We start from the raw sequence: 56252 nt of genomic DNA, 5'->3' as shown, positions 1-56252 counted from the left end.
TCGAACTGACGAAAGGCCGCAGCATGCAGTTCGATGGCGTCAGTGGTGTGGTGCTGCGTGAGCCTGATGAGAGCCGGCTGAGCCTGCTCACGCAGAGGGTGATGGCCGGCTTGCACTTCGCCCAGTTCGGCGGCTATCCAATGCGCTGGCTGTACTGGCTTTGCGGCATGGTCAGCTGCGCCATGATCGCCACCGGCCTGGTGCATTTCTGCATCAAGCGCCGGCGCAAGTATGCGGAGCAAAGTCCCGCCTCGCGGCGTTTCCATCGTCTGGTCGAATCGCTCAATCTGGCGGCGGTAGCAGGGCTTTCGTTGGCCTGTATCGGCCTGCTCTGGGCCAACCGCCTGCTACCGGTGCAGCTGCCGCAGCGTAACGACTGGGAGGTGCGAGTGTTCTTCCTCGTCTGGGCGGCGGGCTTGGTCCATGCCCTATGGCGGCCGACCTTGCGCGGTTGGGCCGAACAACTGGCTTTGCTGGCGCTACTTTGTCTGGCGCTGCCGTTGCTCAACATGGCCACCGTGGGCGGGATGCCTTGGGCGGACGCGCCGCGACTGTGGCTGGAGCTGACCTGTGTGGCGATGGGCGCGATGCTGCTGTGGCTGGCGCGCAAGGTGGCGTTGCGTGCCGGTGATAGGTTGCCGACGCCTCGCCGTGCCGCCATGAAACTGAAGGAGATGCACCCATGATGCTGCCGTTCGTGGCTGGCCTCCTGCTCGCCTATGGCGGCATGGTTGGGTTGTGCCAGGGTATGGAGCGCAACTTCAAGTTGGTCTGGCAGCGTGAGCCTTCGCTGCTGCTGCGCCGTGCCTTGCGATTGCTGGGCTGGGGCCTGTTGCTGGCAAGTTTTGTCAGTTGCGTCTGGGCCTGGGGTTGGGCGATGGGGCCGGTCGGTTGGTTCGGCGTTATTTCGCTGGCCGCGCTGGTGGTGGCGTGGCTGCTGCCGTATCAAGCGCGGATCGCCGTGATCTTTCCTGTCGCGGGCATTCCGCTGTGGCTGTTGGTCTGGGCAGTGGTCGGCTGAGCTCGACACAGCAACAGGCCCGCAATTGCGGGCCTGTTGTGTTTGGCAGTCAAGGCGACTGTCAGCCTTGGTGGTAGCTTGGAGCGAGCTTGTAGACCGACGTCTCCAGCCCTTCGAACTGCGCCTTCAACTGCAGCGCCAGGTACAGCGAATAGTGTCGTGATTGGTGCAGGTTGCCGCCGTGGAACCATAGGTTCTGCTGCTGGGTGGGCTTCCACATGTTGCGCAGTTCACCTTCGTACGGACCCGGGTCCTTGGTGGTGCCGGAGCCCAGCCCCCAGCAGCGCCCGACCTTGTCGGCGACTTCCTGGGAGATCAAGCGAGCCGCCCAACCGTTCATTGAGCCGTAGCCGGTGGCGTAGACGATCAGATCGGCCGGCAAGCGGCTGCCATCGTTGAGCACCACGGTATCCGCCTCGATGTGGTCGACGCAAAGCCCGGGCCCGCTCTTCAGCTTGATGGTACCGTCGGCGATCAGCTCGCAGGCGCCCACGTCGATGTAGTAGCCCGATCCGCGGCGCACGTACTTAAGGAACAGACCGGATTCATCATCGCCAAAATCGAGCATGAAGCCCGCTGCGGTCAGGCGATCGTAGAAGTCTTTATCACGCTCTTTGACCTGCTCGAACGCCTGGCGATGAAACTGCGGCAGCACCTTGTAAGGGATCGAGGCGAACAGCATGTCGGCCTTGTCGGTGGTCAGCCCGTTTTCGACGGCATCCTCGGAATAGAGGGGGCCGAACACCACGTCCATCAGGGTGTCGGAGCGCACGATATGCGTGCTAGAACGCTGCACCATGGTGACGTCCGCGCCGTTCTCCACCAGGTCCGCGCAGATGTCATGGGCCGAGTTGTTGGCACCGATGACCACCGCGCGCTTACCGCGCCAGGCATCGCCGCCAGGGTGCTGGCTGGAATGGTGTTGCTGGCCGGCGAAGGTCTCGGCGCCCGGGTAGACCGGCACGTTGGGCACGCCGGACATGCCGGTGGCGAGGATCAGCTGTGCGGGCTTGAGCGTCATCGGCTTGCCGTCGCGCAGCACCTCGACCGTCCAGCGGCCTTCGGCTTCGTCGAAGCTGGCTTTGACGCATTCGGTCTTCGCCCAGTAGTTCAGCTCCATGACCTTGCTGTACATCTCCAGCCAATCGCCGATCTGATCCTTGGGCGTGAAGACCGGCCAATGGTCGGGAAAGGGCAGGTAGGGCATGTGGTCGTACCAGACCGGGTCGTGCAGGCACAGTGATTTGTAGCGCCCGCGCCACTGGTCGCCGGGGCGCTCGGCCTTGTCGACGATCAGCGTAGGCACGCCGAGACGCTTGAGTCGTGCGCCGAGGCCGAGGCCGCCCTGGCCACCGCCGATGACCAGGCAGTAGGGCTGCTCGGTGATGCCCAGCGCGGCTTCTTCATCGCGGCGCTTTTCCAGCCAGTTGCGCTTGTCGGCCAGGCCATGGCCATGTTCGGCACCCAGTGGCCGACGACGTCCGAGCGGTTCCTCGTGGCCCTTGAGTTCACGCATGGTGGTCAGCAGCGTCCAGCACAGGCCGTCCTTCAGGCGTACATAACCCTTGCCGCGGGCGACATCGGTTTCCAGGCTGATCCAGCCTTCGAGCACGCCGTCGGCCAGGCTCGCTTCACCTTCGAGCTTCCATTTGTCCGGCCGGGTCGCTTCGAGCTGGTTTTCCAGCATGTCGCGGATATCGGCCTTGCCCTCGAGGGTGACCAGGTTCCAGCTGAACAGCACCAGATCGCGCCAGTGGCAGTCGTCGGCGAACAGCTCCAGGGCGCCGTCGATATCGCGTTGGGCCAGGCGCTGGCCGAGGTTTTCGACCCAGGCAGACAACTGCTCGGTGGGGGTGCGGCTAGCAGTGGCCTGGCTGTCGCCGCCGAGGTCGCTGCCGTTGTCGGTTTTCAGATCGAAGGGGACATCATTGCTGGGACGCATGGTGGTTCTCCTGGTCTTTGTTGTTATTCACGGGGATACCGTGTTTCCAGTAGAGCAAGCAGCGGGCCAGCGAACGTCCCGCCGCATGGTGGCTGGCTTGCAGCCGTCTCGGGACCGGCTGGTCGAGGCGGCGCTGTGCCATCGGCGACATGCCGTGGGTGACACTTTGTACCAGCCATGGCACAGCATGCGGCGCCCGGGCATTTGGCCTATGCTGGGCGCGAACCCGCCTCGAAACATCGCGGAGAACAACAAGAATGACCTCTCGCCTGAATCAGCATGCGCACCAGGTACTGAGCTTCGGTGAAGGCACCGCAGCCAGTCAGGGCCCGGCTGCCGATCCCGCCATCGCGCGCTCCTGGCGCCGCTGCCTGGAACAGCATCAGCTCGACCCCACCAGCCCGCACGCGCCCTGCGTGATCGAGCGGCCACGACTGAACGAGCACCGTGAGCGGCTGGACCGAGTCATCGCCGTCGCCCACTGGCAGATGAACAGCCTGCACCAGCAGCTGGGCAGCAGCGGCCACGCGGTACTGCTGACCGACGCCAGCGGCGTGGTGATCGACAGCGTGGCGGACCAGGCTGAGCGCGCCGAATTCCAGCGTGCCGGGCTCTGGCTTGGCGCGGTGTGGAACGAGGCGACCGAGGGCACCAATGGCGTCGGCCTGTGCCTGCTGGAGCGCCAAGCGCTGACGATTCGACGTGACGAGCATTTCCGCGGCCGGCACGCGGCGCTGACCTGTTCGGCAAGCCCGGTGTTCGATGCCGAGGGTGGTTTGCTTGCCGTGCTCAATGTGTCATCGGCGCGCGAGGATCTGTCGCGGCAGCGGCGCTTTCACACCATGGCGCTGACCAACCTGTCGGCCAAACTCATCGAAAGCTGCTTCTTCCTGCAGCACTGCGAAGGCGATTACCTGCTGCGCTTCCATGCCCAGCCCGAATACATCGGCCTGCTCAGCGAAGGCCTGCTGGCGTTCGATGCTGAAGGTCGTATCACGACCATCAATGAAACCGCACTGAATCTGCTGGCCAGCAACCGCGAAGCACTGCTGGGCCAATCGCTGGAAAGCCTGTTCGACCTGCGTCTTGACCGGCTACTGGAGCGAGCCCGACCGCAGCCGGGCACCTGCTGGCCGCTGCACACCCACAACGGTCAGCGGCTGTATTGCCAGTTGCGCGGGCCGCAGATGCGCGTGGTGGTTGCCCCGCCGAAAAAGGCGGCAGAGCTGGTCGGCGGTTTCTGTCTGCTCGATCCGTCGATGCGCACCGACTTCAACCGCGCGCTGAAAGTGCTCGAACGTGATGTGCCGGTGTTGCTGCAAGGTGAGACCGGTACGGGCAAGGAGGCCTTCGCCAGCGCGCTGCATCGAGCCAGCACCCGTGCCGCCCGGCCATTCGTGGCGCTCAACTGCGCGGCGATTCCGGAGACGCTGATTGAAAGCGAGCTGTTCGGCTATCGCGGCGGTAGCTTCACCGGCGCGCGTCGCGAGGGCATGGTGGGCAAGCTCGAACAGGCCAATGGCGGCATTCTCTTTCTCGACGAGATCGGCGATATGCCGCTCGCGCTGCAGACCCGATTGCTGCGTGTGCTGGAGGAACGCAAGGTCACGCCGCTGGGCGCTGCCATGCCGACTGAGCTGAACATCCGCCTGATCAGCGCCAGCCATCATGAACTGCGTGCGCTGGTGGCCAGCGGGGCGTTCCGTGAGGACCTGTATTACCGGCTCGGTGGGCTGATGGTGGCTTTGCCGGCGTTGCGCGAGCGTAGCGACAAGGCAGCGTTGCTCGATCATTTGCTGGCTGAAGAAGCCAAGGGTGAGTCGATCTACCTTGATCCAGCCGCGCGGCAGGCGTTGCTGGGCTACAGCTGGCCGGGCAACGTACGGCAGATGCGCAATCTGCTGCGCACGTTGGCGGCCTTGAGCGAGCGGGGGTGCATCGCCGTTGACGAGGTGCTTGCCGTGCTGCCTGCCGACTTCGGCACGGTGGAGGCGCCGCGCGATGCGCTGCAGACCGCTGAGCGTGAGGCCTTGCTCGCCGTGCTGCGCGAGCGACACTGGCAGATAAGCCGGGTCGCCGAGCAGCTGGGGATCAGCCGCAACACCCTCTACCGCAAGCTGCGCAAGCACGGCATCTCGCGCAACTGAAAGGCGGCCGCTGGCGGCGCTTCAGAGTGCGGTAGACAGGGTGATCGAGCCGAATTGGTCATGCTCCCGCTGGCCCTGGAACTCACGGGTGCGCCATACGTTGGCGAACGCCAGCTGCCAGCGGCTCCAGGTCACTGCCACGCCGACCTTGGCATCACCGACCCACTCGCGACGGTCCACCGAATGGCTGTCCTCGAAGGTGTTGCCGTCCAGCAGCATGTTGTGCGCCATGTAGCGGCCTTCGACGTTGGCGAAGCCGTACCAGGCGAAATCGCCGCCGGGGCGGAACAACTGGCTGCCGCTTTGCGCTGGCGTCACCGCCGGGATGCTGAAGCTGCGCTGCAGGTTCTGCCCCAGGCGCAGGCCCATTCCGGCCGAACCGTAGCTGTAGAGGTTGCCGAGGGCGAAGCCGAGGCTCGGGCCGTATTCCAATTCCAGACCTGCGAAGCGCTCCTGCAGCCACCAACGATGCTGGTAGCCAAGATTGACGAAGGGTTCGTTCTCCAGCTGATTGTCCCAGCCGTTGGGTTCGTCGCTGTTGGTGGCCTTGTGCACCGCACGTTGCAGGCGCTTGCCGCCGGCGGCCGGGCCGACAATGCCGGCATCCAGGTGCAAGCTCTGCGCCGCGCGCCAGCCATCAAATTGGGTATCGGAGAACATCGACATACCGGCGAAGAGCAGGCCGGCATAGGGGCGGTCGTCTTCGATCAGTTGTCGGGTTTCGATTTCCTCCGGCGTGTAGATCTGATGGCCGAAGCGGTAGGCGACGTTGTCGACAGTGGCGCCTGACCAGCCGGGGAGCAGATCGGCAAAGCGACGCGTCCAGCTCTGGTCGTCCGGTTCGAAACCCCAGATCACTTCCAGACCGTTGCTGTAATGACCATCGCTGCCCCTGGCGATGATGTCGTTCTCCACCTTGATGGAAAGGATGTCGGCATGACTGACAGCGGGGGCGGCGACGGTTGCAGCGAGCAGGCACGAGCACAGCAAAGAACGAGAATGCATGATCTGACTCCTGGCTTACGTTCTTGTTTGTATGTTCCTTCTCGGACCGCTTCCGCTCCCGCCGGTTCGCTCGTGACTCAAGGGGCGCCGAAGCCGTTGCTACCGGCCAGTACCGATGCGCCCAGCCGCGCATGCTCTGATTCACGCAACTGCTCGGCTAGCGCTTCGGAAAAGTCTTGTACGGCTGACCAGCGCAGGTGAATGGCGTCGACAAAGGCTGCCGGTGGCGCTCGCCATTCGCGGTCGGCGTTCCAGTACTGTGCCGAGGCGTTGCCGGCGATGGCGGCGCTCAGCTTGTCGTCGAAACGGGTAAGAAAACTGCCATCGGCATCGACCTTCGCCTTCCACTGCGGATGCAACGGCGTGGAGACGACGAGCAGCTGGCGTTGCTCTTCTTGCAAGCGCTTGGACAGCTTGCCCAGCGCCGCGAAGCAGCTATTATCCAGCGGGTCCGGCTTGCCGTAGAACAGGCCCCGGTCAGTCCGTGGTTCGAGCGGGCCGTCGCCGTGACGGGTGAACACCAGCGGGTCCCATTCGATCTCGTTGGCCCGTTGCGCCTTCACCGTCTTGGCATTGCGCAACAGTGAGCGGGGCGAGAAGTAACGCATGTAGTAGCCCCAGCGCGAGGCCTGCTGATAGACGTACTGGTCAGCGTGCTCACGGTCGAACACCGCATCCTGCACCTTCCAGCAGCCGGCGAAGTCCAACGGATCGACGATCATCACCACCTGGCGGACGGTCGGCTCGCGGTCCAGCAGCCAGTTGGCGACGTAGGTCGCCTGGTTGGCGTGCAGGCCGCAGAACGCTCCGTTTAGCGGACGTACTCCAGGGGCCTGTTCGATCAGCACATCACCATCGACGTGGCGCCAGGCTACCGATGAGCCGATGACAAGCAGGTTCGGCTTGGCGATCGGGTTGTGCCTTAGAAAGTGCAGCTTTTCATCCACGCACAGGCTGTTCGAGAAGGCCGGTGGCGGCAGGTTGTCGGTGTGGTCGAGCCAGGCGAGCAAGGCGGCAAAGCCGCCAAGCATCCCGAACAGCCCGGCGAACATTCCCAGCAGATACCCGGCACGCACTGGCCGCTGGTCTACCTTGTCCCGGCCGGTGTTGCCGCCCGGGCATGTATCGACGGAGCTGGCCATGGCTCAACGCCCTCCGAGTTTGGTCTGGATCAGTTGGGCGAAGTGGCCGACGTTCTTCAGCGATTCGAGCTCGGCGGTGCGGAACTTGATGCCGAAGCGTTGCTCGGCGGCCACGATCAGCAGTACATGGGTTTGGCTGTCCCAGCCATCAATGTCGTCGGCGGTGGTTTCTGGCGTGAGGACGATATCGTCATCGTCGAACACGTCGTGGAAGACCTGGGTCAGCGCCTGGAGAATTTCCTTTTCGTTCATGCTTGCACCTGGATGTGATGGTGGATGGGGGCGCGCGAGGCCAGCTCGCAGCGCCAGAAACTTGCATCGGCGTTTGCGTTTGCAGGGGCGGGGCGCTGCTCGAAGCCCAGCCGCGGATAGTGCTCGGCGACCATGCCGTTGCGTTCGGTGGGGCGGTATTCGCCAACCAGGGCGCGGTAGCCGGCGGCATTTGCCGCATCGGCCAGCACCTCCAGCACGGCGGCCTCGACTTGGCGACCCAGCACGCGGCAGCTCATCAGCCAGCTGTCGATCAGCAGCTCATCGGGCTCGATAGCCGCATCCGGTCGCGCCAGCACCACGCTGATCAGGCCGTTGTCACCGAACTTGTCTTCCAGGCGCAGGGCCAGCGCGATGCTTTGCGGGTCGCTGGCCATACGCTCGACTTCGGCTTCGGTAAAGCGGCGGGTGGTGAGGTTGAACTGGTTGGTCTTGTTGATCAGCTGGGTGGCGCGAGTCAGTTCGGTAGCGCAGATGCGGCTGACGCGCAGCAGCATCTGCAGGCCGCGCAGGTAACCTTCCATGTCCGTCGCCTGGCCCTGCGCGGCCTTGCGCTCGGCGTTAAGCGCATAGCTGCGACCGCGCGCGGCGTCATCGGAGGTGAACGACACCGCCTCGAAATAACCTGCGGCGGCGATGCGCGCCGGGTAGTCGGCGACGTCGTCTGGCAGCTCCGGAACGGCGACCTCTGGCAGCTCGCGGCGCACGATGTCGCGTTCGGCAGGGTTGTCGTCGACGAACACCAGGCTGTCGAGGCCGATGTCGAGCATGCTCGCGATGCGCCGCAGGTTGCCGGCCTTGTCTTCCCAGTTGGCGACGAACGCTGCGATATCGCTGCGCTTGAGCGCCATTTCCGAGTGTGCGAATCCCGCCTCGGCGACGTGCAGGTCGTTCTTGCTGCACACCGCCAGAATCACCCCGCGACAGGCCAGTTGAGCGGCGTAGCGCTGGAAGGCCAAATATGCCTCGCCGCTGGGGCTGCCCTGGCCGAGCTGGATGCCGTCGATGCCGTCATCGCCGATCACGCCGCCCCAAACCGTGTTGTCCAGGTCCAGTACCAGGCATTTGCGCGACAGCCCGGCAGTCGCCGCCGCAATGCGCGCCAGGTGCTCGCCATACAGTGGTGCCACAGTCGGGCTGACCAGCTGCTTGGCCTGGTGCCAGCGCACCGGCTCGGCCAGGCCATCACCATACGCAGCTGCCTGCCAGGCCAGGTCGAGCAGCAGCACGCCATCTTCGCGAGCGGCATTGCGTATGGCGGTATTCAGTCGTTCGATGATCGCCCTAGGCGACGCTGGCACCAGCGCCTCGTAAGAACCGAACAGTGGCGGCTCGACTGGCACCAGCGTTTGCTGCACCACCTGCGCGGCGTAGCGTTCGCGTGCTCGACGCCAGAGCAGGCGCAGCTCTTCGACGCGCTCCGCGACCGCGGCATCCACCTCCGCCTGGCTGGCCTGTAGCGGCAGTTGCAGTGGTGCGTCATGAGCGTCCAGCGCCAACAGCACCAGTTGCGGGGCGAAAGCGTTCAGCGCTGGATCGTCGGCCAACAGTGCCTGGCGGTACATGCCGTAGGGCGCCACGTGCAGCGACAGCGCCAGGCGCCGCTGCAGCCCGGCAACGCGAATGGCCGGCAGCAGGTAATCGACCGTATGCGAGGACAGCAGCGCCACCCGCAGCGGCGTCAGTCGTGCCGCTTTGGCGTGCTGTTCGATACCGCTGGCGGCGAGCTTGTCCAGCCGTGCGGTCAGGGTGAAATCCCGTTGATAAGCGCACAGCCGGACGGCCTCATGCAGCCGCTGCAGGGGGTCATCGATGCGTTTGGCTTGGCCAATCGCGCTGGATAGGTCCGGGTGCACCGGCTGCCAGGGAAGTTGTTGCATGCCTGTGACTCCTTGTCGTGGTCAGAACTGGAAGTAGAGGAACTCGGTCGGCGCCATGGAAAAGGCGATTGCCAGGGCGAAGAAGCCGAGCACGCCGACCGCCATGCCGTGGAGCGCACTCGGCCGCCAAGTGCTGATCGGTAGCAGCCGTTCGGTCCAGTGCTGCTGCGCCTGGTAATTGAGTGCGGTACGGAAATGGCCCATCCACTGCTGCACGTTCGGCATGCCCCAGACGAACACCAGCAACGCCGCGATGTAGACGAAGTCGGAGCGATCCATGTGAGTGCTGATGGGGCTCAGGCCGAGCATGCCGGTGAGAATGGCGAGGGCAGCGGGTACGTCACTGGCGCGGAAGAAAACCATCGCCACCACCACGCAGCCGAAGGTCACAGCGACTGCCGCTGCCTTGTGCCACCAGATATCGCTGTCCAGTTTCCAGCCCTGGCGCGCCTTCCAGGCGCGCCAGCCATGGGCTGCCACCAGGTAGAAGCCGTGCAGCAGGCCGAACACCACGAACTGCCAGCCGGCGCCGTGCCAGATGCCGGAAATGAACATGGTGAAAACCGTGGGGTAGGCAACCAGGGCGAAGAAGGTGCCGGCAGTCATCTTGCCGCGCCGCGGCTGCGGCTTGCCGGCGGCCATGCGAGCGCGGGTCACGCGCAGCACGATGGGGTTGTAGATGTAGGCGGTGAGAAAGCGTGTCAGCGTCATGTGCCAGCGTGACCAGTAGTCGATGACATTGCGCGCCTTGAACGGGCTGTTGAAGTTGGCCGGCAGGCTGATGCCGAACAGCAGCGCCAGGCCGATGGCCATGTCGCTGTAGCCGGAAAAGTCGAAGTAGATCTGCAGCGTGTAGGTCAGCGCGCCGGTCCAGGCGTCGTAGAACGCGGGGATGGCGCCGTCGGCGGCCAGGCTGAAAACCGGCGTGGCTTTCAGCGCGAGGGTGTCGGCGATCACCACTTTTTTGAACAGTCCAAGCAGAAACACCGTCGCGCCCAGGGACAGGTTATCGGTGCGCACACGAAAGCGCGCGCGGTCGCGGAACTGCGCGAGCATCTCGCCATGATGAGTAATCGGCCCGGCGATCAGCTGCGGGAAGAAGCTGATGAACAGACAGTAGTTGGCAAAGTCGTGCTCTTGCACCACGCCGTCATGGGCATCGACCAGGTAAGCGATCTGCTGGAAGGTAAAGAAGGAAATTGCCAACGGCAGGATGATGTCTTCCACCCGCCAACCGAGATCCAGCGCCGTATCCAGCGTGCCGAGCAGGAACCCGGTGTACTTGTAGTAGACCAGCAGCAGCACGTTGGCCGCGACCGCCAACCCGAGCACCAGACGTGAGGGGCGCCGGCGCAGGTAGCCACCGAGCAGATAGTTGACCAGCATGCTGCCGACCAGCAGCGGTACGTAGACCGGGTTCCACCAGCCGTAGAACACCAACGAGAGGACGGTCAGCCAGATCACCGCAAGCCGTTGTCGGCCCGATCCGGTCAGTACGAAGAATCCGATCAAAACCACCGGAAGAAACCCGGCGATGAATTCCATTGAATTGAAAAGCATCTTCCTTATTCCCTGCCAAGCGTACGTGAAAACGCTGCTCAGGCCGCCTGCCGGGCGGGGCGAATCATCTTTCCTGGTCCGTTGCATTCATTCGCGATTGGCGGTCCATCTTCATTCGCCGTAACCGCGAATCTTCGGTCCTTGAGTCGGATGCTCGCTCTGGGTTTGGCCGCTTGGCCACTGTTCCCTGAGCTCCTTCTTGCTCCGACGTGGAGGTGTAAGAAAAAGTTTCGGCAGCGATTTGACCATCGAGCGCTTTTTTGTCGCAGGTCAACAAAGGCACAGCTGACAAGGCCTGCAGGCCACTTTCCGTCGGTCGGAAAAGTTCCCAGCATTTTGGATTGGAAACAAAAAGGCCGACTGCTGCGGTTACTCCGGCAACAGTCGGCCTTCGGGCCTGATTGAAAAACGCTCAGCGAACGCTGCTCAATCCTGCGGTATCGCGTGGTCGGCGGGCAGCCTTCGGCCTCGCGCCAGACGGGTCTACCTTGCCCTGCAAGTGTCTGACGGTGCGCTTGAGGCGCTGCACCTTGTCTTCCAACTGAAAGACCTTGCGATTGTTGTAGAACATGCCCAGCACGAACCCCACCGAAGTGAAGACCAGGCCATAGATAAGTGCGGCTTCATAGAGATAGCTGGAAAACATCCTGTCGTCCTCTGCGGGTAATGGCTGTATCACGTTGCGTAATGCAGCCCAAAACGGCCTGATGCCAATCTGCCCCTATGTGACATGGCGCACATTAAAAACGTTCCCGACTGGTGCGCACTCCGGGGATGCCAAGCTCAGCGGGCGGACGCGGACATTGCGATGGCGGCGGCGGCCGTTCGCGTCTCAACGCCGAGTTTCACGTAGACATGTTCCAGATGCTTGTTCACCGTCCGCGGGCTAAGCCCGAGGATATCGCCGATATCGCGGTTGGTTTTGCCGCAGGACACCCAGTGCAGAACTTCAACTTCTCGCCCGGTTAATTGATAGCGCTGGGTTAGCATGGCCTGAATCTGCCTGTTATCTGCGGGAGACGTCTGAGTTGAGATAAGGCGAGCGTTCTGCAAGGCGCGGGCAGTGCGTAGGTGTGCAGCCACTCGGGCCAGCACCTGTTCCGGGTGGATAGGCTTGGTCACGTAGTCGATGCCGCCCGCCTCGAAGCCGGCAAGCACATGCTCGCTTTCGGTCAGGGCAGTCATGAACAGCACCGGCACGTCTTCCAGCTCGGTCTGCGCCTTGATCCGGCGGCAGGTATCGAAACCGTCCAGCCCGGGCATCATGGCGTCGAGCAGAACGATATCCGGCTTCAGCCGCTGCATTCGCTCCAGCGCGCTGAGGCCGTCCAGCGCCACCAGCACCATGTAGCCGGCCTGATCCAATGCGCCGGAGAGCAGGGCGAGGTTGTCGGGCACGTCATCGACGATCATCACGATGCCCTGATTCTGCGGATGATCAGCTGGATGCATGGGGGTTCTCCATGGTCGTCTGAATCTCGTTGGTCATGGCCTGATCCAGGCGCTGGCCCAGTTCGTTTAGCTGGAAACGTCTGGCCAGCTGGCGCAGTTCCTGGAGTTGCGCGGCGGCGGCCGGCAGGTTGCGTTCGAACTGGTCGAGCAGTTCGAGCACGCCGCGTACATATCCGAGCGAGGTCTGTTGCTGCAGCGCGTGCAGTGCATCGAGCGGCAGGGCGGCGGCCATCGAAGCGGAGGCGTCCGCATCGCGTCTGAGCCATTCCAGCGCTAGCTGCTGGCGAATCTTGTCCAGCAGCACCGGTGCATGCACCGGCTTGGGCAGGTAGTCACTGCAATCGGCGGCGACACTCGCTCCGTCGACGAAGGCATTGGCGGAAATGACGATGATCGGCGCCGTCGAACCCACCGAGCGGCGAATCAGCCTGGCGGTCTGCCAGCCGTCGAGCTGCGGCATGGAAAGATCCATCAGGATCAGATCAGGGTTGTGCAGCGAGACCAGGCTGAGCGCTTCCTGGCCATTGCTGGCCATGAGTATCTCGAAGCCCAGTGGCTCAAGCATGCCGGCCAGCACCTTGCGGTGTTCGATGTGGTCGTCGACCACCAGCACGCGACGGCGCGGGCCGTGGTAGCCGATGATGTCGTGTTCGACATGGACTACCGCCTGCGGCACGCGCACTTCGGAGAGGAACAGGCGCAGCTGGAAGACGCTGCCGCGACCTTGCTCGCTCTTCATCGACAGCTCGCCGCCCATCAAGGCGGTGAGCATGCGGGTGATGGTCAGGCCGAGGCCCAGGCCGCTGTCCTGGCGCAACGGATTGCCTCGCTCGAACGGCTGGAACAGTCGCTCCACCTGCTCGGGGGCAATGCCGATGCCGGTGTCGGCGATCTCGAAGGTCGCCGTTTCGCGCAGGTAGCTCGCGCGCAGGGTGATGCTGCCGGCGTCGGTGTAGCGCACCGCATTGCCGAGCAGGTTGATGAGAATCTGCCGTACGCGCTTCTCATCACCACGCACCACGGCCGGGATGCGGCCCTGGGTTTCGAAGTGGAAGCGCAGGCCCTTTTCCTCGGCCTGCGGCGCGATCATCTGGCGTACCTGCAGGAGAAACTCGGGAAAGGCGATCTCGGAGGGCTCCAGATTGAGTTTTCCGGCCTCTATCCTGGCCACGTCGAGCAGGCCGTCGATCAGCGAGAGCAGGTGAGCGCCGCTGCGATGGATGGTGCCCAGCGCTTCCTTGTGTCGCGTCGGCAGCTCGCCATCGCGCAACAGGATCTGCGCGTAGCCGAGGATGCTGTTGAGCGGCGTGCGCAGCTCATGGGACAGGCCGGTCACATAGCGGCTCTTGGCGGCATTGGCTGCCTCGGACGCCTCCTTGGCCTTCTGCAGCTGTTCGTCGGTCTTGCGGTGGGCTTCGATTTCCTGCATTAGCAGGTGGGTCTGGCGATCCGATTCCTGTTGGGCGACGTGGCGGCTTTCGCGGGTCAGCACCACCCACCAGGCGAGAATGCCGGCGAACAACGAGAGCACCAGGAACGCCTTGAGAAAGGCCTGGTAAAGGGTTTCTCCCGCCTCCTGCGAGCTGGCCACGACACTTGGCGAGACCTGGCTGTAAATCAGCCAGAGCGCCAGCGAAAGCAGGCCGATGATCAGGCCGAGCACACCGAGGTAGTGCGCCAGACGGGTGTGCAGCCGCGGGATGGACACCTGTGGGAAGGCCCAGCGAACGAAGTTGTCCCACTGCGCCGAGAGCCGCGCGTGCGGTTTGCAGAGGTCGCCGCAGCGGGCATCTAGCGAGCAGCACAGCGAGCAGATCGGCGCACCGTAGGCGGGGCAGAAGGCGGTGTCCGGCTCCTCGAAGGCATTGCTGCACAGCACGCAGGCGATCTTGCCGCGTTCGGTATAGGGGTAGAGCAGCTCTGGCTGGCGTTTACGGGCGATATAGAAGCGCCCGCCGGTGAGCCAGGCGATCAGCGGTGCGCAGACCAGTGCAGTGCCCAGCGCGATCATCGGTGAGGCTGCCTGGACCAGCGCACCGAGCGCGCCGCTGTGGGCGAGGATCGCCAGAAGCGAGGCGATCAGCATGGCGCCGACGCCCACAGGGTTGATGTCGTAGAGGTGTGCGCGCTTGAATTCGATCTGCCGCGGCGACAGGCCCAGCGGCTTGTTGATCACTAGGTCCGCGACCAGCGCGCCGATCCAGGCGATTGCGACGTTGGCGTACAGCCCGAGCACCTGCTCGATGGCCTCGAACACGCCCAGCTCCATTAGCATCAGCGCGATCGAGACGTTGAATACCAGCCAGACCACCCGCCCCGGATGGCTGTGGGTGACGCGCGCGAAGAAGTTCGACCAGGCCAGGGAGCCGGCATAGGCGTTGGTCACGTTGATCTTCACCTGCGAGACGATGACGAACAGCACCATGGCGCCCAGCGCCCATTCCGGCGAGGCGAACACGTAGCTGAAGGCCACCAGGTACATCTGCGTCGGTTCGGCCGCCTTGTCCACCGGGATTTCGTGCTGCAGCGCGAGAAAGGCAAGAAAGGCGCCGGCGAGCATCTTCAGCGCGCCGGGGATGATCCAACCGGGGCCGGCGGCGAGCATCGCCAGCCACCAGCGGACGCGGTTCTGTCGCGTCTTCTCGGGCAGGAAGCGCAGGTAGTCGACCTGCTCGCCGATCTGCGTGATCAGTGCCAGCGCCACGGTGCAGGCGGCGCCGAAGGACAGTAGGTTGAATGAGCCGCCGTCGCCTTCGCGGCCGGCAAAACTGGTCAGATCGCTCAGCGCCTCTGGGTTCTTGGCGATGACGAAGATGTAGGGCAGCAACAGAAGGATCAGCCAGACCGGTTGCGTCCAGAGCTGCAGGCGGTTGATCAGGGTGATGCCGTAGGTCACCAGCGGCACGATGATGATCGAGCAGATCACATAGGCCAGCGCCAGCGGGATGCCGAAGTACAGCTCCAGCGCCAGCGCCATGATCGCCGCTTCGAGGGCGAAGAACAGGAAGGTGAAGCTGGCATAGATCAGCGAGGTGATGGTCGAGCCGATGTAGCCGAAGCCGGCGCCGCGGGTCAGCAGGTCCATGTCCACGCCGTAGCGCGCCGCGTAGTAACTGATCGGCAACCCGGTGAGGAAGATCACCAGCGCCACCGCGAGGATCGTCCAGAGCGTATTGGTGAAACCGTAGGATAGGGCCAGCGTGCCGCCGATGGCTTCCAGGGCCAGGAACGACACCGCACCGAGCGCGGTGTTGGCGATACGGAATTCCGACCACTTGCGAAACGACTTGGGGGTGAAACGCAGGGCGTAGTCTTCCAGCGTCTCGTCGGCGACCCAGCTGTTGTAGTCGCGGCGAATTTTGACGATGCGCTGTGTGCCTGTGATCTGCACGCTGGCGGCCCCGGCTGGTTGTCGTTTCCCTGGTTTGAGCAACTTCCGTGCCCCCGTTCGGTACTGCTGATGGCCTGCGGCGAAGCACCGGAACGCATGCCGGCGCAGCGCTGCCGTGATCGGCAGGGACGAGGGTTGCCGGCTGCCGGCGTGCTCCATACCGGCGCAAGGATGCACCAGCAGTGCGCCTGCAACGGATACGTCAGATGACGTACCCGCTTACGTCATCCTGCGTATACCCCGGCCAGACAGCCGAGCCCATTCTTGCTCCCGACCCGATGCCGGCCCGCAGCAGCAATGTTGCGGCAAGCCAAGCACGGCCCACCGAGACAGGAGCAATCATCATGGATCCAAAACTGACGGGTTCGTCACGCCGCCTTCCCCGCCGGCTTGCGCAGGGGGCTGCGGCACTCTCGATGCTGGCAATGAGCATCTTCGCCTCGAGCGCCAGCGCCGAGGTCAACACCACCGGCTTGGCGGTCACCGATACGGAAGTGGTGGTCGGGCAGCTGCATTCGGCAACGGGCACCATGGCCATCTCCGAGACCGGCTCGATCCAGGCCGAGCGACTGGCCATTGAGCAGATCAACGCGGCAGGCGGCATCCTTGGCCGGCAGATCAAGGTGGTGCAGGAAGACGGCGCCTCCGACTGGCCGACCTTCGCCGAAAAGGCCAAGAAGCTGCTGGAGCGCGACAAGGTCGCGGCGGTGTTCGGCTGCTGGACCTCGGCCTCGCGCAAGGCGGTGCTGCCTATCTTCGAGCGGGAAAACGGACTGCTTTACTACCCGACTTTCTATGAAGGGCTGGAGCAGTCGAAGAACGTCGTCTACACCGGCCAGGAGGCCACCCAGCAGATCCTCGCCGGCCTCGACTGGGTCGCCAAGGAGAAGGGCGCCAAGACCTTCTACCTGCTCGGCTCGGACTACATCTGGCCGCGCACCTCGATGAAGATCGCCCGCAAGCACATCGAGAACGTGCTCGGCGGCAAGGTGGTGGGCGAGGAGTACTACCCGCTGGGCAACACCCAGTTCGGCTCGCTGACCAACAAGATCAAGCTGAAGAAGCCCGACGTGATCTTCGCTGCCGTGGTCGGCGGTTCCAACGTCGCCTTCTACAAGCAGCTCAAGGCCGCCGGCATCACCGCGGACAAGCAGACCCTGCTGACCCTCTCGGTCACCGAGGACGAACTGCTCGGCATCGGCGGCGAGAACATGGCCGGCTTCTACGCCTCGATGAAGTACTTCCAGAGCCTGGACAACCCGAACAACGCCGAATTCGTCAAGGCGTTCAAGGCCAAGTACGGCAGCGACGCGGTGATCGGTGACGTCACCCAGGCCGCCTATCTCGGCCCATGGCTGTGGAAGGCCGCGGTCGAGAAGGCTGGCAGCTTCGACGTCGACAAGGTGGTCGCCGCCTCAGCCGGGCTGGAGCTGAACACCGCGCCGGAAGGCTACGTGAAGGTCCACGAGAACCAGCATCTGTGGAGCAAGACGCGCATCGGCCAGGTGCAGGCCGACGGGCAGTTCCAGGTGGTCTTCGAGTCCGACCTGATCGAGCCGAATCCCTTCCCGAAAGGCTACCAGTAACCCTCTCTGCGCCGCGTGCCGGCAGGCCCGCGGCGCTCTCTTTTGCCATCAGGAGACATCATCATGGAATGGCTATCGGAGTTTGGTGCCATCGCGGCCATGCAGGGTTTCAACGGCTTGTCGGTGTTCTGCGTGCTGCTGCTGATGGCTCTGGGTCTGGCGATCATCTTTGGTCAGATGGGCGTGATCAACATGGCCCATGGCGAGTTCCTCACCGTGGGTGCGTACACCACCTATCTGGTCTCGGTGCTGACGCTCAAGTATGTGCCTGAGCTGCAGCCCTACTATTTCTTCGTCGCCATCGCGCTGTCATTCGTGATCGCCGGTGCGCTTGGCTGGCTGGCCGAATGGGCGCTGATCAGCAAGCTCTATCACCGCCCGCTGGACACGTTGCTGGCGACCTGGGGCCTGTCACTGGTGATGCAGCAGGCGTTTCGTTCGATCTTCGGTGCGCGCGAGGTCAGCGCCACGCTGCCGGACTGGCTGATGGGTTCCTGGATGCCCACTGACACCATCGACATTCCGCTCAACGGGCTGTTCGTGATGGCGCTGACACTGCTGCTCACCACGGCGATCTTCGTCCTCATGTACCGCTCGCGCTGGGGCCTGCAGGTGCGCGCCACGGTGCAGAACCGGGTGATGGCGCGTTCGGTGGGGATCAACACCAAGAAGGTCGACCGCATGACCTTCGCCCTGGGCTGCGGCGTGGCTGGGGTCGCCGGCGCGGCGTTCACCACCATCGGTTCGACGGGCCCGACCTCCGGTTCGCTGTACATCGTCGACACCTTTCTGGTGGTGGTCTTCGGCGGCGCGGCCAGCCTGTTCGGCACCATCGCCTCGGCGTTCTCCATCGCCCAGACGCAGTCGATCGCCGAGTTCTTCATCAGTGGCTCGATGGCCAAGGTGCTGACCCTTTCGGCGGTAATCCTGATCCTCATGCTGCGTCCGCAGGGGCTGTTCACGGCCAAGGTGCGCAAATGAAAAAGACCATTTGCACCTGCTGCGCGCGCCGCCTGGGTCGCGCTGTGCTCATTTCCCAAGCGTACCGGGTTGCTCATTGCGCTTCGGACGACTTGCAGCCGGGGTTGCCCGCTACGGTTCGAAGCAGCTTTTTCAGGTGGGGCGAACGATGAATAAGACACTCGATACATTCTTCGGCGGAAAGCAGGGCGGCATCGGTCTGCTGATCCTCGCGGCGCTGCTCCTGCTGGCATTTCCGCTGCTGCTCGACAGCTTCCGCCTGAACATGGTGGGCAAGTACCTGACTTACGCGTTCGTCGCCGTGGGGCTGGTGCTTTGCTGGGGCTACGGCGGCATTCTCAGCCTGGGGCAGGGGATCTTCTTCGGCCTCGGCGGCTACTGCATGGCGATGTTTCTCAAGCTAGAGGCCTCTGACCCGGAAAGCACCAGGATCCAGTCCACGCCCGGCATTCCGGACTTCATGGACTGGAACCAGATCACCGAGCTGCCGTTGTTCTGGCAACCCTTCCAGAGCTTCGGCTTCACCCTGCTTGCCGTGGTCGCGGTGCCGGCGATCCTCGCGCTGATCATCGGTGTGGCGATGTTCAAGCGCCGGGTGGGCGACGTGTACTTCTCCATCGTCACCCAGGCCATCGCGGCGATCCTAACCATCCTGATCATCGGCCAGCAGGGCCTGACCGGCGGGGTGAACGGCATCACCGACCTGAAGACGCTGCTCGGCTGGGACATTCGCACTGACGAGGCGAAGACCATTCTCTACTTCGTCAACGCGGCGCTGCTGATCGGCTGCATCCTGATCGGTCGCTTCATTCTCGCCTCGAAGCTCGGGCGCCTGCTGATGGCCATGCGTGACAAGGAAGAGCGGGTGCGCTTCTCCGGTTACGACGTGGCCAGCTTCAAGATCTTCGTGTTCTGCGTGGCGGCGAGCTTCTCGGCCATCGGCGGCGCGATGTTTACCCTGCAGGTGGGCTTCATGTCGCCGAGCTTCGTTGGCATCGTGCCGTCGATCGAGATGGTCATCTTCGCCGCCGTGGGTGGGCGCATGTCGCTGCTCGGCGCGGTGTACGGCGCGCTGCTGGTCAACTACGGCAAGACGGTGTTCTCCGAGAGCTTCCCGGAGCTCTGGCTGTATTTCATGGGTGGCCTGTTCATCGCGGTGGTCATGTATTTCCCCAACGGTCTGGCAGGCCTCTGGCAGAGCCATGCCCGCCCCTGGTTGGCGCGTGTGCGGCTGCCGGATCGGCGCCAGCCATCGATGAAGTCCAAGCCGTCGGCGGAGCAGCCGGGGGTGGGCGGTACGACGATCGATGCGGTTCCCGCCAAAGAACTGGAGAGCACGCCATGAGTGGATTTCAGATGCCCAAACCGGTGCTGGCCATCGAGGGCCTGACCGTTTCCTTCGATGGTTTCAAGGCTGTCGATGACCTGAACCTCTATCTGGACCGCAACGAGGTACGCGTAGTGATCGGCCCCAACGGCGCCGGCAAGACCACGGTGCTCGATCTGATCTGCGGGAAGACCCGCGCCACCGGCGGCTCGATCCAGTTCGACGGGCGCGAGCTGACGAAGATGAAGGAGTTCGACATCGTTCGCGCCGGGGTAGGGCGCAAGTTCCAGAACCCGTCGATCTACGAAAACCTCAGCGTGTTCGAGAACCTGGAAATGTCCTATCCGGCCGGGCGCAAGGTGTTCGGCGCGCTGTTCTTCAAGCGCAGCGCCGAGGTCGTCGCCCGGGTGGAGGAAATCGCGGCGGAAATCGGCCTCACCGGGCAGCTGTACAGCGAGGCAGGACTGCTCTCCCACGGCCAGAAACAATGGCTGGAGATCGGCATGCTGCTGATGCAAGACCCGGAGTTGCTGATGCTCGACGAGCCGGTGGCCGGCATGAGCGTCAGCGAGCGGGCACAGACCGCCGAGCTGCTCAAGCGCATCAGCCAGGGCCGCTCGGTGCTGGTGATCGAGCACGACATGGAGTTCGTCAAGAGCATCGCCCACAAGGTCACCGTACTGCATCAGGGCAAGGTGCTGGCCGAGGGCAGCATGGAAGCGGTGCAGAGCAATCCCAAGGTCATCGAGGTTTATCTGGGGCATTGAGGCGGTGCGGGCCCTGGCACGCGTGGATAACGCTTCGCGGTTATCCACCCTAAGCCGACGGCTGGTCCGCGCACCGTAGGGTGGACATCGCCGCAGGCATGTCCACGCGTGTCGCACCCAACAGGTACACAAAGGAGTTCAGCATGTTCCAGATCAGCAGCCTCGCCTCGGGCTACGGCCAGAGTCAGATCCTTCACGACCTCAATCTCAAGGTCGAAAAACAGGAAATCGTCGCGGTCATGGGCCGCAACGGCATGGGCAAGACCACACTGTTCAAGACGCTGATGGGCATCGTCCCGCAGACCGCAGGCAGCGTGCAGGTGGACGGGCAGGAAGTCGCCGGGCTGGAGACCCATCAGCGGGTCGCCAGCGGTGTGGCCTACGTGCCCCAGGGGCGGATGATCTTCCCCAGCATGACGGTGCTGGAGAACATCCAGACCGGTCTGCCTGCAGCCGCTGGCGGCAAGGTGCCGGATGATCTCTACGCGCTGTTCCCGGTGCTGCACGACATGCGCAAACGCAAGGGTGGCAACCTGTCCGGCGGCCAGCAACAGCAGCTGGCCATCGCCCGGGCACTGGCGACCAATCCCAAGGTGCTGCTGCTGGACGAGCCGACCGAGGGCATCCAGCCGTCGATCATCAAGGACATCGCGCGCACGCTGAAGGAGATCCGCTCGCTTCGCGATCTCACCATCGTGGTTTCCGAGCAGGTGCTGTCGTTCACCATGGAAATCGCCGACCGCTTCCTGGTCATCGAGAAGGGCCGCTTCGTGCTGGAGGAAAGCGCGGCCAATGCCAACGAGGCGACCATCAGCCGTTACCTGTCGGTGTAGCGTGCTGTTCCGTGGCAGCGCCCTTGGTCGCGAACCACGCAGACTGGTTCGCGGCGTAGGCCCTTTCACGGAGCGATGCAGCAGCGTCACCCTTCACCTTTTCCTGATCGTCAGGCCGGTGTGCATCTCCCTGCACGCCGGCCTTCTCCTGCCTGCCCAGCAGCGCTGCAAGCCGCGCATTTGCTGGCTCCGGGCATACGTCATCCAACGTATTTCGGAAAAGCCGGCGACGGAAAAGACTAGCTCCGTGTTCAGCGCAACGCTGATGTCCTTCCAACGCAAAGGAGTTTCGTCATGACCGATACCCTGATCAAGGTCGACTTGAATCAGCCTGCCACCGAGAACGAGCAGATCCACAACCGCTGGCATCCGGACATTCCGATGGCCTGCTGGGTCAAGCCGGGCGACGACTTCATTCTCGAGACCTACGACTGGACCGCTGGCGCGATCAAGAACGACGACGATGCATCCGACGTGCGCGACGTCGACCTGACCACCGTGCACTATCTGTCCGGCCCGGTCGGGGTCGAGGGCGCTGAGCCGGGCGACCTGCTGGTGGTGGACCTGCTCGATATCGGCGCCAAGCAGGAGTCGCTGTGGGGCTTCAATGGCTTCTTCTCGCAGCAGAACGGCGGCGGCTTCCTGACCGACCACTTCCCCCATGCCCAGAAATCCATCTGGGATTTCCAGGGCATGTTCACCAGTTCGCGGCACATTCCGGGCGTGCGTTTTGCCGGGCTGATCCACCCGGGGCTGATCGGCTGCCTGCCAGATCACAAGATGCTCGCCACCTGGAATGAGCGCGAGCAGGGCCTGATCGACACCAATCCTAACCGCGTCCCGCCGCTGGCCAATCCGACGTTCGCCGCCACCGCGCACATGGGCAAGCTCACCGGAGAGGCGCGTAACAAGGCCGCGGCCCAGGGCGCGCGTACCGTGCCGCCTCGCGAGCATGGCGGCAACTGCGACATCAAGGACCTTTCGCGCGGCTCGAAGATATTCTTCCCAGTCTATGTCGACGGCGCCGGGCTCTCGGTCGGCGACCTGCACTTCAGCCAGGGTGATGGCGAGATCACCTTCTGCGGCGCCATCGAGATGGCCGGCTGGGTGCACATGAAGGTCGAGCTGATCAAAGGCGGCATGGCCAAGTACGGCATCAAGAACCCGATCTTCAAGCCCAGCCCCATCGTGCCGGCCTACAAGGACTACCTGATCTTCGAAGGCATCTCGGTGGACGAGAGCGGCAAGCAGCACTACCTGGACGTCAACATCGCCTACAAGCAGGCCTGTCTGAACGCCATCAACTACCTGACCAAATTCGGCTACTCGCCTGCGCAGGGATACTCGCTGCTAGGTTCGGCGCCGGTGCAGGGACATATCAGCGGCGTGGTGGACATACCCAACGCCTGCGCCACGCTCTGGCTGCCGACCGAGATATTCGAGTTCGACATTCACCCGAACGCGTCCGGGCCGACCCGGTTCCTCGACGGCAGCATCGACCTGCCGATCGCCTACGACAAATGAGTTCGTTCATCCGGGCGGGGCAGGTGCTCTGGACGGCGGCCTGGCCCGCCCGGATGGAGGGACACGGAGGATGACGCGATGCCGATCTATGAATTCGACTGCGACGCCTGCGGTGATTTCACTGCGCTGCGTCCGATGAGTGTGCGTAGCGAACCCTGTGATTGCCCGGCTTGCGGTACACCCAGCCCTCGAGTGATTCGCACCGCCCCCGGCTTGGCAGCCATGGCTGGCAGCACCCGCGCGGCGCACGAGACCAATGAGCGAGCCAGCCATGCGCCCAAGACAGTCGCCGAGTACGCCGCCAGCAAGCGTCACCCGGCCGGCTGCAGCTGCTGCGGCCCCAGCAAGACGGTAGTGCCAACCAAGGACAATCCGCATGCGCTCAAGGCCAGCCCATCGAATCGCCCGTGGATGATCAGTCACTGAGGCGTCACTTAACCCCGTGGAGGGCCTTGCCTGCAGCGCCTGAGCAATGCGGCAGACGCCACTCCCACGATCGCTCTGACTCCAAAGAAAGGGGAGGCACCCATGCGTCACGGTGATATTTCTAGCAGTCCCGATACCGTCGGCGTTGCCGTCGTGAACTACAAGATGCCGCGCCTGCACACCCGGGCGGAGGTGCTCGACAACGCGCGCAAGATCGCCGAGATGATCAAGGGTATGAAGCTCGGCCTGCCGGGCATGGACCTGGTGGTGTTCCCCGAGTACAGCACCATGGGGATCATGTACGACCCCGGCGAGATGATGGACACCGCCACCACCATTCCCGGCGAGGAAACCGCGATCTTCTCGGCTGCCTGTCGCGAGGCACGGACCTGGGGCATCTTCTCGCTCACTGGCGAGCGCAACGAAGACCCGGGCAAGGCGCCTTACAACACCCTGGTGCTGATCGACGATCAAGGCGAGATCGTCCAGAAGTACCGCAAGTGCATCCCCTGGTGCCCGATCGAGGGCTGGTATCCGGGTGACCGCACCTACGTCAGCGATGGTCCCAAGGGCATGAAGATCAGCCTGATCATCTGCGACGACGGCAACTATCCCGAGATCTGGCGCGACTGTGCGATGAAGGGCGCCGAACTGATCGTGCGCTGCCAGGGCTACATGTACCCGGCCAAGGAGCAGCAGGTGCTGATGTCCAAGACCATGGCTTGGGCCAACAACTGCTACGTGGCGGTGGCCAATGCCGCAGGTTTCGACGGCGTCTACAGCTACTTCGGCCATTCCGCGATCATCGGCTTCGACGGGCGCACCCTGGGCGAGTGTGGTGAGGAGGAAATGGGAATCCAGTACGCCCAGCTGTCCATCTCGCAGATCCGCGACGCCCGGGCCAACGACCAGTCGCAGAACCACCTGTTCAAGCTACTGCACCGCGGCTACACCGGCGTCTACAACTCCGGTGACGGCGACAAGGGCGTGGCCGACTGTCCGTTCGAGTTCTACCGCACCTGGGTGCTGGATGCGCAGAAGGCGCAGGGAAATGTCGAGGCCATGACCCGCGCCACTATCGGCGTCGCCGACTGCCCGGTGTACGAACTGCCGCACGCGGGGCGAGAGCGAACGCTGGGTTGAAGGGTTGCCCCCGCCTTGGGGCAAGTGCTCCAGGGCGGTGCTTGCCATCGGGGCCATGCGTCCTTCGCCCTCACCTCTCCTTGGAGAGGTGAGGTGAGGGTGGCAGGCCTGTGTCGACTTTGGGCGATTACCCGCCTCGTTGCGATCTAGGCTTTGCCTTTCCGAGAGCAGGTAGCGGCGGAGGCGCAGCGTTAGTCCCCATTCACGCAGCCTCTCTCCCAGGGTTGAGAGGACGTACGTTCAATTCTCTGCACCGGGGCGCTCATGCCATTCGTGAATGAACTGATCGATGACAACCGTAGCCAGATCGTGCAAGCCAGTGCTCGGGCAGGCCACGGGCCGATGCCGGCGTCGCGCTTCCTGTTCGACGTCGAGACCGTCATGGCGCTGCTGCGCAGTCGTATCGTTGGCCAGGATGCGGTACTGGGCGAGATCGAGGCCATGCTTCGCGTGGTCAAGGCGGGGATCGGCGATCCCGAACGACCGCTGACCGTCAATCTCTTCCTCGGCCCGACCGGGGTCGGCAAGACGGAGCTCGTCCGCTTGCTAGCCCAAGCCATCCACGGCAAGCCGGACGCCTTCTGTCGCATCGACATGAATACCCTGGCCCAGGAGCACTACGCCGCCGCGCTCACAGGGGCTCCCCCCGGTTACGTAGGCAGCAAGGAAGGCACGACGTTGTTCGATGCCGAGGCCATTGCCGGTAGTTTCAGTCGGCCCGGTATCGTGCTGTTCGACGAACTGGAGAAGGCCAGCCGGGAAGTCGTACGCAGCCTGCTAAACGTGCTGGATAGTGGAAGACTGACGCTCGCTGCCGGCAGCCGAACCCTGGATTTCCGCAACGCGTTGGTGTTCATGACCAGCAATATCGGTGCACTGCAGGCTGCCCGGTGGGAGCGCTGGCCGATACCGCACATGGGCCGTGCCGCGTTGCGAAGCCGCAGCTTCGGCCAGGCGCTGCATCGGCATTTCGATCCGGAGTTCCTCAATCGCCTCGACCGCACGCTGCAGTTCGAGAGCATCCGGGGCGACCGGTTGCTGGCGGTGCTCGATGTCGAGCTGGGCAAGCTGGCACAGCGCCTGGCCCGACAGGGCGTACAGCTGCAAGTCGATGACGCCGTAAAACGCGCCATCTGGCGCGCGCACGACTCGCGTTTCGGTGCGCGCGACCTCAGTCGGAGGGTGCGCACGCGCCTCGAGCCAGCGTTGGCGGAAGCCCTGCTGCGCGATCCCGCCGGGAGGGGATGGCGGGCGGTGCTGCACGAAGGTTCGATCCGGGTAGAGCCGCTCGCGAGCGACTAGCAGCGAACTCTCCAGCAGAGCGGTCGTCCCATTTTCTAGACCGCACATTTCACTGATTGGGGGAACACCAATGGCCATGCTGGACACCCGCGGCATCGGCGCCTTCACCTTGCTCAAGCGCACGCTCAAAGAGTTCGGTGACGACGACATGTCGACCTACGCTGCAGCACTGGCTTATCGCGGCCTGTTCGCGATGTTTCCGTTTCTTTTGTTCCTTATCGCGTTGCTCGGCTTCCTCGACCTGCAGAACTTCTTCGACTGGCTGCGCATGCAGGCGGAGCTGGCGCTGCCGCCGATAGCGATGGAGCAGATCAACCCGGTCATCGAGCAACTGCAGGAGCAGCAGGCTGGATTGTTGTCGTTCGGTATTCTTGTGGCGCTGGGAACTGCGTCCATCGGTTTCCGCTCGTTGATGATCGCCATGAACAAGGCCTACGACGTGGAGGAAGGGCGCCCCGGCTGGAAACTGATCTTGCTATCGCTGGCCTATACCGTCGGCATCGCTGTGCTGCTGCTGTTCACGGCCGGACTGATGATCATCGGGCCGCAGGCCATGGAATGGCTGGCGGGGCAGGTGGGCTTGCGAGAGATGGTCGTCGTGCTTTGGACCTGGCTGCGCTGGCCGGTGATTGTGCTGATGCTGATGCTGGTGGTGGCGCTGCTGTATTACGTGACGCCCGATGTGGAGCAGGACTTCCGTTTCATCACACCGGGTTCGGTGATGGCCGTGCTCGTCTGGATTCTCGCCTCGATGGCCTTCGGCATCTACGTGCAGAACTTTGCCGATTACAACGCGACCTACGGCAGCATCGGCGCAATCATCGTGTTGCTGCTGTATCTGTACATATCCGCCGCGGTGCTGCTGTTCGGTGCTGAACTCAACGCTGTGATCGAACACGCTTCGGTGGAGGGCAAGGACCCCGGTGAAAAAGTGCCGGACGCCTGAGGCGCCGTCCGGCGGCCTGCAGCGAACGCCCCTTCTACGTAACGGTCATCTATTTCATTACAGAATTATTCCGCAGGGATGCGGAGCAGGTCGTTTAACCATCGGCCTGTCCGGCGACGCCGGGTTCTGCAACGGGACCGAACGGAGAAGTACCTTGCATATCGCGGATATGACCATGTTCTACGCGCCCGCCAGTGGAGGCGTGCGCACTTATCTCGAGGCCAAGCACCGCAGGCTACAGCTGTATTCCGGAGTGCGGCACAGCATCCTGGTGCCGGGCGGTGACTACAGCCACAACGATGGCCTCTACGAGGTGCCGGCGCCGATCCTGCCGTTCGGCAAGGGCTATCGTTTTCCGATTCGCCGCGCGCCCTGGCGCAATCTGTTGCGTTCGTTGCGTCCTGATCTCATTGAGGTCGGCGATCCCTACATGACGGCCTGGGCGGCACTGGATGCGGGTCGCCGGCTGAACGTGCCGGTCATCGGCTTCTATCATTCCGATCTTCCGCTGCTGGTCAGCAACCGTATTGGCAGCTGGCTGGGCACCAATCTGAACGGCTACGTATCGCGCCTGTACGGCAGCTTCGACCGTGTGCTGGCACCGAGCGAGGTGATGGCCGACAAGCTGATTCACCTCGGTGTGAAGAATGTCTTCGTGCAGCCGCTGGGCGTCGATCTGGACACGTTCTGCCCACAGCGCCGCGACCCGAATCTGCGCCGCGAGCTGGGGCTGGCGGATGACACGCGGCTGATGATCTTCGCCGGGCGTGGTTCGCGGGAGAAGAACCTGCACATCCTGTTGGAGACTGCGCGTCAGCTCGGCAAGCCCTACCACCTGCTGCTGGTGGGTTCGAGCATGCCGCAGCGGGTGCCTGACAACGTCACGGTGATCGACCGCTTTTGCCCGGCTGTCGAGGTCGCGCGTTTCGTCGCCAGCAGCGATGTACTGCTGCACGCCGGTAATCAGGAGACGTTCGGCTTGGTTGCGCTCGAAGCCATGGCCTGCGGGATCCCGGTAGTGGCGGCGCGTGCCGGTGCATTGCCGGAACTGGTGCCGTTCTATAGCGGCCGCCTGTGCCGGCCGCTGGATGCCAAGGCCATGGCCTATACCGTGCGCGAGTTGTTCGAGGACGATCCGCGACTTCTCGGCCAGCAGGCTCGTCAGCATGTCGAGGCGCACCACGCCTGGGATGCCGTCGTGGCCGGGTTGCTCGCCCATTACCACGCGGTGCTCGGCACCGCGGACCTGCCGGTCGCCGTACATGGCTGACACCGCGCTGACGCTGGTGCTGCACGACGTCGCCGCGGAAACCTGGCCCGACTACCGACCCTTCATCGAGGCCGTCGATGCCATTGGCGGCGTACCGATCACCTGGCTGGTGGTTCCGGACTTTCATCGGCGCAACCCGCTGGACCAGCAACCAGATTTCCGCCGGTTACTGGACGAGCGAGTGCTGCGCGGTGACGAACTGGTGCTGCACGGCTGCTACCACGCCGACCTCGAGCCTGCGCCGAAAACGCCGAAGGACTGGTTCATGCGCCGGGTGTACACCCATGAAGGCGAGTTCTATGGCCTCGACGAGCAGGCGGCGGGTGAACGGCTGGCGCGTGGCCTGGACCTGTTCAGTCGTCAGCACTGGCCGTTACACGGCTTCGTCGCACCGGCCTGGTTGATGAGCGAGGGCACCCGGCGCGTTTTGGCTGGCAGCGGGCTGAGCTATACCAGCGATCCCGGTCGTCTCTACCTGCTGCCCGACTTTTCGCCAATCGTCGCCCCGGGCCTGGTCTGGAGTTCCCGCAGCGCCTGGCGCCGCGGTGTGTCCTGGTTGGTCAGCGAACGGCAGCTACGTCAGAGCCGGCAAGCGCCACTGCTGCGCCTGGGGCTGCATCCGGTGGATATGCGCCATGAGTTCTCCCGGCGCTATTGGCTCGAGGTGCTTGAGCGTCTGCTGCAGGACGGCAGGCGGCCGCTGACCAAGATCGACTGGCTGCGGCAGTACCGGTTATCGAGCGCAGCGGCATGAATCGGCGCTGGTGGATATTGGCTGGTGCTTTGCTCTGCGCGGCAATGGTGCCGCTGTTGCTCGGTGGGACGGGGCTGTTCGAGCGTCTGCGCAGCTTTCCAGGCAGCCTGCTGGCGGTCATGCTGGGCATGGTGATCCTGGGCTGGAACCTCAATGCGTTGCGATTACGCCTGCTGCTGGGGCGACGTCAACTCGGCCAGCGCCGCGCCTTCGGCATCGTGGTGGCAACCGAATTCGCAATCTGCGCAACGCCAGGGGGCGCCGGCGGTCCTTTGACGCTGATGGCTCTGCTGATGCGCCAGGGCGTCGCGCCAGAGAAGGGCACTGCAACCTATGCCGTCGAGCAGTTGACCGACCTGCTGTTCTTCGCCTGTGCGCTCGTCGGCGTACTGTTTTACGCGCTGACCCATGCGCTCAACGCGCACATCGCCAATCTTCTAGGCTTCAGCGTGGCGCTGCTGATCGGCGTAATGGTGCTGCTGGCGTTACTCGGACGCTTTCACCGGCAAGTGTTCCTGCTCAACGGCTGGTTGGTGACCCGTTTGGGTATGAAGCAGGCGCGCAAGCGGCGCTGGGCGCGCAAAGTACTGAGTTTTCGCAATGCGCTGATCGACTGCTTTCGCTTGCCTCGGCGTATCTTGCTCGCCGTGTTCGGACTGACCACGCTGCATTGGCTGCTGCGCTTCAGCGTGCTCTATCTGACGCTGCAGGGACTAGGCAGCGAGCTGGCCTGGGCCTGGACGTTCCTTGTGCAACTGCTGGCATTGACTGCCGGCCAGCTCAGTTTGCTGCCGGGAGGGGCGGGTAGTGCCGAGTTGGCGTCGGCGGCATTGCTGACGCCGATGGTAGGCAAGTCGACTACTGCGGCTGCGATTCTGATCTGGCGCTTCGTGACCTATTACTTCTATCTCATCGCCGGTGCGCCGGTGTTCCTGCATCTGGCCGGCCGGCCGCTGTTGCATCGGCTGATGCCGTCGCGCCGGGCTTGAGCCGTTCTGGCCCGATGGCCGGGGCGAAACTATCGCTTCGTTTGGCGGGTCCACCCTATGTCACTAATGAGAACGAGGAATTTGTCATGAGCAGTACAGAAGACAAGATCAAGGGCAACACCAACGAAGCCGTCGGCAAGATCAAGCAAGGTGTAGGCGAAGCCACCGACAATGAGCGCATGAAAGGCGAAGGCCAGCGCCAAGAGGTCAAGGGCGACGCCCAGCAGGTCAAGGGTGATGTGAAAGACACCCTGAAAAATGGCATCGACAAGGCCTGACCTGTCGCTGCTTAGGCAGCCACAAATGAAAATGCCCGCATCGCTGCGGGCATTTTTTTGTCCTGATTCGCTTGGTATCAGCGCTCCAGGTGCTGCAGTTTATCCTTCACACCATCCCACTCTTCGGCATCGGCCAGCGCATCTTTCTTCTCGGTGATGTTCGGCCAGACTTCTGCCAGATCTGCGTTGAGTTCAATGAACTCCTGCTGATCCTCCGGTACCTCGTCTTCGGAGAAGATCGCCTGGGCCGGGCATTCAGGCTCGCACAGGGCGCAGTCGATGCACTCGTCCGGGTGTATCACCAGAAAGTTCGGGCCTTCGTAGAAGCAGTCCACCGGGCAGACTTCCACGCAATCGGTGTATTTGCACTTGATGCAGTTGTCGGTGACGACGAAGGTCATGTCTAGCTATCTCCTCAGGCGTGTCGGGTAGGCGTTACGGTGACGCCCTGTGAGTGGCGGCACAGGCAAATGCCGCTTATCAAAAAAATGCGCGCGATTCTAGCAGCTTTCGCGGCGTATCAAATGCGTGATTTCAAGCTGTATAGCAGGTCCAGTGCCTGGCGCGGCGTCAAATCATCAGGATTGATTCGTCCCAATTCCTCGAGAGCCGGGTGGGGCAGGCTGGCGAACAGGTCGCTCTGCATGGGCGGTGATGGCTGGCCGGGCGCTATTCTCGGCGCTTCGTGGGGCAGGCTGGTGGTTTCCAGGCGCGACAGATGGTCGCGTGCGCGCTGGATGACTTCGCCCGGCACGCCGGCCAGTTGCGCCACCGCCAGGCCGTAGCTCTGGCTAGCCGGCCCCGGCAGCACGTGGTGCAGAAAGACGATGCGTTCGTTGTGTTCGGTGGCCGAGAGATGGACGTTGGCCACCACTGGTTCGCTTTCCGGGAGCACGGTCAGCTCGAAGTAGTGGGTGGCGAACAGCGTGAACGCGCGCAGCTTGGCCAGATGCTCAGCGGCGGCCCACGCTAGGGATAGACCATCGAAGGTACTGGTGCCGCGGCCCACTTCATCCATCAGCACCAGGCTGCGATCACTGGCGTTGTGCAGGATGTTGGCGGTTTCGCTCATTTCCACCATGAAGGTCGAGCGCCCGCCGGCCAGGTCGTCCGAAGAACCGATACGGGTGAAGATGCGGTCCACCAGCGACAGCTCGCAAGCCGCCGCCGGGACGAAGCTGCCGATTTGCGCAAGCAGCACGATCAGCGCGGTTTGGCGCATGTAAGTCGATTTACCGCCCATGTTCGGTCCGGTGATGACCAGCATGCGGGTTGCATCATCGAGGCCGAGGTCATTGGCTACGAAGGGCGTTTCCAATACCTGTTCGACCACCGGATGGCGACCCTGCTCGATGCGCATGCACGGCTGCTCGACGAAGCGCGGGCGGTTGAGGTCAAGGTTCAGCGCACGCTCGGCGAGGTTGCTCAGCACGTCCAGCTCGGCCAGCGCGCCGGCGCTGTCCTGTAGCGGTGCCAGATGGCCGATGAGCATTTCCAGCAGCTCGTCGTAGAGCAGCTTCTCGCGAGCCAGGGCGCGGCTCTTGGCCGACAGCGCCTTGTCTTCGAATTCCTTGAGCTCCGGGGTGATGAAGCGCTCGGCGCCCTTGAGCGTCTGCCGGCGAATGTAATCGGCCGGTGCGGATTCGGCCTGCCTGCTTGGCAGTTCGATGAAGTAGCCGTGCACGCGGTTGTAGCCGACCTTGAGGTTGGCCAGCCCGGTGCGGGCCTTCTCGCGGGTTTCCAGGTCCATCAGGTACTGGCCGGCGTTCTCGGAGAGCGATTGCAGTTCGTCCAGCTCGGCGTCGTAGCCGGTTTTTAGCACGCCACCCTCGCGGATCACCGCCGGCGGGTTGTCGATGATGGCGCGTGCCAGCAGCTCGGCGAGCTCCGGGTAGGTGCTGATGCTCTTCGCCAGCTCGAGCAGATGCGGTGCCACCAACTCCTGCATGCCGGTCTGCAGCTGCGGCAATGCCGCGAGTGCATCGCGCAGGCGCGCCAGATCGCGCGGGCGGGCGTTGCGCAGGCCGATGCGCGCGAGGATACGCTCCAGGTCGCCGATATCCTTGAGTTGCGGCTGCAGCTGCTCGAAGCGGTAATGCTCTAGCAGGCAGGTGATCGAATCCTGGCGCGCCTCGAGGATCTCGCGGTTGCGCAGCGGACGGTTCAACCAGCGGGTCAGCAGGCGCGAACCCATGGCCGTCTGGCAGCGGTCGACGACCGACTGCAGCGTGTTATCGCGCCCACCAGCAAGGTTGATGTCCAGTTCGAGGTTGCGCCGGGTGGCGCCGTCGAGGATCACGGTGTCGTCGAGGCGCTCATGGCGTAGGCTGCGCAGGTGATGCAGGGCAGTGCGCTGGGTTTCCTTGGCATAGGTAAGCAGGCAGCCAGCGGCGCCGATTGCCAGCGTCAGCTTCTCGCAACCGAAGCCTTTCAGGTCCTGCGTGCCGAACTGCTGGCAAAGCCCTTTGAAGGCGCTATCACGGTCGAAGTCCCAGGGCGCGCGCCGGCGGACACCGCGGCGTTTCTCGATCGGCAGACCGGCGGGCCAGTCATCGGGAATCATCAGCTCGGCTGGATTCAGGCGCTCCACCTCGGCCAGCAGCGTTTCCCATCCTCCGAATTCCTGCACGCTGAATCGGCCGCTGGTGATGTCCAGCACCGACAGGCCGAACAGACGCTCATCGCCGACCACGGCCGCCAGCAGGTTGTCGCGGCGCTCGTCGAGCAGCGCTTCGTCGCTCACCGTGCCGGGCGTGATGATGCGCACCACCTGGCGCTCCACCGGCCCCTTGCTGGTGGCCGGATCGCCGATCTGTTCGCAGATCACCACCGATTCGCCAAGCTTCACCAGCCGCGCCAGGTAGCCCTCGGCGGAATGGAAGGGAATACCGGCCATGGGGATTGCCGTGCCTGCCGATTGGCCGCGCGCGGTAAGGGTGATATCGAGCAGCGCGGCGGCCTTCTTGGCGTCCTCGTAGAACAGCTCGTAGAAGTCGCCCATGCGGTAGAACATCAGCTGATCCGGATGCTCGCGCTTGAGTCTCCAGTATTGCTGCATCATCGGCGTGTGTGCGGAAAGGTCGGCGTTGGGCTTGGTCATCGGCTTGCGGAGTGGCTCGTTGTAGGGCGAGAGAACCCGGTTCATGGGTCCAGGCAGTGGCGTTGGTGGTGCCGCCTGGCGGGCGAGGAGGGTTCCCGCGGAAAGCCGGCAAGGTTACCACGGGCTGCGCGGCGCGGCAGGCTAGTGGTCACGCATCCGTCTGGCGCGAGCATGCCGGCTAAAAGGGTCATCTGTCGGACTGATGGATGAAAGCGTTGACAGCCAGGTCGCCGCTGTCGATAACTCGGCCCCGTCGATTGGTTGCCGGCGCGCCATGCGTGAACCGGCATGCTGGCTTTCGATGCCCTCCGATTTCGCACGTTTTCAGGCCCATGCGCCTGCTGCGGTAGCTTGCCTGATCACCGTTCCTGCCTCGCATCGTTTGTTCATCTACGGCTAACGAACAGCGAGCGCGTGCATGCGTTACCTCCTCGCGTCAGTTCCCTGCAGTAACTCTGGCGATTTCTCTCCAGGTCTAAAGTGAGCAGCAAACATGTCCCGACTACTCGGACTCGACGCCCTGCGCGGCGTTGCGGCGTTGTGCGTCGCCTATTCCCATCTGATCGCAAAAATGAAGCGTGACGGCCATTTCGACGAGATGACCAGCGATCTGTTTCTCGTCAGCAAGGCGGTACTGGATGTCGGCAAGACCAGCGTACTGGTGTTGTTTGCGCTGAGCGGCTACTTCGTCGTGGCTGCGCTGTACAAGAGCCGCGGCCGGTACGAGCGACCTGTCGCGGCGTTCCTCTATCAGCGTTTTTTCCGGCTGTTTCCGTTGTATTGGTTGTCGTTGTTTCTCGGCGTGATGTTCCCCTGGGACGATCCGGCCAAGGTGTTCAGCCTGGCCGTCATCGCCATCAATGCGACGATGCTGCAAGGCTTCGTGTTCGTCGAAAATGTGATCGGCCTGTATTGGACGCTGCAGATCGAGCTCACCTTCTACCTGCTCTGCATTCTGATTTTCGTGCTGCGGCTCGGTGGTTCGGCAAAACGGGATCTGCTGTTTCTGCTCGCCCAATACCTATTCACGCTGCTGTTGGCCTTCCTGCGTTACAAGCTTGAAGTGAAACTGCCGGTGGCCTTGCCGCTGATGCTGAGCGTGTGTTTTCTCGGCGCCTTGTGGAAGGCGACGGACAATGGGCGGGCGGCTGCTACCGGGCACTATGCTCGCATAGCCGTCGGGCTGTTCTACCTGTTCCTGCTGCCGATCTGCCTGCTCGCCTACTCTCGCGATACAGGGCTAGGCGAAACCTGGTACCGCTACTTCATCAGCTACGGGGCGGGGGTTGCCCTGTTCCTGGGCGCCACGCGCATCAGTGGCGCCAAGCTGCGCTGGCTGGCGCCGCTTGGCGGTGTCGGATACATCATCTTTCTCTCTCATCCGTCGGTATTTGCGATTGCCGAACGTCTGGGCTTCGGCGCTGGCGATCTGGATATACCCGGGCCGCTGTATATCGCGGCGATGCTGATCCTGCTGTCGCTGTTCGGATTCTTTGTGAAGCGAACCCTCGCCGATCCCATTCAGCGCTATGGCGATGCCGTGGTGAATCGTCGCGGGCGGCGGGTTGGCGAAGACATCGTTCTGCCGGTCCGCCAGGATGCCTGACGACTGGTGCAGATACCGCCTGGCCAGTCACGGTGGAGGCGGGCTGAAGTCTGCGATCTGCTGGTGTAGGGTATCGGCCACTCTCAGGATTGCGCGGAGCGCCGATGGATATCACTGAACTGGCTGCACGCCTGGGCGAAGAGCTGCAGCGCCTCGGCGCCCAAGTCACCACGGCAGAGTCCTGTACCGGTGGAGGCATCGCCGAGGCCGTCACTCGTATCGCCGGCAGCTCGGCCTGGTTCGAGGTGGGTTACATCACCTACTCCAACGTCCAGAAGACCCGCCAGCTTGGCGTGCCCGCGGCGTTGTTCGAACAGGTCGGTGCCGTCAGCTCCGAAGTCGTCCAGGCCATGGTGCAAGGGGCCCGGCAGAGCAGCGGCGCGCGCTTTGCGGTAGCCGTAAGTGGGGTGGCCGGGCCCGGTGGCGGTACGGCTGAAAAACCGGTGGGCACGGTCTGGATCGCCTGGGCCGATGGCGCTCAGGTGTACGCGCAGCGTCAGTTGTTCAGCGGTGACCGACAGGCCGTGCGCGAGCAGACGGTAGCGGCTGCGCTGCAAGGACTGATCGCACTGGCGGTCGGAGAAAAACCGGTTCGGGGCTAGGCGAGCAAAATCGCCTATGTTCTAATACTGTCTACTTATACAGTTGTTGTGGCCTCCGGCCCTCTTGATCAAGTGAGGATTTGATGGACGAGAACAAGAAGCGCGCCTTGGCTGCAGCCCTGGGCCAGATTGAAAAGCAGTTCGGCAAGGGTGCAGTGATGCGCATGGGCGATCATGATCGCCAGGCCATTCCGGCCATCTCTACCGGCTCGCTGGGCCTGGACATCGCGCTTGGCATCGGCGGCCTGCCGAAGGGCCGTATCGTCGAGATCTACGGTCCGGAATCGTCCGGTAAGACCACCCTGACCCTGTCGGTGATCGCTGAAGCGCAAAAGATGGGCGCCACCTGTGCCTTCGTCGATGCCGAACACGCGCTGGACCCGGACTATGCCGGCAAGCTGGGCGTGAATGTCGACGACCTGCTGGTATCCCAGCCGGATACCGGTGAGCAGGCGCTGGAAATCACCGACATGCTGGTGCGCTCCAACGCGGTTGACGTGATCATCGTCGACTCCGTGGCGGCGCTGGTACCCAAGGCCGAGATCGAAGGCGAGATGGGCGATATGCACGTCGGTCTGCAGGCACGTCTGATGTCCCAGGCGCTGCGCAAGATCACCGGCAACATCAAGAACGCCAACTGCCTGGTTATCTTCATCAACCAGATCCGCATGAAGATCGGCGTGATGTTCGGCAGCCCGGAAACCACTACCGGTGGTAACGCGCTCAAGTTCTACGCCTCGGTTCGCCTGGACATTCGCCGTACCGGCGCGGTCAAGGAAGGCGACGAGGTGGTCGGCAGTGAAACCCGCGTCAAGGTAGTGAAGAACAAGGTTGCCCCGCCGTTCCGTCAAGCCGAGTTCCAGATCCTCTATGGCAAGGGCATCTACCGTAATGGCGAAGTCATCGACCTCGGTGTACAGCAGGGTCTGGTAGAGAAGTCTGGCGCCTGGTACGCCTACAAGGGCAACAAGATCGGCCAGGGCAAGGCCAATGCCGCCAAGTATCTGGAAGACAATCCGGAAATCGGCCGCGAAATCGAGCAGCAGATTCGCGACAAGCTGCTTGTGGTTTCCGGCGGTAGCAAGGCGAACGTAGTCAGCGAAGATCTGGCTGACGCCGACCTCTGATCCATATGCCAGCCGTGCTCGATAACCCCGTCGCGGTGCGGCGGACGGCCATGGATCTGCTGGCTCGACGCGAACATGGGCGCGTCGAGCTGGCCCGCAAGTTGCGCCAGCGTGGCGCCCCGCCTGATCTGATCGAACAGGCTCTGGATCGCCTCTGCGAACAGGGCCTGTTATCCGAATCCCGTTATCTCGAAAGCTTTGTCAGAAGCCGGGCCAATGCTGGCTACGGTCCGTTGCGCATCCGCGAAGAGCTGGCCCAGCGCGGATTGCCTCGCGCGGATATCGAGCAGGCCCTGCGTGACAGTGGGTTCGACTGGAACGAGCAGCTGCTTGAGCTCTGGCAGCGCAAGTTTGGTCAGCTGCCGGCCGATGCAAGAGAGCGGGCCAAACAGGGGCGTTTTCTCAGCTATCGCGGCTATTCGCTGGAACTGATCGGCCGATTGCTGCGCGGCGGCAGTTCGGTTGATTGAGCTGGAGAGAAATGCAGTGCCATCGTTCCTGCGTCAGAGAGTTGCGGCAGATTCGGTTTGACGATGGCTGCGCTTGCCTTCAAGCGACCCGCATAGAAGCTGTACGGACAGCTTCTTGCAAAGTCATGGCGTGTGCGAGTTATCAGTCTTCGTTTGCCATGGGTCGCGCCCAGTTGGCTGGTTCGTTGACGTAGTCGGTCAGCTCTCTCAAGCGGCCATGGTTGCGCCCGTTGAAAATGAAGCTCAGCCGCGGTAAGCGTTGCAGCTCAGGCTCGTCCAGTTCGGACTCGCAGCAGTTCTGCTGTTCGAATCTCCCTTTGAGGCAAAGGTCATTAAATTCTGCATTCAGGTATTCCATCGCCTGATCATTCAGCGCGTGGTTCAAACGCAGAACGAAGCGGTCCTTCAGCCAACGGCTTGAATGGAAATTACGGTAGAAATTGGCGATTTCCCGGGCGGCTTCTTCAGCATCGTCCACCAGGCGCATCAGTCGCATGTCGCTGGGCAGGATGTAGCGGTTTTCCTCCAACTGGCCGCGCATGAACTGCAACGCATCCTTCCAGTAGCTGCCGCCGGGCTCGTCGAGCAGCACGATCGGTACCAGCGGGCTCTTGCCTGTCTGAATCAAGGTCAGCACTTCCAGTGCTTCATCAAGCGTGCCGAAGCCACCGGGGCAGAGTACCAGCGCGTCCGCCTCCTTGATGAAGAACAGTTTGCGGACAAAGAAGAAGTGAAACGAAAGCAGGTTCTCGGTGCCGCCCACCGTTGGGTTGGGATGCTGCTCGAAAGGCAGCGTGATATTCAGCCCGAGGCTGTTGTCGCGGCCGGCACCCTCGTGCGCAGCCGCCATGATGCCGCCACCGGCACCGGTGATGACCATGAAGTTGTAGTGGGCCAGGGTCGCGCCGAGCTGTCGGGCCAGCGCATACAGAGGATGTTCGACCGGTGTGCGGGCGGAGCCGAACACGGTGACCTTGCGGCGACGCTTGAACTGGTCGAGGCGGCTGAACGCATGCTCCATCTCACGCATGGTCTGCAGCAGTATCTTGGCGTCCCAACGGCTGCGGTCGGCCTGCGCCATGCGCGTAACGGTCACCAGCATTTCCCGATACAGCGGCAGGTTTGCGCTGTTCTCGGGCACCACCAGGGCGGCAAGTTCATCGATCTTGCTTTCCAGCTCCGCACCGCTGGTTTTGAAATGCCGCGACAGATAGTCATCCGAATCAAAGGACATACAACATCTCCATGTATGGGCGTCGGTTCAGGCTATAGGGTGTGCCCGGCAGGCTCAAGCCGGTTGCGCGGCGCGCTGCCGGGCGAAGCCGTTGTTGGCTTCGCCGCACTATTTTCAGATGGCGATTCGATCACCAGGTTCGGGAATCCGCGCTTCCCAACCGAGGCGATCACGGATGGCCTGTTGTAGAACCTGCATCTTCTCCAGCTCGCCATGGACCAGATAGAGCTCGGGGCGATTTTCGAAGTTGCTCACCCAATCGATCAGCTGGGATTGCCCAGCATGGGCGGAGAAGCCACCTAGCGTATGCACCTTGGCATTCACTGCGATGCGCTGGTGCAGCAGCTTGACGCTGCCGGCACCGTCGACGATGGCACGACCAAGCGTGCCGCGAGCCTGGAAGCCAGGAATCACCAGATGGCATTCTTCGCGCCAGAGGTTGTGCTTGAAGTGATGCAGAATGCGCCCGCCGGTGCACATGCCGCTGCCGGCGATAATAATCACCCCGCTCTTGAAGCGGTTGATGGACATCGACTCTTCGGGCGTCGGTGTGGACTTGAGGATTGGCAACCAGCGTTCGGCGTACAGCTTGCCGCTGGTCGCGCTCAATGCCGGGTCGATACCGTCGAGATCCAGCTGATCCTTGTAGTGCGAGTAGATGGCGTTGGCGCCGATGGCCATTGGGCTATCGAGGAACACTGCCTGCTGTGGCAGCCTGCCTTCGCGATAGAAACGCCCCAGGTAGTAGATCAGGTCCTGGGTGCGTCCGACGGCGAAGGAGGGCATCAATACGTTGCCGCCGTCTCGATGGGCCTGCTGCAGGATGGCGGCAAGTTCTTCGATGGTATCTTCGTGGCTGCGATGGTCGCGGTCACCGTAGGTGGACTCCATGAGCACCACGTCGGCTTCCTTGAGTACCGCCGGCGGGTGCATCAGCGGCGAATAGTCATTGCCAAGGTCGCCGGAGAAGACCACGCGGCGGGTTCTGCCGTGGTCGTTTACATCCAGCTGGACGATGGATGAGCCGAGGATATGGCCGGCATTGTGGAAGGTCACCGCCACGCCCTGGGCGACTTCGAAGGTCTCTTGATACGGATGGGGCTCGCGCTGGCTCAACATGCGCTCGGCATCCACGCGGGTATAAAGCGGCTGAATCAAGGGCTTGCCGATACGCGCACGCCACTTGTTCTCCCACTCGGCGTCCTTTTCCTGAATCTGTGCTGAATCCAGCAACATCAATTCGAGCAGTTCGGCCGTTGCATCTGTGCAGTGCACCGGACCGCGGTAGCCTTGGGCAACAAGGCGCGGAAGCAAGCCGCTGTGGTCTATATGAGCGTGGGACAACACCACTGCGTCGAGCGTCTTTGGATCGAAGGCGAATGTGCCGCGGTTGCCGCCGTCCTCTTCTCGACGGCCCTGGTGCATGCCGCATTCGAGCAGAACCCTGGCGCCGTCGTGGGTCTCAATGAGATAGCAGGAGCCGGTTACCTGTTGAATGGCGCCGAGAAAACTGAGCAAAGCCATGTTGCCTTCCTGTCTGTACGATGGTGTTCACATTGCCCGCTCGGTCGCCATGACCACTTGATGCATATCAGAGATAACGAAACGAGCCCTGCCTAGACTACAGCACAACCCGCTTACCAACGGAGTGAACCCATGAGTCAGCTACTGCCCAGCCTCGTCGAGCTGGATCAACACGCGCAAGCCGAACCGGCGTTCGCCACCTGGCGTGAAGGATTCGGGCCTTTCGAGCATGCGCCGGAGACTCAGGCGGCGGTGTTTCGTCTGGCCCACCAGCTGGTACAGGCAGGCCATCAGCCGGACGTCGCGAGCGTGTATCGGCTGTTGCAGGCGGTCGACCGTGTCGCCAGCGCCGGTCTCTGGCTGGTCGTCCACATGACCTATGCGCAACACGTGCATCTCGATGGAGCACCATTGGCCGCCGAGGATTTCAAGCCTAGCCCCGAAGGCCACACCGGCGGCGCGCTGAACATGGTGCCGGCGTATGCCGGTTACCTGGCGCTAAATGCACTAACCGGGCGTACCCGCGCCTGGCTGATGGGGCAGGGTCACTGCGTGGCGGCCGTGGACGCGCTCAACCTGCTGACCGGCAACCTCCATCCGGAACAGGCGCAGGCCTACGGTGGTGGCGAGTCGGGCATGAATCGACTCCTGCAAGATTTCTACGGTTACCGGCAGGCGCCCGACGGCAGTCCGCTCGCGCCGTTGGGCAGTCATGTCAATCCGCATACCGCTGGCGGCATCGCCGAGGGCGGCTATCTTGGGTTCGCCGAACTTCAGTACGCACACATGCCGCTGCCCGGGGAAACGCTGGTCGCTTTCCTTTCCGATGGCGCGGCCGAAGAGCAGCGCGGCAGTGACTGGATGCCGCGCTGGTGGCGTGCAGAAGACTGTGGCGTAGCGTTGCCGGTGATGATCGCCAATGGGCGACGTATCGAGCAGCGTACGGCGCTGGGTACCGAGCAGGGCTTAGAAGATTTCCGCCAACAACTGAGCCAGTGCGGTTTCGATCCGATGCCCTTCGATGGCCGCGATCCTGCCGCTTTCGTCACGACGTTGTGGGAAATGGAGCTGCGCCTGGAACGACGCGTAGAGGAAAAGGCGCGCGGCATTCTTAACTACCCGCTGCCCATGCCGTACGGCATCGCCGAGACGGTCAAGGGTTTTGGCTTTTACGGCGCTGGCAGCAACGCCGCGCATAACCTGCCACTTCCGGGCAATCCAAGCCTGGAAGAAGAGTCGCGCAAACTGTTCAATGAGCACGCGGCGCGTCTTTTCGTGCCACAGCAGGAACTCAATGCCTCGCTGGAGCTGTTTGCGCTTAGCCGCCAGGGGCGGCCACTTGAGCGCGACAACCCACTGGCCTCGCGCCGTCCGCCTGCGCCGACCATGCCGAAGCTGAATTATCGCGATGACGCTTGCTCACCGATGGCCGCGGTTGACCGCTTCTTCGTCGACTTGACCGAGGCCAACCCGTCGCTGCGGCCACGGGTCGGTAATCCCGATGAGCTGGCGAGCAATCGCTTGGGGGGTGTGCTCAAAGCGCTCAAGCACCGGGTTATCGAGCCGGAAAGCGAAGTGGAGGCCATCGATGGCGCCATCATCACTGCCCTCAATGAGGAGGCCGTGGTGTCTGCCTGTCTGGCCAACCAGAGCGGACTGAACCTGGTGGCGAGCTACGAGGCATTTTGCGTGAAGATGCTCGGCGTGGTGCGCCAGAGCATCATTTTCTCCCGCCAGCAAAAGGAGATCGGCCGTCCGGCTGGCTGGCTCGGCTGGCCGCTGATCGCGACTTCGCATACCTGGGAAAACGGCAAGAATCAGCAATCGCACCAGGACACTACCTTCTGCGAGGCGCTGCTCGGTGAGATGAACGACATGGTTCGCGTGCTGTTCCCGGCCGATCACAACAGCACCTTGGCATTGCTGCCGTCGATCTATCAGGCACGCGGTGAACTGGCTTGCCTGGTGATGCCCAAGCGCGACCGGCCGTGCTACTTCAATCGAGCTCAAGCCGAGCAGTTGGCGCGCGACGGTGCCATTGTGGTCGAGGAGCAACCAGGTAACGAACCGCTGCTGCTGATCGCCAACGGTAGCTATCAGCTAGGCGAAATGCTCCGTGCGGCCAAGCGGCTCAAGGAAGCTGAATGCGCCTACCGCCTGGTTTATTTGCAGGAGCCGGGCCGTTTCCGCGGGCCGCGCGATCATTGGGAAGTCGAGGCGCGGGCCAGCGAAGGCGTCGCGGAGCGGCTGTTCCCGGATTCTATGGAGATGCGCGTGCTGCTGACGCATATGCGCCCGGAAGTCGCTCGCGGACATCTCTGGCCGATCCTGCCAGACGCTCGCAAATGTTCGGCGCTTGGTTATCGCAACCGTGGCGGTACGCTGGATGAGTTCGGGATGCAGTTTGCCAATCGTGCCAGCTGGGCGAATGTGCTGGCGGCCTGCGCGCGGCTGCGTAACGTGCCACGCACAGCGCTGCTCACTCAGGATGAGGCCGCGGCGGTGGCCGGCAAAGGCGATCCACAGATATTGCGAGGAAATGCTTGAAAGGGTGAGGCCGGCGGGAATGCGGACACCAGTCCGCTCCCGCTCGCTATTTAGAGCTACTAGCTGCAGTCAGAAGCCGTGTAGCGTTCGCTGGCAATCGGCTTGTTGCTTTGGTATTCGCTGAAGTCGTAGCGCAGCACGGCGCCCTGGCTCATCAGTTTGCGCAGTCCCTCGTTGCCACACACGCTGAGCGCGAGCTGGCTGCGCACATCGGCTGGGTTGTCGCGCATTTGCGCTGCATGGCGGGGCTGAACACTGAGATGGTTCACCAGCTGGTTGTTCTCTACGGTGTAACCCTGATCGAGGATGTCTTCGTTGATCGCACGGGGCGTGCCGACACTGCTCTCACGGGCAACCTGATCGAGCAATTGGCTCAGCTGCTGTTCTTGCAACGAGGCGGCGTGGGCAACGGGTAGGGCAAGGCTCAGGGCGAGCAGGGTGGTCAGACGGTACATGGCGGTCTCCTTATGACTGCGCTATTTCGACCGGCTGGCCGTGGTGCGGTTCATTTACCGACGCTACGCAGCCAGCGTCTAGGCCCTGTAGACTGCCGCGCTTCATCGTTTCCTTCGAGTCGATCCATGCCCCATGCCGTAGCCCGTCTGCGCGATGAGCGCCTGGCGAAAAGCCTCAAGCCTTTCGTTGCTCGCGGTTCCCGTGCGCCGCGGTGCGCGCGTTGCCGAGTGCCGTTCAGCCATTGTCTTTGCCCTTGGCTACCCAGCCTCGACGGTGAATGCGGCGTCTGTCTGCTGATGCACGACATCGAGCCTTTGAAACCGAGCAATACGGGTTGGCTGATTGCCGATGTGGTCCGCGATACTTTTGCCTTTACCTGGCAGCGTACGGGCGTCGATCCGCGGCTATTGGCGCTGCTGGCTGATCCGCAATGGCAGCCGATGGTGATTTTTCCGGGTGAATACGCGCAGGCGCCGCGGGTGGTTGATCAGCTCGCGGGGCAGCCAGGCAAGCGCCCGCTGTTCATCTTGCTTGATGCGACCTGGACCGAGGCGCGCAAGATGTTTCGCAAAAGCCCTTACCTCGATGGTTTGCCGGTGCTGAGCTTGCAGCCCGAGACGCTGTCGCGCTATCGGCTACGCCGTTCGACCCGCAGCGACCATCTGTGTACCGCCGAGGTCGCCGCGCTCTGCCTCGAACTGGCCGGGGACTCGGCGGTGGCGAACACCCTGGATGCCTGGCTTGACGTGTTCACCGAGCATTATCTGGGGGCCAAGTATCATCGCCAGCCGGATCTGCACAACCCTGCGCACCTGGCCCTGCGGGCGCAGCCGGGCACCTGAAAGCCATGGCATCAGGCCTTGCCCGGGACTGCGGTCGTCAGTGGCTCCGGTTTTCGCGGCCATAGTTGTGCGGCGAGCATGCCGACGAACATCAGCACGCAGCCCATGTAACCGCGCGGCGTCAGGCTCTCTTCGAGGAATACTGCGCCGGCTATGGCTGCGAATACCGCTTCCAGCGACAGGATGATTGCCGCGTGGGATGCGATTGCGTGCTTCTGCGCGACGACCTGCAGCGTATAGCCGACCGCAACCGCGAACAGGCCGCCATAGATGAGGGCTGGACCGGCGAGCCAGATGCTGGCTGGATTGATTTCCTCGAAGATGAGCGCCAGCAGCAGGCTTACCACTGCGCAGGTGGCGAATTGCAAAAAAGCCAGGCGGATCGCGTCGTGACGGCTGACGAAAAAACTCACCAGCAGCACATGAACCCCCCAGACGAACGCGCCGGCCAGCTGGATCCAATCACCTGAGGCTACGGTGAAATTTTCGCCGATACTCAGCAAGGCCATACCGGCTACGGCCAGGAAAGCCCCAACCCAGGTGCCCAGGCCGGTCTTGTGGCCGATGATGAGCCCAAGCAGTGGCACCACAATCACGTACAGGCCAGTGATGAAGCCGGAGTTGGTCACGCTGGTGAACAACAGGCCAACCTGCTGGAGATTGATGCCCAGCGTAAGGGCCAGGCCCATGCTGAGGCCTCCCAACAACAGGCCGCGCTGGAAGAACGGTTCATGGCGGGCTTCGGTACGACCCTGATAGATCAACAGGGGCAGCAGCGCCATGGCGCCAAGAGCAAAGCGCAGACCGGTAAAAAGAAAGGGGCCGATGTTGTCCATGCCGATGCGCTGGGCAACGAAGGCGGTGCCCCAGATCATCGCGGTAATCAACATCAGAAAATCGGCGCGAAGGGCTTGGCTACGCATGTTTCGGCTCGTTCGGGAAAAGTCGCAAACTTTGCTACAAAGCGCCGCGCTTGACCACTTATTCATGGGTGGGCATGCTTGCGCCGCTTGATTTGTTGTGGCGGGCGACCGATATTCGGTCCGGCCGGCCGAAAATTCCACATCGGACCATCCCCGAAGCGTTTCGTCGGGGTTTCTGCCGTCATCTTGTCGGCATCGGCTGCGCAAGCCGATGAAAAGCGCCAATAAAAATTACAGGTCTGCCAATGGCTGCTTACGAAATAATCATTGCCGATGATCACCCGCTTTTTCGCAGTGCGCTGCAACAGGCACTCACTATGGGTCTTGGGGAAAATGTGCGTCTGGTTGAGGCGGCAAGCATCGCCGAGCTGGAAACCTTTTTGAACCAGGGTGCCGACTGGGACTTGGTCCTGCTGGATTTGAACATGCCGGGGGCCTACGGCTTCTCAGGTCTGGTGCTGCTGAGGGGGCAGTACCCGCACCTCCCGGTGGTGATGATTTCTGCACAAGAGGACGCGGCAGTCGTTGCGCGCTCTCGTGAGTTCGGTGCCAGCGGCTTCATTCCCAAGTCCAGTTCTCTGGAAACCATTCAGGAAGCGGTGCGCGCGGTACTGGACGGTGACGTCTGGTGGCCGAGCAACATTCAGGATGTGGCTAACGTCAGCGACGAGGCCAAGGCTGCCAGTGCCGGGCTTGCCAGCCTGACGCCGCAACAGTTCCGGGTGCTGACGATGGTTTGTGATGGGTTGCTGAACAAGCAGATCGCATACGAACTCAGCGTTTCCGAGGCGACCATCAAGGCCCACGTTACAGCCATCTTTCGCAAGCTCGGTGTGCGCACACGGACTCAAGCAGCCCTATTGCTGCAGCAGATGGGGTCCATTCCTACCAGCTGACACGTCGTGGTTCGGCCTCAGGCGATCGGCGGCAGCTTGATTTCATCGCTGCGGCGAACGCCTGAGGTGAGCGCTCGGCATTGTTCGATGAATTCGAGCATGGCGGCGGTCTGGTATTTGTGCGAATGCCAGATGAAATAGAACTGGCGTCGCAGATCCAGGTCTGGTGTCGCCACCGGGACCAGGCTGCCGCGACGAAACGCGTCGCGCAGTGCCAGCCGGGAAATACAGCCGATCCCCAGCCCAGACTCCACCGCACGTTTGATCGCTTCGGTGTGTTCCAACTCCAATCGCACGTTCAGCTTTCCCGGTCGATGCCGCACGGCCTGTTCGAACGTCATTCGCGTACCTGAACCTTGTTCGCGCAGGATCCAGGCTTCGCTGGCCAGTTCGTCCAGGTCCACCCGCTCGCGTCCGGCCAGAGGATGCTGCGGCGCGCAGAACACGACCAACTCATCCTCGATCCACGGTTGGACCTCCAGGTCCGGATGTTGGCAATCTCCTTCGATCAAACCCAGGTCAAGTTCGTGCTGTGCAATCTGGTGCACGATGTGCGCGGTGTTATGGACATGCAACTTCACCCGGCACTCTGGATGTCGCTGCATGAAGCTGCCGATCAGCAGGGTGGCGAGGTAGTTACCGATCGTCAGCGTGGCACCGACGGCGAGTGATCCGAAGCCGCTCTTGCCGTTCAGAAGATCCTCGATGGCTCGCGCCTGGTCGAGAAGGGCGACAGCCTGTGGCAGCAGCTGCTGTCCAAGGGCGTTCAGGCAAAGGCGTTTGCCGGCACGGTCGAAAAGCTGGCAGCCAGATTGGCGCTCTAGTTCCGCCAGCGACGTGCTGGTAGCCGACTGGGACAGCGACAGGCTTTGTGCCGCCCGTGACACGCTTTCCTGGCGGGCAACGGCGGCAAATACTTCGATTTGGCGGAGCGTGAAATGCATATCTATATAACCGATAACCTATATCTTTATTATCCATTTAACGAATAAGAAAGCTACCGCTAGACTGGCGCAAAGTAACGACGTCCGTCGCGACATCATGAGGAATTCGTAGCATGAGCAATCTGAACGTTGAGCGCGTTCTCAGTGTGCATCATTGGAACGACACGCTGTTCAGCTTCAAGACCACCCGCAATGCTGGCCTGCGCTTCGAGAATGGTCAGTTCGTGATGATCGGTCTGGAGGTCGAGGGCAGGCCGTTGATGCGTGCCTACAGTATCGCCAGCCCTAACTACGAAGAGTATTTGGAATTCTTCAGCATCAAGGTGCAGGAAGGCCCGCTGACCTCTCGGTTGCAGCATCTGCAAGAGGGCGATCAGATCATGGTCAGCCGCAAGCCGACCGGAACCCTGGTGCTTGATGATCTACTGCCCGGAAAGCACCTCTATCTGCTTAGCACCGGTACAGGCCTGGCGCCTTTCATGAGCGTCATTCAGGATCCGGAAACCTACGAGCGATTCGAAAAAGTGGTGCTGGTGCACGGCGTTCGTTACGTCAATGAAGTCGCGTACCGCGAATTCATTACCGAACACCTGCCCCAGAACGAGTTCTTTGGTGACGCGGTAAAGGAGAAGTTGATCTATTACCCGACCGTTACCCGTGAGTCGTTCGAAAATCAGGGGCGTCTCACCGAGCTGATGCGCAGCGGCAAATTGTTCAGTGACATCGGCCTGCCGCGTATCAACCCGCAAGATGACCGCGCAATGATCTGCGGTAGCCCGAGCATGCTGGACGAAACCAGTCAGGTGCTCGACAGCTTCGGTCTGAGCATCTCGCCGCGAATGGGCGACCCGGGGCACTATCTGATTGAGCGCGCGTTCGTCGAAAAATGATGGCTCACCTGCTGCGCTGCTGCACAAAGTAGCGGCGCAGTAAGCGTGACATCAGACGTATGCCGCGCAGCACTTCTTGAACTTCAATCCGCTTGCGCATGGACAGGGATCGTTGCGTCCCGCAGTTAACGGTACCGTCGGATCGATGAAGTACCAGCGCCCCTCACATTGAACGAAAGCTGATCGCTCCTGATGGGCATGCTCACCGCTCTCGTCGTGCCAGCGCGCGGTGAAGGTCACCAGGGCATGCTCGGGCTTGCCGCCAAATACAGCGCTTTCGTTTACCTCCAGTCCGAGCCAGGTGCTGCCCAGGCTCCAGCGACGCACGCCGTCCATATCCAGCGCTGCCTGCTGTGCCGGAAGCGTCGTCGCTTGCAGATAATCGATTAGCCCCAGCACGTACGCGCTGTAGCGTGAGCGCATCAGTAGCTCGGCACTCGGTGCGGGGGCACCGCCGTGATAACGGCCACAGCATTGGGCAAGCGCGTTTCCACTGCCGCAAGGGCAGTTTGGGTCTAAAGGTCGCTGTACGCTCATGTCACCACCAGTACTTGCCGAACATTTCGGGGTTCGCCCAGAACCTGGCATTCAGCCAGTCCGGAACCTGCTTGTATTGGAGCAGGTCGTAGGTGAAGAGCGTCAAGGTCTGTCCGTCGCGCTCGAAACGTTCGCTGACTTGCAGTGCCAGGGCATAGAAATCAGTCGTCTGCCAGTCGCATGCATCTAGATCCACGAGTACCGCCATGCGGGCGGCATTCAGATTGCGGACGCTGCCGAGCAATTCGAGGCCGCTGCGTTTGGGCATATGTTCGAGGCAATCGACGAACAGGGCCAGGTCGTAGCGTTGCGAGGCCTGTGTTTCGGGTAGCGGTGCGGCGTCGGCGCGGTCGAGCCGGCACTCCGGATGACATTCGGCGTAGGCAGTCAACGCAGGTTGATCGCTGTTCCCTACGTGCAGAATTTGGCAGGGGGCGTAGTGATCGAGCATCGCCGCTAGCGCTTGTTGTGGCGTATGCAGCACAGGGTTTTCAGTCAATCGAGAATCCTCGTTCAAAGGTGAAGACTAGCGCGGTGCCGTTTGTCGGCCTAGTCTGAAGGTAACCGGAGCCGCTCGGATTCCCGCAGGTGGTGATTCTGGCTGAATGTTCATACTGGAGGTTTTGATCGATGAGTACATTACGGACAGCAGTACCCGTTATTGTCATGACCACGTTCCTGGCCGGTTGTGCAGGCGTGCAGAAACAGGACTGGCCGACGTGTGCGGCCGTGGGCGGCGTGACCGGTGCTGCGCTAGGGGCCATCGAGAGCAGCTCCTATGCGGGCTGGGGTGCGCTGATTGGTGGCGGTGTCGCAGCGGCTTATTGTTGGGCCAACGGCATGGAAGAAGAAACCGTTGCGATGGTGGAAACGGTTGAGCCGATGCCGCAATCCCAGCCCGAACCAGAGCCTGCGTCCGAGCCGGTACGCGTCGAGCTTGACGTCAAGTTCGACTTTGATCGCGACGTGGTCAAGCAGGACAGTTACGGCGACATCCAGAACCTGGCAGATTTCATGAAGGAATATCGCCAGACCACAACCGTGCTTGAAGGGCATACCGACTCGGTGGGTACCGATGCCTATAACCAGCGCCTTTCCGAGCGCCGCGCCAGTGCAGTGCGTGAAGTACTGGTCAATCAGTACGGCGTCGAGGGTAACCGAGTGAATTCGGTTGGCTACGGCGAGTCGCGTCCGGTCGCCGATAACGCAACCGAAGAAGGTCGCGCCATCAACCGTCGCGTAGAGGCCGAAGTCGAAGCTCGTCCTTGAAGCTCTCGCGATAGCACTATCAGCCGGGCTTCTAGCCCGGCTTTTTTTATTGGCGATTCAGAACATCGGCCGAGCACTGGCAAGCGCGATAACCAGTAGCCCCAGCATAAGGTTGATGCCTACCAGTCGACGGATCTGGCCAAGTGCTGCACCACCATCGGGCCATTGCTCGGCTGCGATCGCACGCTTGAGCGCCGGCAGCTGCAATAGTTGGATACGTAGAAACAGCGCCAGCATCACCAGATATAGGCCAGTCATGATGTGGACGTAGCGCGGCGCGCTTTCTAGCACGCCGAAACGCATGTGCCACATGCCGATCCCGCTCAGCGGCAGCACCAGCACTGCCACCCAGACCCAGACGAAAAAGCGCCGGAATACATCTGCCCACAGCTTCAGTCGTTCTGGTGCCTGCAGCGTCGCCACGGCCGCCGGGCGCAGCACCATCCAGGCGAAGAACATGCCGCCCACCCACACCATCGCGGCGAGTACGTGCAGTGCGTAAAGCGAGGCGAAGGGTGTCATGGGCAAATCTCCGGTGGCGGTTGAGCGAACGCGCTATCATAGCCGCCCGATCGAAATACTGAAAATATATACAGCTCCGCGCCCATGCTCAGCACTGAACTCAAGTCCCAGATCCAGGGCGCCTACACCCGTTTTCTCGAAGCCAAGGGGCTCAAGGCCCGCTATGGCCAGCGTCTGATGATTGCCGAAGTGGCCAAGGTTCTCGGCACCATCAGGACGGACGATGAGGGTCGCCGTGACAGCGAGCCTGCAGTAGTCGCGGTCGAGGCGGGTACCGGTACTGGCAAGACCGTGGCCTACAGCCTGGCGGCGATTCCGACGGCGAAGGCTGCAGGCAAGCGGCTGGTTATCGCCACCGCGACCGTCGCTCTGCAGGAGCAGATCGTATACAAGGATCTGCCCGACCTGATGCGCAACAGTGGACTGAACTTCAGTTTCGCGCTGGCCAAGGGGCGTGGTCGCTACCTTTGTCTCTCGAAACTGGACCTGCTGCTTCAGGAAGGCCAGGCGCAGAGCGCTACCGCCCAGCTGTTCGAGGAAGAGGGCTTTCGTATCGAGGTCGACGAGCGCAGCCAGAAGCTATTCAGCGGCATGATCGAGAAGCTCGCCGGCAATCGCTGGGATGGCGATCGCGATAGCTGGCCCGAGGAGTTGGGCGATTCGGACTGGTCACAGCTGACAACCGATCACAGTCAGTGCACGGGCCGCCACTGCCCTAACTTCCAGCAATGCGCGTTCTACAAAGCGCGGGAAGGCATGACCAAGGTCGACGTGATCGTCACCAACCACGACATGGTCCTGGCCGACCTTGCACTCGGCGGCGGCGCAGTGCTGCCCGATCCGCGTGAGACGATCTACGTCTTCGACGAAGGGCATCACTTACCCGACAAAGCCATCGGTCATTTCGCTCATTTCACCCGGCTGCGCTCGACTGCAGACTGGCTGGGGCAGGTAGAAAAGAATCTGACCAAGCTGCTTGCGCAGCATCCCCTGCCGGGCGAGCTCGGCCGGCTGGTCGAGGGCATTCCGGAGCTCGCTCGAGAATTGCGCACGCAGCAGCAGTTCATGTTTAGCGCGTGCGAGCAGCTGGCGGACTTCAAAGCCGGCGAAGATATGGAAGGCCGCGAGCGGCCGCGACATCGCTTTGTCGGTGGCGTGGTGCCAGAGCACCTGATCGAATTGGGCACCGAGCTGAAGAAAGGCTTCGCCAAGCTGACCGACCTGTTCAGCCGCATCGCCGAGCTGCTCAAGGAGGCGATGGATGGCGAAACCGGCAGCGGAATCGCCAGTCATCAGGCCGAAGAATGGTATCCACTGTTTGGCAGTCTGCTGACACGCTCGCAGGGCAATTGGGAGTTGTGGACCGCGTTCACCGTCGAGGACCCCGAAGACAGCCCGCCGATGGCGCGTTGGCTGACGCTGGCAGATGGCGGTGCATTGTTCGATATCGAGGTCAATGCCAGCCCGATCCTCGCGGCGGAAACGCTGCGCCGCAATCTCTGGAATGTCGCTTTCGGCGCGCTGGTAACTTCGGCGACGCTTACTGCCCTGAACAGTTTCGATCGCTACCGCATGCGGGCCGGTCTGCCAAAGGGCGCCGTCACCGCTGTGGTGCCGAGTCCCTTTCACCATGCCGATGCCGGCGTGCTCCGGGTGCCGGATCTCAAGGCAGATCCGCGCGATGCCGCAGCGCACACGGCAGCGATCATCCGCGAATTGCCAGCGCTGGTCGAGGGCGCTCGGGGTACGTTGGTGCTGTTCTCCTCACGCAAGCAGATGCAGGATGTCTTCGACGGCCTGGAGCGTGAATGGCGCCGTCGGGTTCTGATCCAGGGCAACCTGTCCAAACAGGAAACCCTGAACAAGCACAAGGCTCGGGTGGACGATGGTGAGTCCAGCGTGCTGTTCGGGCTTGCCAGCTTCGCCGAAGGCGTCGACCTGCCGGGAGCGTATTGCGAGCATGTGGTGATCGCCAAGATTCCGTTCGCTGTGCCGGATGACCCGGTCGAGGCGGCGCTGGCGGAGTGGATCGAAGCGCGGGGGGGCAACCCATTCATGGAGATCGCCGTGCCGGATGCTTCTCTGCGGCTGGTGCAGGCCTGTGGGCGTCTGTTACGGACCGAGGCGGACCGCGGAACCATCACGCTGCTCGACCGGCGGGTGGTGACTCAGCGCTACGGCAAGGCGATCCTCAATGCGCTGCCGCCGTTTCGTCGCGAAATCGGTTGATCAGGCTGCGATAACCGGTCGCGATGCACGCCCATCACCGCGCCGTCTAGCGGTTCCTTTGCCCGGCGGCGGTTGTAAGAATGCAGAGTGGTGAAACTCAAGAGGGTGGCAACGTGCAGGTTCAAGGCTATTTCGATCTTCGCTTCGAGGCGGTTCGTGGCGCGTTCAGCGCACTGTTCGACGGCACTCAGCAGCGTGGCGCAGCGCTCTGCGTTCAGATCGGCGGAGAAACCGTCGTCGACCTCTGGGCAGGCGTTGCCGACAATCAGGGTGAGCAGGTCTGGCAAAGCGATACGCTGGTAAACCTGTTTTCCTGCACCAAGACGTTTACTGCGGTAGCAGCGTTGCAGCTGGTCGAGGAGGGCAGGCTGGAACTGGACGAGCCTGTCGCGCGCGTCTGGCCGGAGTTCGCTGCCAATGGCAAGGCATGCATCACCCTGCGCCAGCTGCTCTGTCATCGGGCGGGGTTGCCAGCGATTCGTAGACCGTTGGCCGCAGAAGCGCTGTACGACTGGGACATCATGACCGCTGCGCTGGCGGCCGAAGAACCGTGGTGGAAGCCTGGCACCGATCAGGGCTACGCAGCGATGACCTATGGCTGGCTGGTGGGTGAACTGCTGCGCCGCGTTGATGGCTGCGGTCCTGGCGAGTCAATCGTTCGGCGCACGGCTGCGCCACTCGGCCTGGATTTTCACGTTGGTCTGGATGATGCCGACGCCCATCGCGTCGCTTATCTCACTCGCACCAAGAACGACTTTGGCGATGCTTCCGCGCAGCGGTTGTTCAAGACGCTGATGAGTGAACCGGAGTCGATCAGTACCAGAGCATTCAATAACCCGCCTTCGATCATGAGTAGTGGCAATAAGCCCGAGTGGCGTCGCATGGCACAGCCGGCCGCCAATGGACACGGCAATGCCCGTTCCTTGGCAGGCTTCTACACCGGCCTGCTGCAGGGTAAGTTGCTCGACAATGCACTGCTGCGCGAAATGACCCGAGAGCACAGCGCCGGAGAGGATCGCACGTTGCTGGCTCGCACACGTTTTGGTTTGGGTTGCTGGCTGGATCAGCCCAGCGTGGCCAATGCAACATTCGGCATGGGCGCGCAGGTGTTCGGCCATCCTGGGGCGGGGGGCAGCATAGGCTTTGCCGACCCGGATCGGCAGCTGGCGTTCGGTTTCGTGACCAACACGCTCGGGCCCTATGTACTGATGGACCCGCGTGCCCAAGCCTTGGCACGTTGCGTTGCCGAGTGTGTGCGATGAACCACTCGTCACTTCTGGTCAGACAGGCTTTTCAAAAGAAGGACTTGCGTCCACAATTTCAACTCGACCTCACTAGTGGCTTCGCCTCGACAGGTCGCTCCTTCCAAGAACGCTTGTGGTTGACGGAACCTTGCTCATGAATCTGCTGAAAAGCGCCTCCCTAATTTTCTGCATGATCGTCGTGGCTGGCTGTAGCTCGAAGAGCGAGAAGCCCAGCGAAGCTGCGGCTCCGGTTGCCGCCAAGGTGGATTATGCCTGGCTCGACGAGTACGAGCCGAAGCTGCGTGATGCCCTGATTGGCACTCGTTTCGAGGTGGAGCGGCGCGATAGCGTGCTGGTGGTAACGGCGCCGGTGGATTCTTCGTTCAACCCAGACCGTCCTGGCATGTTGCTGCCGGTCACGCTCGGGCCGATCACTCGCGTGGCGAAACTGGTAGAGAAGGACGACAAGACTGCCGTAGTGGTGCTCGGCCATGCCGACAGTTCCGGCGCCGACGATATCAATCGCACCATCAGTCGCGATCGCGCCGGCGCAGTAGCGGCCATCTTCCGCCTGAGTGGTCTCAAGCATGACCGCCTGCGTATTCGTGGTTTGGGTTCGGACATGCCGCGTGCCGCAAACGACAGCAAGGAAGGTCGCGCGCTGAATCGTCGTGTCGAGATGGTCCTGGCCCCGCAAACGACAATGCTGGCGCTGATTGCTCAATACGAGCAGCCGGCCCAGCCAGCGACGCAGGTTGCCCAGGCCGAAGTCGCAAAATAAGCCAGCTGAGAGCTGACATCTACAGGCCCGCATGCGGGCCTGTTTTCGTTGGGCAGGTTGCGTTGAATCAAGCGCTTCGTGCGTGAGCGCAGATACTCTTCGCATCCGCAGGCCGTTCCAGCGCGCTGCTCGTCGCCCGGTTGCGAGCCGCCTGGTACGCTGAAGCCTGCTTATTCATACGAGGAGCCACGCGATGATCCAGACCCTGGCCGATATGCGCCGCGATTACACCCGTGACGGCCTCAGCGAAGCCAATGCGCCAGCCGAACCGTTCGGCCTGTTCCGTCAGTGGTTCAGCGAGGCGATGGAGACAGAGCAGGCGCCTGTGGAACCCAATGCAATGTCGCTGGCAACGGTCGATGCAGACGGTCGTCCACATTGCCGGATCCTTCTGCTCAAAGCTCTTGATGACCGCGGCTTCACCTTTTTCACGAACTATGACAGTGCCAAGGGTGAGCAGCTGAATGCTGCGCCTTATGCTGCGATGACGTTCTTCTGGCCGACACTGGAGCGCCAGGTCCGCATCGAAGGGCGCGTCGAGAAGGTCACGGAGGAAGAGTCGGACGCCTACTTCCAGGTTCGGCCATTGGGTAGTCGGCTTGGCGCCTGGGCATCGCCGCAGAGCCAGGCGATTCGTGATCGCGCTGAACTGGAACGTCTGCTGGCGGAAACTGAGCAGCGCTTTCTCGACAAGGCGCCACACTGTCCGCCGCACTGGGGCGGCTATCGCCTCCTGCCAGAGCGTATGGAATTTTGGCAGGGCCGTGCGAGCCGCCTGCATGATCGGCTGGACTATCGCCTGATTGCCAATAGCTGGCAGCGCGAGCGTTTGGCGCCCTGAAGCCTGCTCGCGCCGGCGTATGCGAAGCGCGTTTCAAGGGCAGTGATTTTTCAAGCGAAATCGCTAAGAGGATCGGTGCGGTAGCTCCTGCCGATGGTCTCGTAGCGTGATCTGCCATTTGCAATGGCAGATCGTAATCTGCTGTAACCATCGGCGAGCTGCTGGTCCGGATGATCCCTTCGCCTCGCGGTCCCATGGTGAGCTTATGCTGATAAGCGCTGGAGCTTGGCCGTGTTGCTGGGGTCAAGCGGCCGGGTAGCGTTGAGCCTGCTGTTCAAGCCAGTTCTGCAAATCCCCTCGTTTGATTTTGTGGGCTTTGGCTTCGGCGAGCTGTTGAAGCATCCAGCTGCGTTTTTCCGGGTCGCTACCTGCAATGGATAAAGCAAGGTCTCGGTCGGCCCATCGGCGGAAGCGAATGATCAGCCAACCGTGAAAAGCCAGGCCGGCCACGGTGGTGATGGCTATGATGAAGTAATCCATGGGTTGTCTCTTTGGAAAGGAACCCGGCACGCCAGGTTCGACTCGCATGTGTATGCTTCGAAGATGGCAAATGCTGGGGCAGGACGCTGAAGTTGCCAAGCGCTTTTTCGTCGCTGCCGCCCAACGCCACCCCGGAACGAATCAGCTGTCTGCAGGAGAATCACAATGCGTAATTCCATTTTTGTCGCTTCTTTCACTGCCTTGGCGTTAACCATGGGCGGCTGCGCCTCCAGCCTTACCGGAGACACCTATTCTCGAGACGAGGCGCGCGCCGTTCAGACCGTGCGCTACGGCACTATTGAGTCGCTGCGCCCGGTCAAGATCGAAGGAACCAAAACGCCAATCGGATCCGGCGCGGGTGCCGTCGTCGGTGGGGTTGCCGGCAGTGGCGTTGGCGGCGGTCGCGGCAGCGCAGTCGCAGCAGTCATCGGTGCGGTTGCTGGCGGAATGCTGGGCGCCGCTGCGGAGGAGGGAATTACCCGTACACAGGGCGTAGAAATTACCGTGCGTGAAGATGATGGCAGCATGCGCGCCTACGTACAGGCGGTTGAACCCAACCAGGTCTTCCGCGTCGGTCAGCGGGTTCGCATCATGACCGTCAGTGGTACCAGCCGCGTGGCGCCGTGACCGCTTCGGCTACGGCCGAGAATTGAAGTCAGGCGCTGCCTAACGTTCCAGAAACGGGACGGAGGCAGCGCCTTTTTGTTTTTCGAAATACATGAATCCATGACGTCGGCATCATCCGTATGGATAATCGGGCGCACATTTATGTGCTGTTTCAGGCAGTTGCTGTGCCTGCAGGGAAAGGAATGCCTCCATACCGGCGGCTTAAGGGGTCTCGTTCATGGCGCTTGCGCTGATTATCGCTTTGCCATTTTTGGGCATCTTTTTGCCTCTGTTTCTCGAGCGCTTTGGTCGCTCTGCTTGCGCCTTCGGTGCTGGTCTGGCTCCGCTGGCGGCGTTGATTCTTCTGCTGAGCAAACGGGCTGAAGTGTTTGCCGGTCATACCGAGATCATTCATTACGACTGGCTGCCGCAGCTTGGCCTGAACTTAAGCCTGCGCCTGGATGGCTTGGGCTTCCTGTTTGCCTTGCTGATCCTCGGTATTGGTTTGCTGGTAATTCTTTACGCGCGCTACTACCTGTCGAAGAAGGACCCTATGGGGCGCTTCTACGGGTTCTTCCTGCTGTTCATGGGTTCGATGCTCGGAGTGGTGCTGTCCGAGAACCTGCTGCTGATGCTGATGTTCTGG

At 62.4% G+C, this 56252-nt stretch carries 53 protein-coding genes (2 of these 53 only partly in view); 32 read left to right on the top strand and 21 right to left on the bottom strand.

The genetic code is table 11. The features are described from left to right. Both SM130_RS15105 and SM130_RS15100 read left to right on the top strand, forming a co-directional pair. Nucleotides 1-686, top strand: the 3' end of a protein-coding gene (locus tag SM130_RS15105) for a PepSY-associated TM helix domain-containing protein (protein WP_102825222.1). Its footprint begins 985 nt before the window's first position; only the last 686 of its 1671 coding nucleotides appear in the window; its start codon lies beyond the left edge, outside the window; its stop codon occupies nt 684-686. Then, a complete protein-coding gene (locus SM130_RS15100; RefSeq protein WP_102825223.1) occupies nt 683-1021 on the top strand; it encodes a DUF3325 domain-containing protein in 339 nt (112 codons plus the stop codon). Before SM130_RS15105 ends, SM130_RS15100 begins: the two co-directional genes overlap by 4 nt. Nucleotides 1022-1082: 61 nt before the next feature. Here SM130_RS15100 and SM130_RS15095 read toward each other — a convergent pair whose 3' ends face one another. Next, complete coding sequence (locus tag SM130_RS15095; protein WP_256044945.1) at nt 1083-2963, bottom strand: NAD(P)/FAD-dependent oxidoreductase; 1881 nt, start codon at nt 2961-2963, stop codon at nt 1083-1085. A 257-nt stretch (nt 2964-3220) separates the two neighbouring features. On the opposite strand from SM130_RS15095, the gene SM130_RS15090 reads away from it, so the two are divergent. After that, nucleotides 3221-5110, top strand: coding sequence for a sigma-54-dependent Fis family transcriptional regulator (locus SM130_RS15090; protein WP_102825224.1), 1890 nt, complete (start codon nt 3221-3223; stop codon nt 5108-5110). 21 nt (nt 5111-5131) lie between these two features. Here the strand turns inward: SM130_RS15090 and SM130_RS15085 are convergent, their stop codons facing one another. From SM130_RS15085 to SM130_RS15050, 8 genes are all read right to left on the bottom strand, one after another. Next, on the bottom strand, nt 5132-6115 hold the full coding sequence (locus SM130_RS15085; protein ID WP_102825225.1) for a lipid A deacylase LpxR family protein: 984 nt from the start codon (nt 6113-6115) through the stop codon (nt 5132-5134). Between the two features lie 77 nt (nt 6116-6192). Further along, nucleotides 6193-7257 carry a hypothetical protein gene (locus SM130_RS15080; RefSeq protein WP_102825226.1) on the bottom strand — a complete coding sequence of 355 codons (1065 nt, stop codon included), beginning with the start codon at nt 7255-7257 and terminating at the stop codon, nt 6193-6195. 3 nt (nt 7258-7260) lie between these two features. Continuing rightward, a complete protein-coding gene (locus tag SM130_RS15075; RefSeq protein WP_015277638.1) occupies nt 7261-7509 on the bottom strand; it encodes an acyl carrier protein in 249 nt (82 codons plus the stop codon). Continuing rightward, entirely contained in the window at nt 7506-9407 is a 1902-nt protein-coding gene (locus SM130_RS15070) for an HAD-IIIC family phosphatase (protein ID WP_102825227.1), read from the bottom strand. The genes SM130_RS15075 and SM130_RS15070 overlap by 4 nt, the downstream gene beginning before the upstream one ends. Nucleotides 9408-9428: 21 nt before the next feature. Beyond that, nucleotides 9429-10967, bottom strand: a complete 1539-nt coding sequence (locus tag SM130_RS15065; RefSeq protein ID WP_102825228.1) for an MBOAT family O-acyltransferase — start codon at nt 10965-10967, stop codon at nt 9429-9431. Nucleotides 10968-11379: 412 nt separating this feature from the next. Then, nucleotides 11380-11613 (bottom strand): hypothetical protein, encoded by a 234-nt coding sequence (locus SM130_RS15060; RefSeq protein ID WP_102825229.1) that lies wholly within the window; start codon nt 11611-11613, stop codon nt 11380-11382. Between the two features lie 137 nt (nt 11614-11750). Then, entirely contained in the window at nt 11751-12419 is a 669-nt protein-coding gene (locus tag SM130_RS15055; protein WP_102825230.1) for a response regulator, read from the bottom strand. Continuing rightward, nucleotides 12406-15810: an ATP-binding protein gene (locus tag SM130_RS15050; protein ID WP_102825231.1), complete on the bottom strand. Its 3405-nt coding sequence runs from the start codon at nt 15808-15810 to the stop codon at nt 12406-12408. The genes SM130_RS15055 and SM130_RS15050 overlap by 14 nt, the downstream gene beginning before the upstream one ends. 416 nt (nt 15811-16226) lie before the next feature. On the opposite strand from SM130_RS15050, the gene urtA reads away from it, so the two are divergent. The 14 genes from urtA to SM130_RS14980 all read left to right on the top strand — a co-directional run bounded on the left by urtA (nt 16227) and on the right by SM130_RS14980 (nt 29936). Continuing rightward, nucleotides 16227-17396, top strand: coding sequence for an urea ABC transporter substrate-binding protein (urtA, locus tag SM130_RS15045; protein WP_423833966.1), 1170 nt, complete (start codon nt 16227-16229; stop codon nt 17394-17396). A gap of 63 nt (nt 17397-17459) precedes the next feature. Next, on the top strand, nt 17460-18377 hold the full coding sequence (gene urtB, locus SM130_RS15040) for an urea ABC transporter permease subunit UrtB (RefSeq protein WP_038661826.1): 918 nt from the start codon (nt 17460-17462) through the stop codon (nt 18375-18377). Nucleotides 18378-18525: 148 nt separating this feature from the next. Further along, the gene (urtC, locus tag SM130_RS15035) at nt 18526-19722 is read left to right on the top strand and encodes an urea ABC transporter permease subunit UrtC (protein WP_102825233.1); all 1197 of its coding nucleotides are present in this window, start codon (nt 18526-18528) and stop codon (nt 19720-19722) included. After that, nucleotides 19719-20471, top strand: a complete 753-nt coding sequence (gene urtD, locus SM130_RS15030) for an urea ABC transporter ATP-binding protein UrtD (protein ID WP_102825234.1) — start codon at nt 19719-19721, stop codon at nt 20469-20471. The genes urtC and urtD overlap by 4 nt, the downstream gene beginning before the upstream one ends. 143 nt (nt 20472-20614) lie before the next feature. Then, complete coding sequence (gene urtE, locus SM130_RS15025; protein ID WP_102825235.1) at nt 20615-21304, top strand: urea ABC transporter ATP-binding subunit UrtE; 690 nt, start codon at nt 20615-20617, stop codon at nt 21302-21304. Between the two features lie 294 nt (nt 21305-21598). Further along, the gene (gene fmdA, locus SM130_RS15020; protein ID WP_102825237.1) at nt 21599-22828 is read left to right on the top strand and encodes a formamidase; all 1230 of its coding nucleotides are present in this window, start codon (nt 21599-21601) and stop codon (nt 22826-22828) included. 78 nt (nt 22829-22906) lie between these two features. Then, the gene (locus tag SM130_RS15015; protein ID WP_102825238.1) at nt 22907-23254 is read left to right on the top strand and encodes an FmdB family zinc ribbon protein; all 348 of its coding nucleotides are present in this window, start codon (nt 22907-22909) and stop codon (nt 23252-23254) included. Nucleotides 23255-23356: 102 nt separating this feature from the next. Then, a complete protein-coding gene (locus SM130_RS15010; RefSeq protein ID WP_102825239.1) occupies nt 23357-24397 on the top strand; it encodes an aliphatic amidase in 1041 nt (346 codons plus the stop codon). 264 nt (nt 24398-24661) lie between these two features. Beyond that, a complete protein-coding gene (locus SM130_RS15005; RefSeq protein WP_102825240.1) occupies nt 24662-25699 on the top strand; it encodes an AAA family ATPase in 1038 nt (345 codons plus the stop codon). A gap of 70 nt (nt 25700-25769) precedes the next feature. Next, the gene (locus tag SM130_RS15000; RefSeq protein WP_102825241.1) at nt 25770-26645 is read left to right on the top strand and encodes a YihY/virulence factor BrkB family protein; all 876 of its coding nucleotides are present in this window, start codon (nt 25770-25772) and stop codon (nt 26643-26645) included. 154 nt (nt 26646-26799) lie between these two features. Then, a complete protein-coding gene (locus tag SM130_RS14995) occupies nt 26800-27915 on the top strand; it encodes a glycosyltransferase family 4 protein (RefSeq protein WP_102825242.1) in 1116 nt (371 codons plus the stop codon). Then, the gene (locus tag SM130_RS14990) at nt 27908-28669 is read left to right on the top strand and encodes a DUF2334 domain-containing protein (protein ID WP_102825243.1); all 762 of its coding nucleotides are present in this window, start codon (nt 27908-27910) and stop codon (nt 28667-28669) included. The genes SM130_RS14995 and SM130_RS14990 overlap by 8 nt, the downstream gene beginning before the upstream one ends. After that, on the top strand, nt 28666-29658 hold the full coding sequence (locus tag SM130_RS14985; protein ID WP_102825244.1) for a lysylphosphatidylglycerol synthase transmembrane domain-containing protein: 993 nt from the start codon (nt 28666-28668) through the stop codon (nt 29656-29658). Before SM130_RS14990 ends, SM130_RS14985 begins: the two co-directional genes overlap by 4 nt. Before the next feature lie 86 nt (nt 29659-29744). Further along, nucleotides 29745-29936: a CsbD family protein gene (locus SM130_RS14980; protein ID WP_102825245.1), complete on the top strand. Its 192-nt coding sequence runs from the start codon at nt 29745-29747 to the stop codon at nt 29934-29936. 77 nt (nt 29937-30013) lie between these two features. Here the strand turns inward: SM130_RS14980 and fdxA are convergent, their stop codons facing one another. Beyond that, nucleotides 30014-30337, bottom strand: a complete 324-nt coding sequence (gene fdxA / locus SM130_RS14975; RefSeq protein ID WP_037053831.1) for a ferredoxin FdxA — start codon at nt 30335-30337, stop codon at nt 30014-30016. Nucleotides 30338-30456: 119 nt separating this feature from the next. Then, a complete protein-coding gene (gene mutS, locus SM130_RS14970) occupies nt 30457-33036 on the bottom strand; it encodes a DNA mismatch repair protein MutS (protein WP_102825426.1) in 2580 nt (859 codons plus the stop codon). Nucleotides 33037-33529: 493 nt separating this feature from the next. Here mutS and SM130_RS14965 point away from each other — a divergent pair, with 493 nt between their 5' ends. From SM130_RS14965 to recX, 4 genes are all read left to right on the top strand, one after another. Next, the gene (locus SM130_RS14965) at nt 33530-34642 is read left to right on the top strand and encodes an acyltransferase family protein (RefSeq protein ID WP_102825247.1); all 1113 of its coding nucleotides are present in this window, start codon (nt 33530-33532) and stop codon (nt 34640-34642) included. Nucleotides 34643-34746: 104 nt separating this feature from the next. After that, entirely contained in the window at nt 34747-35244 is a 498-nt protein-coding gene (locus tag SM130_RS14960) for a CinA family protein (protein WP_102825248.1), read from the top strand. An 83-nt stretch (nt 35245-35327) separates the two neighbouring features. Continuing rightward, a complete protein-coding gene (gene recA, locus SM130_RS14955) occupies nt 35328-36371 on the top strand; it encodes a recombinase RecA (protein ID WP_102825249.1) in 1044 nt (347 codons plus the stop codon). 5 nt (nt 36372-36376) lie between these two features. Then, a complete protein-coding gene (gene recX, locus SM130_RS14950; RefSeq protein WP_102825250.1) occupies nt 36377-36841 on the top strand; it encodes a recombination regulator RecX in 465 nt (154 codons plus the stop codon). Nucleotides 36842-36983: 142 nt separating this feature from the next. On the opposite strand, the gene SM130_RS14945 is transcribed toward recX, so the two are convergent. Both SM130_RS14945 and SM130_RS14940 read right to left on the bottom strand, forming a co-directional pair. Beyond that, nucleotides 36984-38075 (bottom strand): TIGR00730 family Rossman fold protein, encoded by a 1092-nt coding sequence (locus SM130_RS14945; protein WP_102825251.1) that lies wholly within the window; start codon nt 38073-38075, stop codon nt 36984-36986. Nucleotides 38076-38189: 114 nt separating this feature from the next. Then, nucleotides 38190-39599, bottom strand: coding sequence for an MBL fold metallo-hydrolase RNA specificity domain-containing protein (locus tag SM130_RS14940; protein ID WP_102825252.1), 1410 nt, complete (start codon nt 39597-39599; stop codon nt 38190-38192). A 132-nt stretch (nt 39600-39731) separates the two neighbouring features. Between SM130_RS14940 and SM130_RS14935 the strand changes: the two genes are divergently transcribed. Next, nucleotides 39732-42146, top strand: coding sequence for a xylulose 5-phosphate 3-epimerase (locus tag SM130_RS14935; RefSeq protein WP_102825253.1), 2415 nt, complete (start codon nt 39732-39734; stop codon nt 42144-42146). 59 nt (nt 42147-42205) lie between these two features. Here SM130_RS14935 and SM130_RS14930 read toward each other — a convergent pair whose 3' ends face one another. Then, nucleotides 42206-42601, bottom strand: coding sequence for a PA3611 family quorum-sensing-regulated virulence factor (locus SM130_RS14930; RefSeq protein ID WP_102825254.1), 396 nt, complete (start codon nt 42599-42601; stop codon nt 42206-42208). 126 nt (nt 42602-42727) lie between these two features. Here SM130_RS14930 and SM130_RS14925 point away from each other — a divergent pair, with 126 nt between their 5' ends. Next, a complete protein-coding gene (locus SM130_RS14925; RefSeq protein ID WP_102825255.1) occupies nt 42728-43444 on the top strand; it encodes a tRNA-uridine aminocarboxypropyltransferase in 717 nt (238 codons plus the stop codon). An 11-nt stretch (nt 43445-43455) separates the two neighbouring features. Here the strand turns inward: SM130_RS14925 and SM130_RS14920 are convergent, their stop codons facing one another. Continuing rightward, nucleotides 43456-44367, bottom strand: coding sequence for a DMT family transporter (locus SM130_RS14920; protein WP_102825256.1), 912 nt, complete (start codon nt 44365-44367; stop codon nt 43456-43458). 62 nt (nt 44368-44429) lie between these two features. Then, nucleotides 44430-44648, bottom strand: a complete 219-nt coding sequence (locus SM130_RS14915) for a hypothetical protein (RefSeq protein WP_342369142.1) — start codon at nt 44646-44648, stop codon at nt 44430-44432. Here SM130_RS14915 and erdR point away from each other — a divergent pair. Next, the gene (erdR, locus tag SM130_RS14910; RefSeq protein WP_102825257.1) at nt 44613-45263 is read left to right on the top strand and encodes a response regulator transcription factor ErdR; all 651 of its coding nucleotides are present in this window, start codon (nt 44613-44615) and stop codon (nt 45261-45263) included. The genes SM130_RS14915 and erdR overlap by 36 nt on opposite strands. A 17-nt stretch (nt 45264-45280) precedes the next feature. Here the strand turns inward: erdR and SM130_RS14905 are convergent, their stop codons facing one another. Next, nucleotides 45281-46207: a LysR family transcriptional regulator gene (locus tag SM130_RS14905; protein WP_102825258.1), complete on the bottom strand. Its 927-nt coding sequence runs from the start codon at nt 46205-46207 to the stop codon at nt 45281-45283. Between the two features lie 113 nt (nt 46208-46320). Between SM130_RS14905 and fpr the strand changes: the two genes are divergently transcribed. Further along, nucleotides 46321-47097 (top strand): ferredoxin-NADP reductase, encoded by a 777-nt coding sequence (gene fpr, locus SM130_RS14900; RefSeq protein ID WP_102825259.1) that lies wholly within the window; start codon nt 46321-46323, stop codon nt 47095-47097. A 51-nt stretch (nt 47098-47148) separates the two neighbouring features. Here fpr and SM130_RS14895 read toward each other — a convergent pair whose 3' ends face one another. Continuing rightward, nucleotides 47149-47634 carry a YchJ family protein gene (locus tag SM130_RS14895; protein ID WP_102825260.1) on the bottom strand — a complete coding sequence of 162 codons (486 nt, stop codon included), beginning with the start codon at nt 47632-47634 and terminating at the stop codon, nt 47149-47151. A gap of 1 nt (nt 47635) precedes the next feature. Beyond that, the gene (locus SM130_RS14890) at nt 47636-48133 is read right to left on the bottom strand and encodes a DUF6231 family protein (protein WP_102825261.1); all 498 of its coding nucleotides are present in this window, start codon (nt 48131-48133) and stop codon (nt 47636-47638) included. Between the two features lie 167 nt (nt 48134-48300). Between SM130_RS14890 and SM130_RS14885 the strand changes: the two genes are divergently transcribed. After that, nucleotides 48301-48903 (top strand): OmpA family protein, encoded by a 603-nt coding sequence (locus SM130_RS14885; protein WP_102825262.1) that lies wholly within the window; start codon nt 48301-48303, stop codon nt 48901-48903. Nucleotides 48904-48960: 57 nt separating this feature from the next. Here the strand turns inward: SM130_RS14885 and SM130_RS14880 are convergent, their stop codons facing one another. After that, the gene (locus SM130_RS14880) at nt 48961-49425 is read right to left on the bottom strand and encodes a CopD family protein (RefSeq protein ID WP_102825263.1); all 465 of its coding nucleotides are present in this window, start codon (nt 49423-49425) and stop codon (nt 48961-48963) included. An 84-nt stretch (nt 49426-49509) separates the two neighbouring features. On the opposite strand from SM130_RS14880, the gene dinG reads away from it, so the two are divergent. The 4 genes from dinG (at nt 49510) to pdxH (ending at nt 54520) form a co-directional block, all read left to right on the top strand. Further along, the gene (gene dinG / locus SM130_RS14875) at nt 49510-51654 is read left to right on the top strand and encodes an ATP-dependent DNA helicase DinG (RefSeq protein WP_102825264.1); all 2145 of its coding nucleotides are present in this window, start codon (nt 49510-49512) and stop codon (nt 51652-51654) included. Nucleotides 51655-51767: 113 nt separating this feature from the next. Continuing rightward, on the top strand, nt 51768-52916 hold the full coding sequence (locus SM130_RS14870; RefSeq protein WP_102825427.1) for a serine hydrolase domain-containing protein: 1149 nt from the start codon (nt 51768-51770) through the stop codon (nt 52914-52916). A 136-nt stretch (nt 52917-53052) separates the two neighbouring features. Next, entirely contained in the window at nt 53053-53679 is a 627-nt protein-coding gene (locus SM130_RS14865; protein ID WP_102825265.1) for an OmpA family protein, read from the top strand. Nucleotides 53680-53872: 193 nt separating this feature from the next. Continuing rightward, nucleotides 53873-54520, top strand: coding sequence for a pyridoxamine 5'-phosphate oxidase (gene pdxH / locus SM130_RS14860; RefSeq protein ID WP_102825266.1), 648 nt, complete (start codon nt 53873-53875; stop codon nt 54518-54520). A 243-nt stretch (nt 54521-54763) separates the two neighbouring features. Here pdxH and SM130_RS14855 read toward each other — a convergent pair whose 3' ends face one another. Continuing rightward, nucleotides 54764-55000 carry a hypothetical protein gene (locus tag SM130_RS14855; protein WP_102825267.1) on the bottom strand — a complete coding sequence of 79 codons (237 nt, stop codon included), beginning with the start codon at nt 54998-55000 and terminating at the stop codon, nt 54764-54766. A gap of 165 nt (nt 55001-55165) precedes the next feature. Between SM130_RS14855 and SM130_RS14850 the strand changes: the two genes are divergently transcribed. Continuing rightward, nucleotides 55166-55627, top strand: coding sequence for a glycine zipper domain-containing protein (locus SM130_RS14850; RefSeq protein WP_102825268.1), 462 nt, complete (start codon nt 55166-55168; stop codon nt 55625-55627). 217 nt (nt 55628-55844) lie between these two features. Beyond that, a protein-coding gene (locus SM130_RS14845) for a monovalent cation/H+ antiporter subunit A (RefSeq protein WP_102825269.1) crosses the window boundary here: on the top strand, nt 55845-56252 show its 5' portion. 2385 nt of this gene lie beyond the right edge of the window; only the first 408 of its 2793 coding nucleotides appear in the window; it begins with the start codon at nt 55845-55847; its stop codon lies beyond the right edge, outside the window.

Origin of the sequence: Stutzerimonas stutzeri (assembly GCF_038561965.1) — a bacterium.
Classification (GTDB): domain Bacteria; phylum Pseudomonadota; class Gammaproteobacteria; order Pseudomonadales; family Pseudomonadaceae; genus Stutzerimonas; species Stutzerimonas stutzeri_AA.
The sequence above is the reverse complement of the archived record's forward strand: the minus strand, read 5'-3'. Positions and strand labels throughout refer to the sequence as shown.

What these genes read in the sequence shown, in the direction of transcription:
- SM130_RS14880 (WP_102825263.1), bottom strand. Translation starts at nt 49,425, where the DNA reads ATGACACCCTTCGCCTCGCTTTACGCACTGCACGTACTCGCCGCGATG.
- SM130_RS15055 (WP_102825230.1), bottom strand. Translation starts at nt 12,419, where the DNA reads ATGCATCCAGCTGATCATCCGCAGAATCAGGGCATCGTGATGATCGTC.
- SM130_RS14855 (WP_102825267.1), bottom strand. Translation starts at nt 55,000, where the DNA reads ATGGATTACTTCATCATAGCCATCACCACCGTGGCCGGCCTGGCTTTT.
- SM130_RS15075 (WP_015277638.1), bottom strand. Translation starts at nt 7,509, where the DNA reads ATGAACGAAAAGGAAATTCTCCAGGCGCTGACCCAGGTCTTCCACGAC.
- SM130_RS15065 (WP_102825228.1), bottom strand. Translation starts at nt 10,967, where the DNA reads ATGCTTTTCAATTCAATGGAATTCATCGCCGGGTTTCTTCCGGTGGTT.
- SM130_RS15000 (WP_102825241.1), top strand. Translation starts at nt 25,770, where the DNA reads ATGGCCATGCTGGACACCCGCGGCATCGGCGCCTTCACCTTGCTCAAG.
- SM130_RS14945 (WP_102825251.1), bottom strand. Translation starts at nt 38,075, where the DNA reads ATGTCCTTTGATTCGGATGACTATCTGTCGCGGCATTTCAAAACCAGC.
- fpr (WP_102825259.1), top strand. Translation starts at nt 46,321, where the DNA reads ATGAGCAATCTGAACGTTGAGCGCGTTCTCAGTGTGCATCATTGGAAC.
- SM130_RS15010 (WP_102825239.1), top strand. Translation starts at nt 23,357, where the DNA reads ATGCGTCACGGTGATATTTCTAGCAGTCCCGATACCGTCGGCGTTGCC.
- urtC (WP_102825233.1), top strand. Translation starts at nt 18,526, where the DNA reads ATGAATAAGACACTCGATACATTCTTCGGCGGAAAGCAGGGCGGCATC.
- SM130_RS14990 (WP_102825243.1), top strand. Translation starts at nt 27,908, where the DNA reads ATGGCTGACACCGCGCTGACGCTGGTGCTGCACGACGTCGCCGCGGAA.
- urtB (WP_038661826.1), top strand. Translation starts at nt 17,460, where the DNA reads ATGGAATGGCTATCGGAGTTTGGTGCCATCGCGGCCATGCAGGGTTTC.
- erdR (WP_102825257.1), top strand. Translation starts at nt 44,613, where the DNA reads ATGGCTGCTTACGAAATAATCATTGCCGATGATCACCCGCTTTTTCGC.
- urtA (WP_423833966.1), top strand. Translation starts at nt 16,227, where the DNA reads ATGCTGGCAATGAGCATCTTCGCCTCGAGCGCCAGCGCCGAGGTCAAC.
- SM130_RS15090 (WP_102825224.1), top strand. Translation starts at nt 3,221, where the DNA reads ATGACCTCTCGCCTGAATCAGCATGCGCACCAGGTACTGAGCTTCGGT.
- SM130_RS14930 (WP_102825254.1), bottom strand. Translation starts at nt 42,601, where the DNA reads ATGTACCGTCTGACCACCCTGCTCGCCCTGAGCCTTGCCCTACCCGTT.
- SM130_RS14980 (WP_102825245.1), top strand. Translation starts at nt 29,745, where the DNA reads ATGAGCAGTACAGAAGACAAGATCAAGGGCAACACCAACGAAGCCGTC.
- SM130_RS14920 (WP_102825256.1), bottom strand. Translation starts at nt 44,367, where the DNA reads ATGCGTAGCCAAGCCCTTCGCGCCGATTTTCTGATGTTGATTACCGCG.
- SM130_RS15070 (WP_102825227.1), bottom strand. Translation starts at nt 9,407, where the DNA reads ATGCAACAACTTCCCTGGCAGCCGGTGCACCCGGACCTATCCAGCGCG.
- SM130_RS15015 (WP_102825238.1), top strand. Translation starts at nt 22,907, where the DNA reads ATGCCGATCTATGAATTCGACTGCGACGCCTGCGGTGATTTCACTGCG.
- SM130_RS14850 (WP_102825268.1), top strand. Translation starts at nt 55,166, where the DNA reads ATGCGTAATTCCATTTTTGTCGCTTCTTTCACTGCCTTGGCGTTAACC.
- SM130_RS15060 (WP_102825229.1), bottom strand. Translation starts at nt 11,613, where the DNA reads ATGTTTTCCAGCTATCTCTATGAAGCCGCACTTATCTATGGCCTGGTC.
- SM130_RS14940 (WP_102825252.1), bottom strand. Translation starts at nt 39,599, where the DNA reads ATGGCTTTGCTCAGTTTTCTCGGCGCCATTCAACAGGTAACCGGCTCC.
- SM130_RS14965 (WP_102825247.1), top strand. Translation starts at nt 33,530, where the DNA reads ATGTCCCGACTACTCGGACTCGACGCCCTGCGCGGCGTTGCGGCGTTG.
- urtE (WP_102825235.1), top strand. Translation starts at nt 20,615, where the DNA reads ATGTTCCAGATCAGCAGCCTCGCCTCGGGCTACGGCCAGAGTCAGATC.
- SM130_RS15080 (WP_102825226.1), bottom strand. Translation starts at nt 7,257, where the DNA reads ATGGCCAGCTCCGTCGATACATGCCCGGGCGGCAACACCGGCCGGGAC.
- SM130_RS14885 (WP_102825262.1), top strand. Translation starts at nt 48,301, where the DNA reads ATGACCACGTTCCTGGCCGGTTGTGCAGGCGTGCAGAAACAGGACTGG.
- SM130_RS15095 (WP_256044945.1), bottom strand. Translation starts at nt 2,963, where the DNA reads ATGCGTCCCAGCAATGATGTCCCCTTCGATCTGAAAACCGACAACGGC.
- dinG (WP_102825264.1), top strand. Translation starts at nt 49,510, where the DNA reads ATGCTCAGCACTGAACTCAAGTCCCAGATCCAGGGCGCCTACACCCGT.
- SM130_RS14925 (WP_102825255.1), top strand. Translation starts at nt 42,728, where the DNA reads ATGCCCCATGCCGTAGCCCGTCTGCGCGATGAGCGCCTGGCGAAAAGC.
- SM130_RS14935 (WP_102825253.1), top strand. Translation starts at nt 39,732, where the DNA reads ATGAGTCAGCTACTGCCCAGCCTCGTCGAGCTGGATCAACACGCGCAA.
- SM130_RS14895 (WP_102825260.1), bottom strand. Translation starts at nt 47,634, where the DNA reads ATGAGCGTACAGCGACCTTTAGACCCAAACTGCCCTTGCGGCAGTGGA.
- SM130_RS14865 (WP_102825265.1), top strand. Translation starts at nt 53,053, where the DNA reads ATGAATCTGCTGAAAAGCGCCTCCCTAATTTTCTGCATGATCGTCGTG.
- SM130_RS15100 (WP_102825223.1), top strand. Translation starts at nt 683, where the DNA reads ATGATGCTGCCGTTCGTGGCTGGCCTCCTGCTCGCCTATGGCGGCATG.
- SM130_RS14905 (WP_102825258.1), bottom strand. Translation starts at nt 46,207, where the DNA reads ATGCATTTCACGCTCCGCCAAATCGAAGTATTTGCCGCCGTTGCCCGC.
- fmdA (WP_102825237.1), top strand. Translation starts at nt 21,599, where the DNA reads ATGACCGATACCCTGATCAAGGTCGACTTGAATCAGCCTGCCACCGAG.
- recX (WP_102825250.1), top strand. Translation starts at nt 36,377, where the DNA reads ATGCCAGCCGTGCTCGATAACCCCGTCGCGGTGCGGCGGACGGCCATG.
- pdxH (WP_102825266.1), top strand. Translation starts at nt 53,873, where the DNA reads ATGATCCAGACCCTGGCCGATATGCGCCGCGATTACACCCGTGACGGC.
- SM130_RS14960 (WP_102825248.1), top strand. Translation starts at nt 34,747, where the DNA reads ATGGATATCACTGAACTGGCTGCACGCCTGGGCGAAGAGCTGCAGCGC.
- SM130_RS15085 (WP_102825225.1), bottom strand. Translation starts at nt 6,115, where the DNA reads ATGCATTCTCGTTCTTTGCTGTGCTCGTGCCTGCTCGCTGCAACCGTC.
- recA (WP_102825249.1), top strand. Translation starts at nt 35,328, where the DNA reads ATGGACGAGAACAAGAAGCGCGCCTTGGCTGCAGCCCTGGGCCAGATT.
- urtD (WP_102825234.1), top strand. Translation starts at nt 19,719, where the DNA reads ATGAGTGGATTTCAGATGCCCAAACCGGTGCTGGCCATCGAGGGCCTG.
- mutS (WP_102825426.1), bottom strand. Translation starts at nt 33,036, where the DNA reads ATGACCAAGCCCAACGCCGACCTTTCCGCACACACGCCGATGATGCAG.
- SM130_RS15005 (WP_102825240.1), top strand. Translation starts at nt 24,662, where the DNA reads ATGCCATTCGTGAATGAACTGATCGATGACAACCGTAGCCAGATCGTG.
- fdxA (WP_037053831.1), bottom strand. Translation starts at nt 30,337, where the DNA reads ATGACCTTCGTCGTCACCGACAACTGCATCAAGTGCAAATACACCGAT.
- SM130_RS14985 (WP_102825244.1), top strand. Translation starts at nt 28,666, where the DNA reads ATGAATCGGCGCTGGTGGATATTGGCTGGTGCTTTGCTCTGCGCGGCA.